Annotated in this window: 51 protein-coding genes, 2 tRNA genes and 3 rRNA genes; 29 read left to right on the top strand and 27 right to left on the bottom strand. The window is 66.9% G+C overall.

The window, feature by feature from the left end; translation table 11 throughout:
- Window positions 1–35: 35 nt before the first annotated feature.
- The 3 genes from rrf to ARTHRO9V_RS12170 all read right to left on the bottom strand — a co-directional run bounded on the left by rrf (window position 36) and on the right by ARTHRO9V_RS12170 (window position 5,424).
- Window positions 36–152 (bottom strand): 5S ribosomal RNA (rrf, locus tag ARTHRO9V_RS12160).
- Between the two features lie 160 nt (window positions 153–312).
- Window positions 313–3,435 (bottom strand): 23S ribosomal RNA (locus ARTHRO9V_RS12165).
- A 469-nt stretch (window positions 3,436–3,904) separates the two neighbouring features.
- Window positions 3,905–5,424: ribosomal RNA gene (locus ARTHRO9V_RS12170) — 16S ribosomal RNA — on the bottom strand.
- Together the 16S, 23S and 5S rRNA genes form the textbook arrangement of a ribosomal RNA operon.
- A 44-nt stretch (window positions 5,425–5,468) precedes the next feature.
- Here ARTHRO9V_RS12170 and ARTHRO9V_RS12175 point away from each other — a divergent pair.
- The 3 genes from ARTHRO9V_RS12175 (at window position 5,469) to ARTHRO9V_RS12185 (ending at window position 8,289) form a co-directional block, all read left to right on the top strand.
- Window positions 5,469–6,230: a hypothetical protein gene (locus tag ARTHRO9V_RS12175; RefSeq protein ID WP_159827545.1), complete on the top strand. Its 762-nt coding sequence runs from the start codon at window positions 5,469–5,471 to the stop codon at window positions 6,228–6,230.
- Window positions 6,231–6,388: 158 nt separating this feature from the next.
- Window positions 6,389–7,096: a L,D-transpeptidase gene (locus tag ARTHRO9V_RS12180; protein WP_159827548.1), complete on the top strand. Its 708-nt coding sequence runs from the start codon at window positions 6,389–6,391 to the stop codon at window positions 7,094–7,096.
- A gap of 101 nt (window positions 7,097–7,197) precedes the next feature.
- Window positions 7,198–8,289 (top strand): hypothetical protein, encoded by a 1,092-nt coding sequence (locus ARTHRO9V_RS12185; protein ID WP_159827551.1) that lies wholly within the window; start codon window positions 7,198–7,200, stop codon window positions 8,287–8,289.
- Between the two features lie 52 nt (window positions 8,290–8,341).
- Here the strand turns inward: ARTHRO9V_RS12185 and ARTHRO9V_RS12190 are convergent, their stop codons facing one another.
- Entirely contained in the window at window positions 8,342–8,938 is a 597-nt protein-coding gene (locus tag ARTHRO9V_RS12190; protein ID WP_159827554.1) for a recombinase family protein, read from the bottom strand.
- 192 nt (window positions 8,939–9,130) lie between these two features.
- Between ARTHRO9V_RS12190 and ARTHRO9V_RS12195 the strand changes: the two genes are divergently transcribed.
- Window positions 9,131–10,096 (top strand): hypothetical protein, encoded by a 966-nt coding sequence (locus ARTHRO9V_RS12195; RefSeq protein ID WP_159827557.1) that lies wholly within the window; start codon window positions 9,131–9,133, stop codon window positions 10,094–10,096.
- Here the strand turns inward: ARTHRO9V_RS12195 and ARTHRO9V_RS12200 are convergent.
- Complete coding sequence (locus ARTHRO9V_RS12200; RefSeq protein ID WP_159827560.1) at window positions 10,081–10,548, bottom strand: hypothetical protein; 468 nt, start codon at window positions 10,546–10,548, stop codon at window positions 10,081–10,083. The genes ARTHRO9V_RS12195 and ARTHRO9V_RS12200 overlap by 16 nt on opposite strands.
- A 45-nt stretch (window positions 10,549–10,593) precedes the next feature.
- The gene (locus ARTHRO9V_RS12205; protein ID WP_159827563.1) at window positions 10,594–11,166 is read right to left on the bottom strand and encodes a hypothetical protein; all 573 of its coding nucleotides are present in this window, start codon (window positions 11,164–11,166) and stop codon (window positions 10,594–10,596) included.
- Between the two features lie 189 nt (window positions 11,167–11,355).
- Between ARTHRO9V_RS12205 and ARTHRO9V_RS12210 the strand changes: the two genes are divergently transcribed.
- From ARTHRO9V_RS12210 to ARTHRO9V_RS12220, 3 genes are read left to right on the top strand one after another with little or no spacing between them, the layout of a single operon-like run.
- Window positions 11,356–12,375: a hypothetical protein gene (locus ARTHRO9V_RS12210; RefSeq protein WP_159827566.1), complete on the top strand. Its 1,020-nt coding sequence runs from the start codon at window positions 11,356–11,358 to the stop codon at window positions 12,373–12,375.
- Window positions 12,372–13,064 carry an AAA family ATPase gene (locus tag ARTHRO9V_RS12215; RefSeq protein WP_159827569.1) on the top strand — a complete coding sequence of 231 codons (693 nt, stop codon included), beginning with the start codon at window positions 12,372–12,374 and terminating at the stop codon, window positions 13,062–13,064. Before ARTHRO9V_RS12210 ends, ARTHRO9V_RS12215 begins: the two co-directional genes overlap by 4 nt.
- 44 nt (window positions 13,065–13,108) lie before the next feature.
- Window positions 13,109–15,751 carry a hypothetical protein gene (locus ARTHRO9V_RS12220; RefSeq protein WP_159827572.1) on the top strand — a complete coding sequence of 881 codons (2,643 nt, stop codon included), beginning with the start codon at window positions 13,109–13,111 and terminating at the stop codon, window positions 15,749–15,751.
- 9 nt (window positions 15,752–15,760) lie between these two features.
- On the opposite strand, the gene ARTHRO9V_RS12225 is transcribed toward ARTHRO9V_RS12220, so the two are convergent.
- Both ARTHRO9V_RS12225 and ARTHRO9V_RS12230 read right to left on the bottom strand, forming a co-directional pair.
- A complete protein-coding gene (locus ARTHRO9V_RS12225) occupies window positions 15,761–16,297 on the bottom strand; it encodes a hypothetical protein (RefSeq protein WP_159827574.1) in 537 nt (178 codons plus the stop codon).
- Window positions 16,298–16,525: 228 nt separating this feature from the next.
- A complete protein-coding gene (locus ARTHRO9V_RS12230) occupies window positions 16,526–16,879 on the bottom strand; it encodes a hypothetical protein (protein WP_159827576.1) in 354 nt (117 codons plus the stop codon).
- A gap of 112 nt (window positions 16,880–16,991) precedes the next feature.
- Between ARTHRO9V_RS12230 and ARTHRO9V_RS12235 the strand changes: the two genes are divergently transcribed.
- Window positions 16,992–17,555: a hypothetical protein gene (locus ARTHRO9V_RS12235; RefSeq protein WP_159827578.1), complete on the top strand. Its 564-nt coding sequence runs from the start codon at window positions 16,992–16,994 to the stop codon at window positions 17,553–17,555.
- Between the two features lie 91 nt (window positions 17,556–17,646).
- Here ARTHRO9V_RS12235 and ARTHRO9V_RS12240 read toward each other — a convergent pair whose 3' ends face one another.
- Window positions 17,647–17,994: a hypothetical protein gene (locus ARTHRO9V_RS12240; protein ID WP_159827580.1), complete on the bottom strand. Its 348-nt coding sequence runs from the start codon at window positions 17,992–17,994 to the stop codon at window positions 17,647–17,649.
- 197 nt (window positions 17,995–18,191) lie between these two features.
- On the opposite strand from ARTHRO9V_RS12240, the gene ARTHRO9V_RS12245 reads away from it, so the two are divergent.
- Both ARTHRO9V_RS12245 and ARTHRO9V_RS16020 read left to right on the top strand, forming a co-directional pair.
- Window positions 18,192–18,512, top strand: a complete 321-nt coding sequence (locus ARTHRO9V_RS12245) for a hypothetical protein (protein ID WP_159827581.1) — start codon at window positions 18,192–18,194, stop codon at window positions 18,510–18,512.
- A 535-nt stretch (window positions 18,513–19,047) separates the two neighbouring features.
- A complete protein-coding gene (locus ARTHRO9V_RS16020; RefSeq protein WP_370516209.1) occupies window positions 19,048–20,286 on the top strand; it encodes a recombinase family protein in 1,239 nt (412 codons plus the stop codon).
- On the opposite strand, the gene ARTHRO9V_RS12255 is transcribed toward ARTHRO9V_RS16020, so the two are convergent.
- From ARTHRO9V_RS12255 to ARTHRO9V_RS12270, 4 genes are all read right to left on the bottom strand, one after another.
- A tRNA-Arg gene (locus tag ARTHRO9V_RS12255) sits at window positions 20,248–20,319 on the bottom strand. The two genes, ARTHRO9V_RS16020 and ARTHRO9V_RS12255, sit on opposite strands and share 39 nt — an antisense overlap.
- A 142-nt stretch (window positions 20,320–20,461) precedes the next feature.
- The gene (locus ARTHRO9V_RS12260) at window positions 20,462–20,956 is read right to left on the bottom strand and encodes an HNH endonuclease (protein WP_159827583.1); all 495 of its coding nucleotides are present in this window, start codon (window positions 20,954–20,956) and stop codon (window positions 20,462–20,464) included.
- Window positions 20,957–21,320: 364 nt separating this feature from the next.
- Window positions 21,321–22,154, bottom strand: a complete 834-nt coding sequence (locus ARTHRO9V_RS12265) for a C40 family peptidase (RefSeq protein ID WP_157485169.1) — start codon at window positions 22,152–22,154, stop codon at window positions 21,321–21,323.
- A 327-nt stretch (window positions 22,155–22,481) separates the two neighbouring features.
- Window positions 22,482–23,174 (bottom strand): metal-dependent transcriptional regulator, encoded by a 693-nt coding sequence (locus ARTHRO9V_RS12270; RefSeq protein ID WP_056043076.1) that lies wholly within the window; start codon window positions 23,172–23,174, stop codon window positions 22,482–22,484.
- 88 nt (window positions 23,175–23,262) lie between these two features.
- Here ARTHRO9V_RS12270 and serC point away from each other — a divergent pair, with 88 nt between their 5' ends.
- Entirely contained in the window at window positions 23,263–24,375 is a 1,113-nt protein-coding gene (serC, locus tag ARTHRO9V_RS12275; protein ID WP_056228870.1) for a phosphoserine transaminase, read from the top strand.
- A 100-nt stretch (window positions 24,376–24,475) separates the two neighbouring features.
- Here serC and ARTHRO9V_RS12280 read toward each other — a convergent pair whose 3' ends face one another.
- Both ARTHRO9V_RS12280 and ARTHRO9V_RS12285 read right to left on the bottom strand, forming a co-directional pair.
- Entirely contained in the window at window positions 24,476–25,099 is a 624-nt protein-coding gene (locus ARTHRO9V_RS12280) for a DUF3027 domain-containing protein (protein ID WP_159827585.1), read from the bottom strand.
- Window positions 25,092–25,469 carry a cold-shock protein gene (locus ARTHRO9V_RS12285; protein WP_043593516.1) on the bottom strand — a complete coding sequence of 126 codons (378 nt, stop codon included), beginning with the start codon at window positions 25,467–25,469 and terminating at the stop codon, window positions 25,092–25,094. Before ARTHRO9V_RS12285 ends, ARTHRO9V_RS12280 begins: the two co-directional genes overlap by 8 nt.
- 91 nt (window positions 25,470–25,560) lie before the next feature.
- On the opposite strand from ARTHRO9V_RS12285, the gene ARTHRO9V_RS12290 reads away from it, so the two are divergent.
- From ARTHRO9V_RS12290 to ARTHRO9V_RS12315, 6 genes are all read left to right on the top strand, one after another.
- A complete protein-coding gene (locus tag ARTHRO9V_RS12290) occupies window positions 25,561–25,839 on the top strand; it encodes a hypothetical protein (protein ID WP_054146822.1) in 279 nt (92 codons plus the stop codon).
- Between the two features lie 39 nt (window positions 25,840–25,878).
- Entirely contained in the window at window positions 25,879–27,738 is a 1,860-nt protein-coding gene (locus ARTHRO9V_RS12295) for a helicase-associated domain-containing protein (RefSeq protein ID WP_159827587.1), read from the top strand.
- Window positions 27,739–27,846: 108 nt separating this feature from the next.
- Window positions 27,847–29,481 (top strand): DNA repair helicase XPB, encoded by a 1,635-nt coding sequence (locus ARTHRO9V_RS12300; protein WP_056043095.1) that lies wholly within the window; start codon window positions 27,847–27,849, stop codon window positions 29,479–29,481.
- Window positions 29,478–30,041, top strand: coding sequence for a hypothetical protein (locus ARTHRO9V_RS12305; RefSeq protein ID WP_056043098.1), 564 nt, complete (start codon window positions 29,478–29,480; stop codon window positions 30,039–30,041). Before ARTHRO9V_RS12300 ends, ARTHRO9V_RS12305 begins: the two co-directional genes overlap by 4 nt.
- A gap of 126 nt (window positions 30,042–30,167) precedes the next feature.
- Window positions 30,168–30,860: a response regulator transcription factor gene (locus ARTHRO9V_RS12310; protein ID WP_043593521.1), complete on the top strand. Its 693-nt coding sequence runs from the start codon at window positions 30,168–30,170 to the stop codon at window positions 30,858–30,860.
- 116 nt (window positions 30,861–30,976) lie between these two features.
- Window positions 30,977–32,737 (top strand): cell wall metabolism sensor histidine kinase WalK, encoded by a 1,761-nt coding sequence (locus ARTHRO9V_RS12315; protein ID WP_159827589.1) that lies wholly within the window; start codon window positions 30,977–30,979, stop codon window positions 32,735–32,737.
- Between the two features lie 278 nt (window positions 32,738–33,015).
- Here the strand turns inward: ARTHRO9V_RS12315 and groL are convergent, their stop codons facing one another.
- The 5 genes from groL to ARTHRO9V_RS12340 all read right to left on the bottom strand — a co-directional run bounded on the left by groL (window position 33,016) and on the right by ARTHRO9V_RS12340 (window position 37,334).
- The gene (gene groL, locus ARTHRO9V_RS12320) at window positions 33,016–34,635 is read right to left on the bottom strand and encodes a chaperonin GroEL (protein WP_043593524.1); all 1,620 of its coding nucleotides are present in this window, start codon (window positions 34,633–34,635) and stop codon (window positions 33,016–33,018) included.
- A gap of 199 nt (window positions 34,636–34,834) precedes the next feature.
- Complete coding sequence (locus ARTHRO9V_RS12325; protein WP_054146828.1) at window positions 34,835–35,038, bottom strand: cold-shock protein; 204 nt, start codon at window positions 35,036–35,038, stop codon at window positions 34,835–34,837.
- Between the two features lie 308 nt (window positions 35,039–35,346).
- Window positions 35,347–35,919 carry a LytR C-terminal domain-containing protein gene (locus ARTHRO9V_RS12330; protein WP_159827592.1) on the bottom strand — a complete coding sequence of 191 codons (573 nt, stop codon included), beginning with the start codon at window positions 35,917–35,919 and terminating at the stop codon, window positions 35,347–35,349.
- Window positions 35,920–35,936: 17 nt separating this feature from the next.
- Window positions 35,937–36,224, bottom strand: a complete 288-nt coding sequence (locus ARTHRO9V_RS12335) for a DUF3263 domain-containing protein (RefSeq protein ID WP_056043106.1) — start codon at window positions 36,222–36,224, stop codon at window positions 35,937–35,939.
- Window positions 36,225–36,359: 135 nt separating this feature from the next.
- Window positions 36,360–37,334, bottom strand: a complete 975-nt coding sequence (locus tag ARTHRO9V_RS12340) for a DUF2332 domain-containing protein (RefSeq protein ID WP_159827595.1) — start codon at window positions 37,332–37,334, stop codon at window positions 36,360–36,362.
- Between the two features lie 91 nt (window positions 37,335–37,425).
- Between ARTHRO9V_RS12340 and msrB the strand changes: the two genes are divergently transcribed.
- Both msrB and ARTHRO9V_RS12350 read left to right on the top strand, forming a co-directional pair.
- Window positions 37,426–37,827, top strand: coding sequence for a peptide-methionine (R)-S-oxide reductase MsrB (msrB, locus tag ARTHRO9V_RS12345; protein WP_043593533.1), 402 nt, complete (start codon window positions 37,426–37,428; stop codon window positions 37,825–37,827).
- Window positions 37,827–38,372, top strand: a complete 546-nt coding sequence (locus ARTHRO9V_RS12350) for a nitroreductase family protein (protein ID WP_159827598.1) — start codon at window positions 37,827–37,829, stop codon at window positions 38,370–38,372. The genes msrB and ARTHRO9V_RS12350 overlap by 1 nt, the downstream gene beginning before the upstream one ends.
- 46 nt (window positions 38,373–38,418) lie before the next feature.
- On the opposite strand, the gene ARTHRO9V_RS12355 is transcribed toward ARTHRO9V_RS12350, so the two are convergent.
- The gene (locus tag ARTHRO9V_RS12355) at window positions 38,419–38,601 is read right to left on the bottom strand and encodes a hypothetical protein (RefSeq protein WP_055974590.1); all 183 of its coding nucleotides are present in this window, start codon (window positions 38,599–38,601) and stop codon (window positions 38,419–38,421) included.
- Window positions 38,602–38,746: 145 nt separating this feature from the next.
- Between ARTHRO9V_RS12355 and ARTHRO9V_RS12360 the strand changes: the two genes are divergently transcribed.
- Window positions 38,747–38,819: transfer RNA gene (locus tag ARTHRO9V_RS12360), tRNA-Thr, on the top strand.
- A 35-nt stretch (window positions 38,820–38,854) separates the two neighbouring features.
- On the opposite strand, the gene ARTHRO9V_RS12365 is transcribed toward ARTHRO9V_RS12360, so the two are convergent.
- Window positions 38,855–39,352 (bottom strand): MarR family winged helix-turn-helix transcriptional regulator, encoded by a 498-nt coding sequence (locus ARTHRO9V_RS12365; RefSeq protein WP_082460032.1) that lies wholly within the window; start codon window positions 39,350–39,352, stop codon window positions 38,855–38,857.
- A 226-nt stretch (window positions 39,353–39,578) separates the two neighbouring features.
- Here ARTHRO9V_RS12365 and ARTHRO9V_RS12370 point away from each other — a divergent pair, with 226 nt between their 5' ends.
- Window positions 39,579–40,532, top strand: coding sequence for an FUSC family protein (locus tag ARTHRO9V_RS12370; RefSeq protein WP_201298939.1), 954 nt, complete (start codon window positions 39,579–39,581; stop codon window positions 40,530–40,532).
- 31 nt (window positions 40,533–40,563) lie between these two features.
- Here ARTHRO9V_RS12370 and ARTHRO9V_RS12375 read toward each other — a convergent pair whose 3' ends face one another.
- Complete coding sequence (locus ARTHRO9V_RS12375) at window positions 40,564–40,809, bottom strand: hypothetical protein (RefSeq protein WP_056043121.1); 246 nt, start codon at window positions 40,807–40,809, stop codon at window positions 40,564–40,566.
- Between the two features lie 64 nt (window positions 40,810–40,873).
- Here ARTHRO9V_RS12375 and ARTHRO9V_RS12380 point away from each other — a divergent pair, with 64 nt between their 5' ends.
- The 5 genes from ARTHRO9V_RS12380 to ARTHRO9V_RS12400 all read left to right on the top strand — a co-directional run bounded on the left by ARTHRO9V_RS12380 (window position 40,874) and on the right by ARTHRO9V_RS12400 (window position 47,558).
- A complete protein-coding gene (locus tag ARTHRO9V_RS12380; RefSeq protein WP_056043124.1) occupies window positions 40,874–41,155 on the top strand; it encodes a hypothetical protein in 282 nt (93 codons plus the stop codon).
- A 183-nt stretch (window positions 41,156–41,338) separates the two neighbouring features.
- On the top strand, window positions 41,339–42,361 hold the full coding sequence (locus tag ARTHRO9V_RS12385) for a 3-oxoacyl-ACP synthase III (protein WP_056043127.1): 1,023 nt from the start codon (window positions 41,339–41,341) through the stop codon (window positions 42,359–42,361).
- Entirely contained in the window at window positions 42,358–45,135 is a 2,778-nt protein-coding gene (locus ARTHRO9V_RS12390; protein WP_056043130.1) for an alpha/beta fold hydrolase, read from the top strand. Before ARTHRO9V_RS12385 ends, ARTHRO9V_RS12390 begins: the two co-directional genes overlap by 4 nt.
- Complete coding sequence (locus tag ARTHRO9V_RS12395; RefSeq protein WP_159827604.1) at window positions 45,132–46,115, top strand: NAD(P)-dependent oxidoreductase; 984 nt, start codon at window positions 45,132–45,134, stop codon at window positions 46,113–46,115. Before ARTHRO9V_RS12390 ends, ARTHRO9V_RS12395 begins: the two co-directional genes overlap by 4 nt.
- A 234-nt stretch (window positions 46,116–46,349) precedes the next feature.
- Window positions 46,350–47,558, top strand: a complete 1,209-nt coding sequence (locus ARTHRO9V_RS12400) for an alcohol dehydrogenase catalytic domain-containing protein (RefSeq protein WP_056043133.1) — start codon at window positions 46,350–46,352, stop codon at window positions 47,556–47,558.
- A gap of 121 nt (window positions 47,559–47,679) precedes the next feature.
- Here the strand turns inward: ARTHRO9V_RS12400 and ARTHRO9V_RS12405 are convergent, their stop codons facing one another.
- Window positions 47,680–51,180 carry a bifunctional proline dehydrogenase/L-glutamate gamma-semialdehyde dehydrogenase gene (locus ARTHRO9V_RS12405; protein ID WP_159827607.1) on the bottom strand — a complete coding sequence of 1,167 codons (3,501 nt, stop codon included), beginning with the start codon at window positions 51,178–51,180 and terminating at the stop codon, window positions 47,680–47,682.
- Between the two features lie 204 nt (window positions 51,181–51,384).
- Here ARTHRO9V_RS12405 and ARTHRO9V_RS12410 point away from each other — a divergent pair, with 204 nt between their 5' ends.
- A complete protein-coding gene (locus tag ARTHRO9V_RS12410; RefSeq protein WP_123571702.1) occupies window positions 51,385–52,434 on the top strand; it encodes an ATP-binding cassette domain-containing protein in 1,050 nt (349 codons plus the stop codon).
- Window positions 52,431–53,285, top strand: coding sequence for an ABC transporter permease (locus ARTHRO9V_RS12415; RefSeq protein WP_123571703.1), 855 nt, complete (start codon window positions 52,431–52,433; stop codon window positions 53,283–53,285). The genes ARTHRO9V_RS12410 and ARTHRO9V_RS12415 overlap by 4 nt, the downstream gene beginning before the upstream one ends.
- A 53-nt stretch (window positions 53,286–53,338) precedes the next feature.
- Here ARTHRO9V_RS12415 and ARTHRO9V_RS12420 read toward each other — a convergent pair whose 3' ends face one another.
- Window positions 53,339–54,031 carry a TetR/AcrR family transcriptional regulator gene (locus ARTHRO9V_RS12420; protein ID WP_158612926.1) on the bottom strand — a complete coding sequence of 231 codons (693 nt, stop codon included), beginning with the start codon at window positions 54,029–54,031 and terminating at the stop codon, window positions 53,339–53,341.
- An 86-nt stretch (window positions 54,032–54,117) separates the two neighbouring features.
- Here ARTHRO9V_RS12420 and ARTHRO9V_RS12425 point away from each other — a divergent pair, with 86 nt between their 5' ends.
- Complete coding sequence (locus tag ARTHRO9V_RS12425) at window positions 54,118–55,365, top strand: MFS transporter (protein WP_255477628.1); 1,248 nt, start codon at window positions 54,118–54,120, stop codon at window positions 55,363–55,365.
- Here the strand turns inward: ARTHRO9V_RS12425 and ARTHRO9V_RS12430 are convergent.
- Together ARTHRO9V_RS12430 and ARTHRO9V_RS12435 are read right to left on the bottom strand one after the other, a co-directional pair.
- Window positions 55,358–55,594 (bottom strand): hypothetical protein, encoded by a 237-nt coding sequence (locus ARTHRO9V_RS12430; protein WP_043597179.1) that lies wholly within the window; start codon window positions 55,592–55,594, stop codon window positions 55,358–55,360. The genes ARTHRO9V_RS12425 and ARTHRO9V_RS12430 overlap by 8 nt on opposite strands.
- A gap of 49 nt (window positions 55,595–55,643) precedes the next feature.
- Window positions 55,644–55,853 (bottom strand): DUF2945 domain-containing protein, encoded by a 210-nt coding sequence (locus ARTHRO9V_RS12435; RefSeq protein ID WP_054146846.1) that lies wholly within the window; start codon window positions 55,851–55,853, stop codon window positions 55,644–55,646.
- Window positions 55,854–55,969 lie beyond the last annotated feature (116 nt).

The raw sequence follows: 55,969 nt of genomic DNA on the forward strand, positions 1-55,969 counted from the left end.
TTCTGGTGTTTCGTGTGCTGTTCGCACTAAAAGGAGTCCGGCGGTGTCCTACTCTCCCACAAGGTCCCCCTTGCAGTACCATCGGCGCTGAGAGTCTTAGCTTCCGGGTTCGGAATGTGACCGGGCGTTTCCCTCTCGCTATGGCCGCCGAAACATTTACCACACACCATTGCTGGTGGTGAAGTCTGTTTCAGACCATGCACCCCATCCGTTACAGATGTGGCGACTTGTCTGTTGAGTTGTTCCCGACCGTATTTCGGGAACCACATAGTGGACGCAAGCAGCTTTCCCCCACCTCTACAGGGAGGGAGTGTTGTCAAGTTATCGGCTTATTAGTACCGGTCAGCTCCATGGGTCGTTAGTCCCCACTTCCACATCCGGCCTATCAACCCAGTAGTCTAGCTGGGAGCCTCTCACCCCTAAGGGTATGGAAATCTCATCTCGAAGCCGGCTTCCCGCTTAGATGCTTTCAGCGGTTATCCGTTCCGAACGTAGCTAATCAGCGGTGCCCTTGGCAGGACAACTGACACACCAGAGGTTCGTCCATCCCGGTCCTCTCGTACTAGGGATAGATCTTCTCAAATTTCCTACGCGCGCAGCGGATAGGGACCGAACTGTCTCACGACGTTCTAAACCCAGCTCGCGTACCGCTTTAATGGGCGAACAGCCCAACCCTTGGGACCTACTCCAGCCCCAGGATGCGACGAGCCGACATCGAGGTGCCAAACCATGCCGTCGATATGGACTCTTGGGCAAGATCAGCCTGTTATCCCCGAGGTACCTTTTATCCGTTGAGCGACAGCGCTTCCACAAGCCACTGCCGGATCACTAGTCCCGACTTTCGTCCCTGCTCGACTTGTCAGTCTCACAGTCAAGCTCCCTTGTGCACTTACACTCGACACCTGATTGCCAACCAGGTTGAGGGAACCTTTGGGCGCCTCCGTTACTTTTTGGGAGGCAACCGCCCCAGTTAAACTACCCACCAGGCACTGTCCCAGAACCGGATCACGGTTCGTAGTTAGATATCCAAAGTGACCAGAGTGGTATTTCAACAATGACTCCACCTGAACTAGCGTCCAAGCTTCACAGTCTCCCACCTATCCTACACAAGCCACTCCGAACACCAATACCAAGCTGTAGTAAAGGTCACGGGGTCTTTCCGTCCTGCTGCGCGTAACGAGCATCTTTACTCGTAGTGCAATTTCGCCGAGTTCGCGGTTGAGACAGCTGGGAAGTCGTTACGCCATTCGTGCAGGTCGGAACTTACCCGACAAGGAATTTCGCTACCTTAGGATGGTTATAGTTACCACCGCCGTTTACTGGGGCTTAAATTCTGAGCTTCGCTTGCGCTAACCCTTCCTCTTAACCTTCCAGCACCGGGCAGGCGTCAGTCCGTATACATCGTCTTGCGACTTGGCACGGACCTGTGTTTTTAGTAAACAGTCGCTTCCCACTGGTCTCTGCGGCCTTTCCCGCTCCGGGAGTAAATCCCATCACGGTTCCGGCCCCCCTTCTCCCGAAGTTACGGGGGCATTTTGCCGAGTTCCTTAACCACGATTCTCTCGATCTCCTTGGTATTCTCTACCTGACCACCTGAGTCGGTTTGGGGTACGGGCGGCTTGAACCTCACGTCGATGCTTTTCTCGGCAGCATAGGATCACTGATTTCCCCCAATCGGGGTACGCATCGGATCTCAGGCGCATTGACGACGGATTTGCCTATCGTCAGCCCTACATCCTTACACCAGGTTCACCTTACGGATACCATCGCCTGGCTCAGCTACCTTCCTGCGTCACACCTGTTAATACGTTAACCGCACCAGCATGGGGTCGAGCGTTAGACCGGCCGGCATCACCCCGAAGGGATCCACTCAGCCGGGTTAGGACTCTTAGCACCACTGGATTAGCTTGGGCGGTTCTTCGCCGGTACGGGAATATCAACCCGTTGTCCATCGACTACGCCTGTCGGCCTCGCCTTAGGTCCCGACTTACCCAGGGCGGATTAACCTGGCCCTGGAACCCTTGGTCTTTCGGAGGACGGGTTTCTCACCCGTCTTTCGCTACTCATGCCTGCATTCTCACTCGTGTGGCCTCCACGGCTGGTTTACACCGCCGCTTCACTGGCCACACGACGCTCTCCTACCACTCCGTACGACTGAACCACGAAGGCTTGTCTATAATACGAAATCTACAACTTCGGTGGTGTGCTTGAGCCCCGTTACATTGTCGGCGCGGAATCACTTGACCAGTGAGCTATTACGCACTCTTTCAAGGGTGGCTGCTTCTAAGCCAACCTCCTGGTTGTCTATGCAACTCCACATCCTTTCCCACTTAGCACACGCTTAGGGACCTTAGTTGGTAGTCTGGGTTGTTTCCCTCTCGACGATGAAGCTTATCCCCCACCGTCTCACTGCTGCGCTCTCACTTACCGGCATTCGGAGTTTGGCTGACGTCAGTAAGCTTTTGGGCCCCATCGGCCATCCAGTAGCTCTACCTCCGGCAAGAAACACGCAACGCTGCACCTAAATGCATTTCGGAGAGAACCAGCTATCACGAAGTTTGATTGGCCTTTCACCCCTATCCACAGCTCATCCCCTCAGTTTTCAACCTAAGTGGGTTCGGTCCTCCACGACGTCTTACCGTCGCTTCAACCTGGCCATGGATAGATCACTTCGCTTCGGGTCTAGGACATGCGACTGGATCGCCCTATTAAGACTCGCTTTCGCTACGGCTACCCCACACGGGTTAACCTCGCCACATATCGCTAACTCGCAGGCTCATTCTTCAAAAGGCACGCTGTCACCCCTACAAGGAGGCTCCAACGGTTTGTAAGCAAACGGTTTCAGGTACTATTTCACTCCCCTCCCGGGGTACTTTTCACCTTTCCCTCACGGTACTTGTCCGCTATCGGTCATCTGGGAGTATTTAGGCTTATCAGGTGGTCCTGACAGATTCACACGGGATTTCTCGGGCCCCGAGCTACTTGGGATCCCCATTCAGCCAGCGCCAGCATTTCGGCTACGGGGTTCGCACCCTCTATGACCAGCCATTCAAAGCTGTTCGCCTATACTGCGCTGTAACTGTTCCTGTCCGGCAGAACAGGACAACGGGTCCCACAACCCCGACCATGCAACGACCGCCGTCTATCACACATGACCGGTTTAGCCTCTTCCGATTTCGCTCGCCACTACTGACGGAATCACTGTTGTTTTCTCTTCCTGTGGGTACTGAGATGTTTCACTTCCCCACGTTCCCTCTACCCGCCCTATATATTCAGGCGGGAGTCACCAGACATAACGCCTGGCGGGGTTTCCCCATTCGGAAATCCTCGGATCAGGGCTCGATTATCAGCTCCCCGAGGCTTATCGCAGATTTCTACGTCCTTCTTCGGCTCCAGATGCCAAGGCATCCACCGTTTGCTCTTAGAAACTTGACCACAAAGTTGCTGCCAGCCAAAGACTGACAGCTCAGTGTTATCTCATTCGCCAACCACACCCAAAGGGCGGATTGGTCTAAGAAATTGCACTTAGTATCACAAACAACAACCAACCCGAAGGCCGGCCCTGCTTGCGACTAAGATGCTCGCGTCCACTGTGTAGTTCTCAAAATACGGGCGGCACCATGATCACCCTGCGATTGATGCAGGACTTTCATGGCCCAGAGGAAAAACCCCCACACTCAAAAGCATGGGTGCTTGGTCCCTCAGGACCCAACAGCGTGCACGCCCCCCACCTCGAACACCCTCACCTTCCAGACACCCGAAGGTGCCGTACTAGCGCTGATGCTCTCCGCGAAGAGCCATTGTCAATGTTCCACCCATGAGCGCCGGCCGAAGACATTCGCTTCGAAACCGACTTGACTCGTTGACCCCCGTGTATACCGCGGGGCGAGTACATGCTCCTTAGAAAGGAGGTGATCCAGCCGCACCTTCCGGTACGGCTACCTTGTTACGACTTAGTCCTAATCACCGATCCCACCTTCGACAGCTCCATCCACAAGGGTTAGGCCACTGGCTTCGGGTGTTACCGACTTTCATGACTTGACGGGCGGTGTGTACAAGGCCCGGGAACGTATTCACCGCAGCGTTGCTGATCTGCGATTACTAGCGACTCCGACTTCATGAGGTCGAGTTGCAGACCTCAATCCGAACTGAGACCGGCTTTTTGGGATTCGCTCCACCTTACGGTATCGCAGCCCTTTGTACCGGCCATTGTAGCATGCGTGAAGCCCAAGACATAAGGGGCATGATGATTTGACGTCATCCCCACCTTCCTCCGAGTTGACCCCGGCAGTCTCCTATGAGTTCCCACCATAACGTGCTGGCAACATAGAACGAGGGTTGCGCTCGTTGCGGGACTTAACCCAACATCTCACGACACGAGCTGACGACAACCATGCACCACCTGTATACCGACCTTGCGGGGCGACCATCTCTGGACGTTTCCGGTATATGTCAAGCCTTGGTAAGGTTCTTCGCGTTGCATCGAATTAATCCGCATGCTCCGCCGCTTGTGCGGGCCCCCGTCAATTCCTTTGAGTTTTAGCCTTGCGGCCGTACTCCCCAGGCGGGGAACTTAATGCGTTAGCTGCGACACGGAGACCGTGGAATGGCCCCCACATCTAGTTCCCAACGTTTACGGCATGGACTACCAGGGTATCTAATCCTGTTCGCTCCCCATGCTTTCGCTCCTCAGCGTCAGTTACGGCCCAGAGATCTGCCTTCGCCATCGGTGTTCCTCCTGATATCTGCGCATTCCACCGCTACACCAGGAATTCCAATCTCCCCTACCGCACTCTAGTCTGCCCGTACCCACTGCAGGCTGGGGGTTGAGCCCCCAGATTTCACAGCAGACGCGACAAACCGCCTACGAGCTCTTTACGCCCAATAATTCCGGACAACGCTTGCACCCTACGTATTACCGCGGCTGCTGGCACGTAGTTAGCCGGTGCTTTTTCTGCAGGTACCGTCACTTTCGCTTCTTCCCTACTAAAAGAGGTTTACAACCCGAAGGCCGTCATCCCTCACGCGGCGTTGCTGCATCAGGCTTTCGCCCATTGTGCAATATTCCCCACTGCTGCCTCCCGTAGGAGTCTGGGCCGTGTCTCAGTCCCAGTGTGGCCGGTCACCCTCTCAGGCCGGCTACCCGTCGTCGCCTTGGTGAGCCATTACCTCACCAACTAGCTGATAGGCCGCGAGTCCATCCTTGACCAAAATTCTTTCCAACTCCTAGCCATGCGGCTGAAGCTCGTATCCGGTATTAGACGCCATTTCTAGCGCTTATCCCAGAGTCAAGGGCAGGTTACTCACGTGTTACTCACCCGTTCGCCACTAATCCCTGGAGCAAGCTCCAGTTCATCGTTCGACTTGCATGTGTTAAGCACGCCGCCAGCGTTCGTCCTGAGCCAGGATCAAACTCTCCGTAAAAGAAAAAACAGCACAACCGGAATAGGCCATGACTGCTGAATTTGATGCTGACTAAAGAACAAAACAATCTGACGATTGTTGTTGTCCATCAATCTCAAAGAAACCTAAACACCACTCACAACCCCACCAAAGATCCCCTGGGACTCGAAGTAGCCCCACCCCCTCACCCCACAACCCGGCGAATGCCGAAAGGAACCATCATGAGAACAAGAAGAAAAACACGCGATAACGAGCTAAGAGAAAGCCGGAAGAACCGCCTCGCGTCAGGTGCCGCGCTTGTAGCCGCTGTCACCCTCCTGCTCACAGCTTGTGCCGGAATCGAGCAGCCGGATACAGAGCAGCCAAACCTTTCTGCTGCCTGCGACAGGTCGAGCGAATTTGCGCAAAAAGCCTGGCTAGAAAGGGACAACACCGCCTTCATACTTGGCAAGACTCAGCATCTCGACACCGAAGGCTCGCACGCAATTTCAGCGTGGATGGGCATGGACGAGACGGGGTGCTTTATCAACTTTTCGCTCACCGATGACGAGGGAGACCTCCACCTCACTAGCCGTCTCGTATCTGTTCAGATGTCCAAGAATGGCTCCACGCTCACTGAGGTCCCAGTGTTGGAGGCTTACCGCAACGAGAACGTCGCCAACTACCGGCTACATCTCGACGACTTTTCCAATGGACCTTTCTACCCCACATACGCGGTGATGGAGAACGGAATGGAGCACGAGGTGACTCGTTACTTCGAGCTTGTTCAAGAGGTTGCCTTCACGGCTGACGGCAAAGTACAGGTGGTCTGGGTGGAATGGAAATGAGGACTGCGCTCGTAGTGTTGCTAGCCACACTGACCTTCATGCTCGCTGGCTGCGCCGCCGCAGCCTCTCCGACCGTCGCGTCTCCGGCCGCGACCGCACCGAGCCCATCAGCCACCCCAGAGCCGGCGATCCCCCCAGCCCTCTCCCAAGATGACCTGGTGGGGCTCCCCCACGTCTACTACGACGCACTCATCCCAGAATTGCTCGATGCGGCTTCACCCGGCATCGCCCCCGAAGTCACCTGGCAGGTAGCCACACCAATTGCCGCCAAAACAGGCATCTACGCAACTGCCACACCTTCTTCGGAGCCAGTCGGCTACATCGACGCTACAACGGTCGAGACTCCCACGGCGCTGCCCGTTTACGGGACCCGATCATGCTGGCTGCTCGTTGGCACACCAGCGCGCAGTGTTCTGCCAAGCCAGAGCGAGGGGGCTCCGGTTGCCGCGACCTTCGGTTGGGTGCGAGCTGCTGACTTCGCCGTCACTGAGGTCGAAAGCGTCGTCCGAGTGAACGTGGCGGAGCACGCCGTATCCATCGAGACCAAGGACGGCGAAGTCACCGCCGCAGAGCAAAGCCTCACTCTCGGCTCCCCCGAAGCCCCCACACCGAGTGCAGGCACGTTGAGCTACGTGAGCGCCATATACACGGACGGGGAAAGCCAACCGTGGACGGGCGGCGAACCCATTGCCCTCCTTGGAGCACATAGCGAGACGCTGGATTTCTACAACGGGGATGCCGGACTGACCGCGATCCACTACTCGACGAGCGGCGGATCTCACTCGCACGGCTGCGTAAGGGTGAGTGCAGAGATAGCTCGAATTATTGGTGCCTTACCGGTCGGCACCCCAGTCATTTTCAACTAGCGAGAAAATGGATAACACAAATAAGAGGGTTTGCAGAAGGTAAAATTGGAGTACGAAATCCACCTAAATAAGGAGGAAATACTCGAAAGGAATTACCCGACATGACCCTGCTCGTCGCTCCACCATCTGCAGCTCCGAAGCTGTGCCTACCTACCACTCTCGACCTCCGCACGGATGCGGCAGAAAACAGCATCATGCAGACGATCACCATCGCTGTGTCTGCCATCTTGATTGCTGCCGGTCTCGTCACCGCCCCCGGTCTCATCAACAATGCTCGCGACAACAACGCGCGAACCGACCTCGCCAATGCCGCTTTTGCGCAGGAGATGCGACTCTCGGGCTACGACGGAAACTTCGCCAACCCACTGGCTCCTATGCCCGGCACGATTCTTGCTGCCGCCTCCACTTCGTCCTCCAGCGGCTATGCCCGGACCGTCGATGAGTTGAAGAGCGGCGGCATCAAGCTCACGCTCTCGGGCGGGGTTGATTTCAAAATGGAGGTGAGCGACGACGGCAGCAAGTACCTCATGGCTGCGAAGAGCCAGAGCGGAAAAATCTTCTACCGAGTATCGCAAAGCGCCGATACCTTCACGGGGTACACAGAGGCAAAGCCGAGCACCACGCTTCCCGACCCTTTCGCGGGCGATGAGAGAAGCGACGACGATGGCGGAATTGCCGTTGCTTGCAACTCCAACACCACTGACGACCCCGGCTTCGTGGGCTACAAAGACATCTCGCAGAAGGTAACCGTCTGTGACGCGACGGGCGCAACCGTCTTCGCTTACGGCTACGACGGTGGAGATGCACCCCTGCTCGAAGACAATTCCACGAAGGAAAGCCCCCGCCTCTACCTAGCTAACGGCGCACAACTGGCGACAACTCGCTTCGAAGCCAGCTATACCATGCGTGGTGGCTCCGGTACTTCTCCGAGCGAGATCCGTCTCGCGAAGCCCGTGCTCACCAACACGATGACCGGCGAGTCCGCACCGGTGAGCTGCGAGCATGCAGACACGGGAGCCATCGCTCTAGGCGAGACGGCGAGCTTCGACTGCTCTGCGTCAATCTCCGTGACGAATGACTGGTCCGAATGGGCGTGGAGCGTGCCCGAGACCCAGACATACTCGGGCGGCACCGGAGAAGGAGCCAGCACGAATGCCATGCCGAGCTTCAACGCAATGGTGCGCCAGGGATAAGCAGCCACTCCCGGGACCGCCCCGTGCTCACTGCGAGCACGGGGCGGTTTCTTCATGCCTTCGGGCTAGCCGTTGCCCGAAGCGAGCGTCTGATGCTCGACTCTGACACCCGGTGCAGCTCCGCCACCGCCTTCGCCGTCATCCCACTCTCATAGAGCCGCCGAATCGCCGCCGCCTGCGCCTCCGTCTTGATGACGGCGGGTCTTCCGCCCTGATTACCGCGCATGCGTCCGGTCTTCGGATCGCGTCGAGCGGCAGCAGCCTCCTTAGTGCGGAGGCGCGTCATGGAGCGCTCCAGCTCTGCGAAGCTAGCCATGATCTGGAGGAAGAAACGCGACGAAGGGTTCTCGTCAGAGGTGTCGATTCCGTCGAGAGTGCGGAGAGCGATGCCGCGAGTAGTGAGTTCGTCTACCAACTCGACGATGCCGCGAACCGTTCTGCCGAAGCGGTCGAGCTTGGAAACCAGGATGACATCGCCGGTCCTAGCCTGTTCGAGCATCTTCTGGAATTCGCCTCGGTACATGGTTCCGCCCGAGACCCCGAGGTCGCTCCAGATCTTTTCGGCACCCGCAGCCTTGAGCCGCTCCACCTGCTGCTCGACGGAGGCAGCTTGCTCCACGGTGCTCGCTCGTGCGTAGCCAAGAATCATGGTTCCCCGTGTCGGTCAGAACATCAGTAGCGCGCGGTTTGTGACTACTTGATAGCGACAGCGACTACTGACATTGGCGCTGCCCCGGGAACTCGCTCATCCCTCGTCGACGTGTCGAGGTCCTAGGAACGAGTCAGAAGCCGGTCGTGTTGTGACTGACGGACGGGACGGTTTGGTCGATAGATGGAGAGCATGGGGACGAACGCCAAAGAGGCTCAGACTGATCGACTTGCACTGTGGACATTCGGGGACACGTCCAATCGGGACGTGACGAAGCACTTACTGGCGGCGAGCAAGGAAGCAGCGCAGCATTCGTTGCGTCTGTATTCGTCAGAAGGAGCGATCGAACTCCTGACCGCCGCCGTGACCGCTGGGCTCGCTTTGGAGACTTTGCTTAAGTCAGTGGCATCGAACGCAAACCCGCTCTTACTGCTCGAAACGACGAAAAATCTCGATTGGGGGCAGTTTCTGTCAGGTATCGAGACCAGCACTTCGGTGAACGTCAAACCAGAGAGCATCTTCACAATCGGCGCGATGCAAGCTTGGCAGGCGGCAACCGCCCTTACCGGAAATACCGCGACCAAGACGGACGCACAAAGCGTCTTTGACACGCGAAATGCTGCCGCACACATGGGTGTCGTTGACGGGAAGACTGTCCGACTTCAGCAGCATAAGTTCATACTGACTGCATCAGTGTTCCTTGAATACGTTGGCATGTCTACAAGCGAATATTTCGGGTCGGAAGCAGCGGAGCTCGTCCAACGAGTTCAAGATGAGGACACAGACCGAGCTAGAAATGCGGTTCTCGGGAAGCTTGCCGCCGCAAAAAAGAGGTGGTCAGCTATGAGGAGCACACTTTCCACTGCTCAACGGGCACTCATTCTTGGTCAGTTCGAATACCGCACCGACAGCCGAGAGGAAGATCCCTTCTACAACCGGGAGGAGCGTTGTCCCGTCTGCGATTCTTCAGGCAAAGTCGTGCTCGACACCCGGTACATCCTAAGAGAGGGGTACGTAGACGAGAGCGGTAACGATGTGTACGACAGCGTTATATTCGAAAGCTCCTTTACGTGCTTTGTCTGCCAGTTCCGCCTGAATGAGGAAGAGATTCCTCTAGCTGCCGAACTAGACCTCGCGAGCGGTCAAGCCCCGGCGTAACCCTCGCTGCTAAGCAGCGGCTCGTACTCTGCCAGCAGCCGCTTCGCCTTTTCCACCTCGCGCTCAGCGACCGCAACCTTCTTCTCGCGAGTCGCCGCCAGAGCCCCTGCCTTCTCGTCGCGGGCAGCCCGAAGGGTAGCCATCCGCTCCTCCGCCGCTGCGAGGTCGCGGTCGAGCCCTGCGATGGTGCTCACGAGTACCTCTTCCTTGGTACGGCGGCGGGCTCGGGTGCGCTCGATGGGCTCGAACTGCTCGCTTAGGAAGCCGAGCTGCACGAGAGCAGAGATGGGGATCGTCCACTTCAGGTTGCGGCGACCACCCTCAACAGAGGCTCCCGCTTCGAGAAGCTGGTTGCGCATGGTGGCAAGGCGACCGGAGTTCACTCCGGTCAGTTCAGCAGCCTCGTTCAGGTTGAGAAGGGTCTTGGCAGAAATCTTCTTTTCGGTAGTCATAAGAAGAGAGTGACGTGATCTCCCGGATAACTCAAGCGAATGTTATTAATTTGCTTTCGCGAAAAAGCTAGCTAGCTCATTCACCTTGCTTCCCACTGCCCCAAAGGCTTGTGAAGGCGTGTGCGCGAAAGGAGCTTCCGAGATGTCAGTCAGTGTGACTTCGGCTCGACGCTCGGCTGCGTCATCGAGGGTCCAGCCGTAAACGACCTTCGAGATAGCAGTGCCATCTACATCGCCTGAATAGACATTTGCGATGCTCGCGGGCGGCGCTTGGAGAGTGCCGATCTTCTCGGGAACACCCACAACGGTGCGAGTCGATGCAGTCAAGTAAAGGTCGTCATTCGGCGCGACGGTGAGTAATACATAGCTCTGGGCATCGGAAGAAGTGATGGTGGAGTGCTTCACGTTCGCAGGGATCTTCATTTCAGGCACCACATCGGCAAAGCCACCCGTTAGCTCGAAGCGCTGAGTCTCTGCTCCGATGACGGCGTTCGTCTGCTGCGTGACGATAAATTCATTTGCTCCCGGCAAAGCCTGGATGTCACCCCCGCAGAAGGCGAGTCCGCCGAAGATGAGCGAACAGGCGGTGACAAATACTGTGAAGTGTCCTTTGAACATAAAGTCCTCCAAGAGCAACGGTGGTTAACCGCTAAATCAATGGTATCCACAAAAATGAAGATAATCTTCATTTCTGGCTCAAAAGGAAAAAGTCGTCAGTATTTAGCTAATGGCTATTCGCAAACTACGTCATGAGATAATTGACTTATGCGTAAAACCAACCTTAGGAGGCGCATCGGAAGGAATCTCATGAACAAGACGCACACTAAATTACTTACCTCCATTCTTGCCATAGCACTGCTCGGCTCTTTTGCAGCCCTAGGTGCCACAAGCGCCACGGCTGCGCCCGCCCCCTCAGCGGCACCTGTTGAGCTGAGCACCCCGACCGCAGAGAACACCTGGTACGTACGCGGTGATGCGGGCGATGCCAACAGAGCTTCCGAGCAAACAGAATCTGGCTACTCCAACCTCTGCTATTCAACAGCTTCGAGCAACAACTACCTCGGACAGGCAACAGCTACCGCCGCCTCGGCTGATTCCAGCGTTACCGCGATCAGCTACACATTCCTTCTCCCCGAGCACTTCGCCAACGAAGAGAAGACTGCTGAGTTCGACTTCTCGACTCTCCCCTGCGCGGACGACTGGTCGCTCTCGGGCACCTGGTCATTCACCAACGAATCCGGCGTGACCAGAACCGGTGAGGGAGGCACAATCCCGGTGCAGCTCGCAGACATTTCGGTAGGAGATCCGGAGAGCGATGAAGGCAACCAGGATGTCGAGAATGACCAGAGCTACGCACTTCAGCGCCTAGATGGCACCTGGATTTCTGGCGCTTTCAACCCGATTTACCCGAGCATCTCCGCTGCCCCCTTCGAGCGCACAATGACGCTGGGTGAGAGCCTCACCATTACGCCTTCTGAGCTATCCGCTGACTGCTCAATCTCCGTCCCCGAGGTCGCCTGCGATCCAGCAGTCTCGGTGACTACGTTGCCCGAAGGGGCGGTGCTCGATGAGGGCGGAAGCGTGGTCTTTACCCCCACCAAGGCGGGCACCTTCTCGCTCAATTACGTGCTTTCCGATTCGGAGCGCAGCCTCACGACACAGGCGACAGGGACCATCGTCGTCTCCGCGCCAGCCGTCCCCGAGGCAAAGCCAGTTCCTGAGGCGACCCCGACCCCCGAGAGTGCCCCTCAGCCCTCTGCCGCCCCCGTGGCTCCGGTTCCTGCGCCTGAGGTACCAGCCGTCGTGAAGCCGAAGGTAACGGGATGAGCGCGCGACTAGCTCTCTGGGAGCCTCAGAGCACGACAGGCGTTTCCGTGTCCGTCTGCGTACCTGCCGAGGGCAACCTCGTCGTCACGGGCAGAGCACGCAGCGGCAAGACGGTGCTGGCGAGAAACCTCGTTGCTCAACTCCAACACCGGGAGGCGACAGAGCTAGTTCTTTTCACGGCGAATCCTGCCGAGTATGGCTCTGCCCGGGCTCGCGTAGCCGTTGTCGAGGCAGAGCAGCTCACGCTGCTCGAAGAGCTACTTCTGGATGCACGTGCCCGCTTCGAGCGGTACTCGGACTTCGTGCCAGCGAGCGATGCCGACATCTACGTCATTCTCGACGAGCCTCAACCTGCCCTTCGCGACTCCATTGAGGAGCTGTTCGCAGATGGGCACCTAGTTGGCATCTACCTGGTGATCCTGAGCCGGGAGAACATCATTGCTCCTGCTCTCCTCACCGGGCTCGACAGCACCATCTACCTCGGTCAGCCCGTCGAGCAGGCGGTCGCTACCTTCCCCGCGCACTACGACCTGGCTCTCCTGGAACAGTTGCCAGGGCTCCGCACAGGGGAGGCTTTCGTCATCCAGCACTACGGCGACGTGACCCGCACACCTCTCACTCCGTGCTCCATTGAGCGCCTATCTCGCAGCAGCTACCCGCAAGTAGTTGGAGCGCTTCGCGAGGTCTAGCGATGCTGCACCTACGAAAAGACGACAGGGGCGAGAACACCCTCATGGTCGTCATCGCTCAGAACGTCTCGCTGCTCGTGATGGTGGCTCTTGCCGGAATGGTGTTCCTTCTCCTGACCGGAGGCAGCCGCGTGCAGGCGGAGAACGGCGCTCAGACAGAGCTACGGATCGCCAACCGTGCCTTCATCAATGATGTGGACCACGCAGGTTTCGTCGCAGTCCAGGACGACACGAAGGTGACGCTTTCAAGCACCAAGTTCCTGCAAGACCCTGTTGATTCGACGAAGTACCTCTGTCGCGCCAGCACCTGGTTCATCGCGCCCGCCGACGAAAGGCTTAGAGCTGAGCGCGGGGATAACACCTTGATGTCTCTCCACAACGACATCGCGATTCACGACAGCGACGACTGCGAAAGCCCTGTGGCGAGCACTCAGCACCGAGTAGCCGTCTCGGCAATCACCGCCGACTCGACCTTCATCTACGAGAACCTCGCCCAAGTCCCACTCGACTTCTCGAACGGAGTGGTGACGACATTCCGCGAGGTTGATGATGACGGAGATGGAACACAAGACGATGAGGAGCTGGCTGTCTTCAGAGCCGAGCACCAGGTCGCTGCCTGGTACACCGACGACGAGGCTCTACGCGAACTCCCCCGCACCATCGAGGCGAAGCTAACCGCTGTCTTCCCTGTGACTGATGACAATGCCGCCTCATTCAAAGCCACCACCAACGAGGCTGAGACCGAACTCGTCGGCAATAACGACGACATCACTGACCCGGGCGGTGAGCAGACCCGTTGGATTCCTAACTCCGTGTCCTCTTTGGTCATCAGCCGTTCCCCGAGCTTGGGAGTTGTGGTCGGTGGAGAGCGAGAAGGGCTTCAGCTTGCGTGGGCGGCTCGACCGGCATCAGAGTGCTCCCCGGGCCAACGGCTCACGTACTCGTGGCTGGTGAAGAATCTCAGGACCGGCAAGACGAGTTCGGGAGAGACGACAGCCACCACTGTGCAGATGACGACCGGCACGGGAGGCTCCGCCGAGGTGTGGAACGGCGGCACGTACTCGGCTTCCGTAGCCGCCAGGTGCAACGACATTGATGGTCAATCGGGGACGACCACCCAGCCGAGCTACACGCTTCCGCTCCCCGACGTGCGCATGACCGGGGTGACCGCTAGTGCGGATGAGACCTCTACAACGCCCTCCTGGAACCGCGTTTCTTCGGACCCGACCACGCGCTACATCGTTACCTACGCCCCGGCTGTCGTTTCGAACAGCTACGTCCGCTCGACCATCGCCGGAACCGAGGTCTACACCTACCCCGGCATGCCACAGACGAACGAAGTATCTGGCTCACCGACCTCAGCACTGAGCTTGACGAAGACGGGCAATAAAGTCGTCCCCGGCTTCCCAGACACCTACTTTGTGCGCGCCTCCACAGCGGATTCACCCAACTCCTCCGGGCTCCGCGTCCCGGCAAATTACATTTACCGATCCCCAGGACCAGCCGCTCCGAGCATCACCGCTCTAAACGAAAACAGCGCATCTTGGTCGGCAGCGACTTGTCCTGCGGGCAACGACCACGCCTATCGCTCCTCCACCTCGAACACCTACGGCGGCAGCGACTCGACATCACTTTCTGGCACCGGTCAGAGCGGCACACGTACCTCATTCGCCACCATCGACCAGGGCTCCCGCGTCTGGCTCCGAGTGGACGCTCGGTGCTCCACGAAGTACACGCTGGCACCGGTGAACGGGCAGAAGACCGATTCGCTTAGCCCCTGGGGTGACGACGCGCTCGCGAAGTGGGAGCGACCCATCGATGCTGGCGAAAACCCCGGCAGCCCGAGAACGGAGTTCGCTGGCTACGGTAATGACCAAGTGGCGAGAACAGCCTGGAACGGCATCGCTTGCCCCACCGGAACGAGCCTCGATTACTTTCACGAGTACACGCGCGTAAACGCTCAAACCGGAAGCTTCGCGGCTACCTGGCTAAGCGGCACCACCCGCGACATAGCTCACGGCGAAGCACCGGGCAGTTACTACGAATGGCACGTGCAGGCGCGATGTTCGTCGAGCGCGAGTGGGGCGCACATGGAAGGGCGCACGCCCTGGAGCGCGGGTGGCTACTACACCGGCGTTCCGAGCCCGAGTGTGAGTGTGACTGCCTCCGATACGAGGGCGACCTCGAACCAGTCTGTAGCCATCTACACGGCTGCGAGCTGCGTGCGCCAGACCTCGGTGCAGAAGAGCGCCACTCGTTCCGTGAGCCGGTACTCAGGCACGGAAAGCTTCTCTGGGAGCGCCTACTGCGTGGGAGCAAATGGGAGGACGAGCGGCAGCGTCAGCGATTCGGTGGCGGTGACTTGGGTCATGCCTGCGCCGAGTGCGCCTTCGAGCCTCAGCCTGAGCGGCTACTACTCACCAACCGGGGGCGGTGCGTGGATGCTCGTCTCGCTCTCTGCATCGGCAGGCGGTTCAACTAATGCCTCGACCTACAGGTCCGAGGTACGGGCTTCCACCATTGGCTTCGGCTACACCGGATGGACGGCATCTCTTGGCTGCCTCGACAACACCTCATCCATTCAGGCTCGCGGAATGGCAACAGGACCGGGCGGTTCATCCACCTGGACGACTGGGGCGGAGCAGCAGCCGACCATCCTTACGAGGACGAACGGCGAGGCTTGCTAAGCAGGCATTCTAAGCCATCGGCGCGAAGACGAGAACCCACTCCGCGGGCTCGTCCTGGGTAGCAACGAACGCGTCGAACTGCATTTGGACATCCTCGCGCGACACGATCAGCGGGTAGCCGGGCAGCCCGTCCACCGCCCAGAAGTGGATTGGCGAAGTGGTGTCTGCGAAAGGCAAACCCAGGGTGTCCCAGGCGACGACGAAACGCTTGCCGGTCGCCTGCTGAATCTCAGCTTTGGTGGTGGAACGAGCTGCGAGATTGTCCGACCTGCCAGCGACATTCATTGCGTCTCCCGTGGGGGTAGCTGTAGACGCTGCACGCGCTTCAACGTCCGCCTGGACAGTCGCGGGAAGTGCCTCGAGTGTGTCCACCACCACGGTTGTGCCGTCAGGCATCGGGTAAGCGGTCTGACTGTCCGACAGTGCGGTCTCGGGCGTGACGACGGCTCCTATCGCCTGCTCGACGGGCGCTGCTGCGGCAGCCGAAGATGAAGCCGGAGTCGCGGGCTCAGTCGCTGAAGAAGTGCAGCCCGTGAGCGCCAGCACGGCAAGAAGTGAAACCGCAGCAGTGGCGGCTGTAAAAGATGTGCGCATGACTCCCCCAAGAGTTCCCATAAAGTGTATCAAATACATTCACTTTAGGATCGAGAAAGGGAATGACTGATAGCTAAAGATGGCGCAGTGGGAGAGGCTTGGGCAGCCCTACTTCGAGGGTGCTTTATGAAGTCGATGTCGTTGGAGAGAGCTTGCCGCCAAACTCAGTGCAAGAGCGAATCAGCCACGCATACGGCAATAGGCTCCCTGAGCTTCGGAATGAGCCTCATCCACAAGCTTCCCGTCAACGAAGACCTGACACGCAGCGGGACTGCCGAGGTAGTCGCCCTCTGCGCTCACCCAAAAGAACGAATCGGTTTCGAATTCAAATTCGTAAGGATATTCGACTGCCAAAGTGTCTTCAAGTCCCGGAATACCGTCGCTCTTCATCACGCCGCTCATTGAGTTGCTCGTAAGAACAACCCTCACGGATTGCAGTTCAGGCTCGTTACTTTGGTCATTCGAAGCGCAGCCCGCTACCGAGAGGGTCGTCAGGAGGGTGGCGACGACCAGGATCTTGTTTGCAGCGGGCATGTGCAGAGCATGACGTGAAACCCGGCAAGGCTCAAGTAAAAGGCGACGCAAGGCAAGAAAGGCACCTCAGAAGCGCGCCCTTCATGCGCTAAACACTCCTACACTAAACGGCATGGCTGACAAGAAGAGCACGGAAAATGATGCACCGCTGTCCCTCGGTGCCGCGAAGAAGCTGACGGGCTTCTCAGAGACCAAGTTTAAGACTGAGAAGAACCGCGACAAGCTGAGCCTGGCCGGTGCCAAGCTCGTCGGCACCGGCAAAGAGTGGGAAATTCGCCCGAGCCAGCTCATTGCCCTTGGTTGGCTGAATGAAGATGGCTCGCCCTTGGCGATGAAGCCCCGCCGCCCCCGTGGTTCAGGACCGGTCTCGACTAGCCGTTCGCGCTACTCGGACATTGAAGAGAACGGTGACCTTGAAGCGCTGGACTCGCAGCTAGAGGACGAGAGAGAGTCTCTGACTTCCATCGATGAAGAAATCAAGCAGGTTGAAGAGAAGTTGGCTGAGGTGAAAAAGCTGGAGCAAAAGCGCCGCGAACTTACCACTCGCCGTAGCGATGTCGCCGCGCGTGCAAAGGCACTGACGAGCCGCATCGAAAAGGTCGAAGCAGATGTCGCCACCGAGGTCGAGCGCGTCCGCAAGAACGCTGAGTACCTGGAGAAGCGCGCCACTAAGTAACCCGAAGCCCGCTTCTAGGGGCGGGTCGTCAGTACGAACCTGACGTGGGGGACAGCAAAGGACCGGCACCTAGGTGCCGGTCCTTCTCTCGTTAACCACCGAGCAGGGAATCGAGTAATCCATCGTCTATGTCGTGGTGAATACCCTGAGCCACGACCCCTGGATCTTTGCCGTCGAGCACTGCCTGCATGAAGACCTCAGCCGAGATGCCTAGCTCAGCCGCCTCTGTACCCACGATGGCAGCGCACGAAATATCAAGGAAGTAAGGACCGCGCTCAGGCACGTGCCCATGCTGAAAGGCGGGGATGGAGGCAGTAACGATGAGCATTCCGTCTCGGATGCACTTGTGCTCATCGAGCATCAGCCCTTTGCTTTCCTCGATGTAGGACTCCGCGAGTTCGTAGACGCGCTCCCTCACCCAGCCGTATCTCCCGCTCATGACCGTGCTCCTTCAAGTAGCGAGCCAAACAAGCCAGCATCGATTTCGTTGTCTACAGTGCTTGGAATAGCTGCCCCGTCGAGTCCGGCAGCAGTCCGATCATGAACCATACCGGGCGCTGCGGGCGAGTCGAGAGTGGGATTCCCTTAGGGGAGGCACCTGTATCTTGAGCGGACCACGACTTCGGAGGGGTGCGTATGGCTTTGGGCGACGGCGACCCGACCACGGCTAACGAGGACGAGCTACGGCTCCGTGCCTTGCAGCGCACGCAGGATGAGAAACGATTTTCGCTGCTCATGGACCGCTATTTGGGCGCGTCGAGCCTGCACCGAATCGACCGGTTCATCTGGGCGGACAAGTACGAAGCGCCGTCCCTGAAGATAGCTAAGCCGATTCCCAGTGGCACCGAAGCGCTGCTCCAGCCAGGGGTCTTGCATGCCCTACGAGACATCCTCGAAGACGTTCTGACCTCGCCCGCGAAGAATGCGGAAGAAGACGAAGGGGCAAGTCATGAATGACATTGTGAATCGCTCTCTTGCCCGCCATTCACGTCCCGTTATACAAGAGAAGAACACCCGCAAACGCTTTGTCTTCGTGGGTCGTGTTAGCACCGAGACCGAGCGGGGGCTACAGGACGAGGAAGTCTCTCGAACTTGGCAGCTCAACGCCGCACGCCAAGCGGTGGGCGATGCAGGCGAAATCGTTCGCGAGGTCTTCGACTCACAATCGCGCGACATGCCCTGGAAGCGCCGCCCGAACGCAGCCGCTCTTCTCCATGAAATTGAGGACGACAGGCACGATTTCGACGCAATTGTGGTTGGGGAGGCGAAGCGCATGTTCTCTTCCAACCAGCTTGAGCACGTCCACACCACCCTGGCGAATCACGGAGTCGAACTGTGGATTCACGGAATCGGGCGGTACGAACACTCGAACATGAGCCACCGCCTGCTACTAGCGCTTGAAGGCGTTCTGGGAGAGAACGAGGTCGCCACCATTCGGAACCGCGTTCGCAACTCGATGAACGGCATCGCGGCTTCGGATGACCCTAGATGGATGGGTGGCACGCCACCTCTTGGTTACAAGCTAGGGAGACTTGATGACGGCGGGATCGCGCGCCCGTCTGCCAAGGGCTACACGAACACTCTCGTTATCCACGAAGCGGAGGCAATAGTTGTCCGACGCATTTTCGATGAGTACGTGCAGGGACGATCGTTCCGGCAGATTTGCGCAGGCTTGGAGCAAGACGGGGTTAGGACGAAGAACGGGGGCTCGAAGTGGAGTACTTCTTCGATCCACTCTGTTCTCCGCAACGCGACGTACATCGGCTTCCGCATCTACGGGAAGCAGCGAAAGACTCGCGTGCCTTTCGACGAGTCGGACCGCAGCATGGGCACGGTGGTCAAGAAGAAGCGCTTCCACGAAGTCGAGCCGGTCGCGAGCCCTTCCAGGGTCTACCCGGTCCTTATCGACGACGAGGTATTCGAGCAAGCGGCTGATTTGCTGGAGACTCGACAGGTGCGCCCCAACGCCACGCGAGCACGCACAACTCGAAGCGTCATCCCCCTTCAGGGTCTCGTGTTCTGCGAAGACCGGAAAATGGAGTCAGACCGCATCGTCAAAAGCGGCAACGTTCGCTTCCGGCTGCGAGGGGACCGCCTCGCGGGCAAACCAATGGTTTCGGTACCCGAGGCTTTGCTTGAAGCCTCGGTGAATCGGTGGCTTGCCACCGCTTTCCACCACCGCCGCCTGCCCGCAATATTGGCGCAATTAGGAGAGCGCTCGCCTGCGCTTGAACAAGAAGTGCAGCGCCTAAGAGAAGAGGAACGGGGAACTCTCCGGGCTCGGGATAATCTTCTTCGCGGCTTGGAAGACCACTACGACGACGCGCTGCGAGCCTCCTACGACCGAAAGCAAGCGGAGCTTCGCCTACTCCGGGCGCGCATCAAAGAAGCGGAGGAGTCGTCAGTGGACGTTGAGGATGCCGCCGTCATTCTGCGCACCATGAGCCGAGAGATGCACCGGATTCTTCAAGACGCGAGCCGCGAAAAACTCCGTACCCTCTACGAGCGCCTGAATATCCGGCTCGATTACCGCCATGAATCGAAAACCGTGCGCATCAGCCTGGTTCCGGCAGGCAAGCGCGCTGCGGCACCAACTGCACGCGCGTCCACCGCCATCGAACCGGTCATGCACCGACGAAAACCCCAGGGATCTCCCGACGAATCGGGGAACTCTGGGTGGGGTTTACGTACGTGCCCCTGGAGGGACTCGAACCCCCAACCCTTTCCTTAGGACGGAACTGCTCTTCCATTGAGCTACAGAGGCTGACCCCGCGAGTCTACCGAACCCGCGCCTCCTGCCGTCCGGCCCACCATGCACCCCGTTCGCGAAGATGAACCCCGATGAAGCGGGGTTCATCTTCGCAAACGGGGTTCATGGGCAGACGAGCGGGCGCCGGCGCCAGGCGTCACGCAGCGGCGAGGTACTCGTCCCAGTTCGCCTGCGTCCGCTCCATGCCGCGCACGACCCAGCCGACCCCGTGCGGTGGCTTGGGCGTGAAGAGCAGCTCCCAGCCCATCTCGTGCGGGGTGCGGTCGCTCTTGAGGTTGTTGCACTTGAGGCAGCACGCGACGAGGTTCTCCCAGCTGTCCGCCCCGCCCCGCGACCGCGGCTGCACGTGGTCGATCGTCGTCGCGGACCGACCGCAGTAGGCGCACCGGTGCGAGTCGCGGCGCATGACGCCCCGCCTCGAGACGGGGATCTGCCGGGTGTGCGGGATGCGCACGTACCGCGTCAGCACGATGACCGACGGGCGATCCCACGACGTCGCCGCCCCGAGCACGGGGTGTTCCGCATCGGCGGCGACGACGGTCGCCTTCTGGCTCATGACGAGGACGAGGGCCCGCCGGTCGGACACGACGGCGAGGGGCTCGTAACCGGCGTTCAGGACGAGAGTGCGCATGCTTTCCCTTTCGAAGCACCCTGGACGGCTTCCAGGGATTCGATCTCTCGGGGCTGCGCAGGCCCAACAGGCCCACCGATACGAAAAAAGCACCGTCACGAGGACGGTGCTCTGTCACATGGCGGGGTGTCGTATGTGCTCGTGCGACAGCGCACCCATGGTGCGGGTGGCGGTCGAACGAGGCATCTGACGCTCCTGGTCTCAGCGGAACTCCGAGATCGCCAGGTTAACCCCGGAAGGGTCGCACTGCCTAGAGGCAGGACGACCCTTCACAGGTTGTTCACGCGGGGCACCGCCCGGGCGCACGATGCCCCGGGAGGCGCGGTGTCCCGTAAGGCGCGGTGCCCCAGGAGGCGCGGGTCGCCTACGCCCCGTAGCGCACGTAGTGCACCGCGGAGGTCCACAGCGGGCGGACGCTGACCGAGCCACCGGGCTTCGGTGCGTCGAGGATCATGCCGTTTCCGGCGTAGAACCCGTCGTGCGACCCGTCGTTGAAGATGACGACGTCGCCGGGCTGCGCCTCGGCGGCCGAGATCGGCGTGCCCAGGGCTCCCTGGCGGGTGACCGAGTGCGGCAGCGAGATGCCGTACTGCGAGTAGACGTACATCACGAAGCCCGAGCAGTCGAAGCCGGCCGGGGTCGCGCCACCGAAGACGTAGGGCGTGCCGACGTACTGCAGGGCCGTCGCGTAGACGGCGCTGAGGCTGAACGCTCCCGGCGTGGCGACGGTGCCCGTCGCCGAGCTCGTCGCGGCGGCCACGTTCTGGGCGGCCGTCGGTCCCGTGTAGCTGGCGTAGCTCGCGGCCAGCGCCGCACGCTCGGCCTCACGCTGGCTGGCGAGGGCGGCCGCATTGAGGTCCGCCTGCGACGTCGCCGTGTAGCCGTCTCGGGTGGCGTCCGCGAGGGCGACGTCGTCCGCGACCGCGACGCTCTGCGCGTGGCTGGTCGACGAGCTCGTCGACGCGGCGCCGACGCTCGGGCCGTTCGCCGCCGCCGGGTTCGACGCGAACGCCGGCAGCGCCATCGTGCCGATCAGACCGGCGGTGAGCGTCATCACGGTCACCGAGACCACGCTGCGCTTGACCGACGGGCGGCCCGGGCGGGCGGCGGGCGCGGCCGTGGCCTGAGCGCGACGCAGCGACGAGCGGGTCGGCAGATCGGCGGGGGTGCGGGTGGCGACGGTGCGGTTCGGGCGCACGTCGGGGGTGTGGTCTGTGCCGGGGAGGGTCAAGAGGGTGGGTCTCCTGCGTCTCGACAGCTTTCGGGAAGCTGTCCCGTCCGTTCGTTCGTATCGCGACGACACACGGCAGGAGACGGGCGTGAAAGACGTCCTGCCACGGGTCCGGCGGCCGGTTCAGCAGCCTGGGGACTCAGCGACTGTAGCCCAGCGACCCCTGCGAGATCATCCTCGAGAGGGATATTTGTAACGAATCGGTAAACGACTGCGTGATCCGGCGCAGAACGCAGGAGGCGCGGCGCACGGACGCAAGAATCCCGCGCGGCCGCATCCCGCGTCGGTGACCGGTCAGAGCCCGACGTAGATGTGCTGTGCGACCTCGGTCGGCAGCTCGAGGCCCTCGTCGTGCCCCTCGACCTTGACGAAGACGTACGACCCCGCCGAGCGGAGGGTCGCGACGCCGCCCGGCAGCACGCCGGCGCCCTGCAGCTGCTGCAGCAGCTCGGGCTCGAACTGCACCGGCTCGGCCAGGCGACGGATCGGCCGGGTGACGCCCTCGGGGTGCTCGGCGAGCACGGCCACGAGGTTGACCACGCCGTCGAGGAAGCGCCCCGCAGGAGAGTCGCCGAGCTCGTCGAGCCCGGGGATCGGGTTGCCGTAGGGCGACTCGGTCGGGTGGTCGAGCATGTCGAGCAGGCGTCGTTCGACCTGCTCGCTCATGACGTGCTCCCACCGGCAGGCCTCGTCGTGCACGTAGGCCCAGTCGAGGCCGATCACGTCGGCGAGCAGGCGCTCGGCGAGGCGGTGCTTGCGCATGACGTGGGTCGCCTTCGCGCGTCCGTCGTGCGTGAGCTCGAGGTGTCGGTCGCCGGAGACGACGACCAAGCCGTCGCGTTCCATGCGGGCGATGGTCTGCGACACGGTCGGACCGGAGTGGCCAAGACGCTCGGAGATGCGCGCACGCAGCGGCACGATGTTCTCTTCTTCGAGGTCGAGGATCGTGCGCAGGTACATCTCTGTGGTGTCGACGAGATCGGTCAACAGGGGCCTCCCGGTGGAACACGTGGACTACCCCGCAAGCCTACCGGCTGCACGCTGGGCACCGCGCCGCGTCACTAGGATCGAGCGCATGGCGGACATCCGGATTCCCACTGACCTCTTGCCCACCGACGGCCGCTTCGGTTGCGGCCCCTCGAAGGTGCGGGCCGCCCAGCTCGAGCACCTCGTCACCGCCGGAGCGACGATCCTCGGCACCTCGCACCGTCAGGCCCCCGTGAAGGACCTGGTGGGTCGCGTCCGCGCCGAACTGGGCGAGCTCTTCCGCCTGCCCGACGGCTACGAGGTCGTGCTGGGCAACGGCGGCTCGACCGCCTTCTGGGACGCTGCGGCGTTCGGGCTCGTCGAGAAGCGGGCTGAGAACCTGTCGTTCGGCGAGTTCGGCTCGAAGTTCGCCAAGGCCGTCGCCGCCCCCTGGCTCGAGGCCCCCCACGTGGTCACCGCCGAGGGCGGCTCGTTGGCCGAGGTCGAGGTGCTCGAGGGCGTCGACGTCTACGCCTGGCCGCACAACGAGACCTCGACCGGCGTCATGGCCCCGGTCACCCGGGTCGCGGGCGACCCCGGCGCCCTCACCGTCGTCGACGCGACGAGCGCGGCGGGCGGCATCGACGTCGACGCCTCGCAGGCCGACGTCTACTACTTCGCCCCGCAGAAGAACTTCGCGAGCGACGGCGGCCTCTGGTTCGCGCTCTTCTCCCCCGCGGCGATCGAGCGCGTCGAGCGGATCGCCGCCAGCGGCCGTTACGTCCCCGAGTTCCTGAGCCTCAAGAACGCCGTCGACAACTCGCGGCTCGACCAGACGTTGAACACGCCCGCCCTGACGACCCTGCTGCTGCTCGAGGACCAGACCCGCTGGATGCTCGAGAACGGCGGACTCGCCTGGGCCGACGCCCGCACGCGCGAGTCGTCGTCGGCGCTCTACGACTGGGCCACCGCCTCTGAGTACGCGACCCCGTTCGTCGTCGACCCGTCGCACCGTTCCCAGGTCGTGGCGACCATCGACTTCGCCGAGTCGATCGACGCCGCCGCGATCGCGAAGGTGCTCCGCGCCAACGGCATCGTCGACACCGAGCCCTACCGCAAGCTCGGCCGCAACCAGTTGCGCGTCGCGACCTTCACGGCCATCGAGCCCGACGACGTCCGCCAGCTGATCCGGTCGATCGAGTTCGTCGTCGACGCCCTCTGACCGATCGCCCGCACGACGAAGGCCCCGACACGATCGTGTCGGGGCCTTCGTCGTGGTCCGTCCGACCCCAACGCGGGAGGCGCGGGTCGGGCCTGAGGGACTACTTCCGTCGCCTGCTCAGCGGGTCCTCGTCCTCGCCGTCCCAGTCGTCGTCGTGCGAGTCGTCGTCGAGGTCCGCCTCGGGGTGCGCGGCCGGCACGACGGGTGCGTCCACCGCCCGCCCGGAATCGTCGGAGTCGTCGTCGGAGTCCTCGGAGGCGTCGACCAGGTCGTCGATGTCGACGCCGTCCACGTCGCCGCCGTGCACGATCGACCCGCGCTCGTCGTCGGACTCGTCCTCGTCGTCCGCGTCGTCGTCGTCCGAGTCGTCTTCGTCGTCGTCCTCGTCCGACTCGTCGTCCTCGTCGTCGCCGTGCGCCTCCTGGGCCTTCATGTCGGCGAGGCGGTCGGCCCACGGCACCCAGTCCGGGGCGAGCAGGGCGCCGTCACCGGGCATGAGCTCGGCCTCGAGCACCGAGGGCTCTTCGCCGTCGAGGTGGGCGACGCTGACCGTCCAGTGCCAGCCGGGGTAGCCGGGCAGCAGCGTGGCGAAACGCACCGAGGTGACGCCGGGCTCGTCGTCGACCGGGTCGGCCTCGGCACCGATCGTCTCGTCGGGCGTGATCTCGGTGAGGGCGCGACGGGCGAGCTCGGACCAGGGCGTGCGCGTGGCGGCCTCAGGCATCGAACGAGTCCGCGACGGTGCGCAGCAGCACGGCGATGCGGGCGCCGTTCTGCGGGTACCGGCCGTGACGGAGGTCGCCGCCGGCCTTGTCGAGCACCTTGACGAGGTCTTCGACGATGACGGCCATGTCGTCGGCGGAGCGACGGTTCATCTTGGCGAGGCTGGGGGCGGCTTCGAGCACGCGGACCGACAGGGCCTGCGCGCCGCGCTTGCCGTCGGCGATGCCGTACTCGAGGCGGGTTCCCGCCTTGACACCCACGGTGCCGGCGGGCAGGGCCGACGCGTGGAGGAAGACCTCTTGGCCGTCATCGCTGCTGATGAAGCCGAAGCCCTTCTCGTCGTCGTAGAACTTGACCTTGCCGGTGGGCATGACTGGACCTCTCGTGAAGACGGGTGACCCTGAGGGTGGGTCGCCCCAGCTTAGATCGCCGGGTAGGGCCGCACCGCACTATCGTTGACCCGTGGCCAAGAAGATCGAACCGAGTGCGCCCTCTGACGTCAATCGTACAGAGCGCGTCCTCCTCTTCATGATCCTCGCCATCGTCGTCGTCTCGGTCCTCGCGTTCTTCACGAGGTTCGTGGGCGTGGCGACGGGTGTCACCGACTTCACCGCGGGCGTCTGGCCCGCACTCACGATCCTGCCCCTCATCGGGCTCCCGATCGCCTTCGCGATGCTCCTCGCATTCGTGGTGGCGAGCGCCGTGCGTCGCAGCCGCGACTCACGGGGCACCAGACGGTAACCGCAGACCCGGGCTGCACGACGGCTGGAGGCCTCGACCATGGCTAGTGCACTCGACCTCGCAGGCGTCCTGCGCGCCATCGACGACGACGACCTGTTGCGCCGCCTCGCTCGACGGCAGGTCCGGGCGTCGAGCGTCCACGACGCCTTCGACCTCGCGGACGTCCTGCTCGAGCCGGCCAGCGTGCGCGACGCCCTCGCCCACCTCGACCGCGTCGCGCTCATCGTGCTGCAGGTCGTGCGGGTGCCGGGCGACGTCGACGCCGTGCACGAGCGCATCGACGCCGCCTTCGAGGTCGACGGCGAGACGGTGGCCGCCGCGCTCGACCGCGTGGACGAGGCCTTCCTCGTGGTCCGCCGCGGCGACTCCGTCTCGACCCTCGACGCCGTGGGCGAGCGACTCGACGACGACCCCGCCCTGGCCCTCGAGGTCCTGACCTCCGAGCGACCGCCGGTCGTGCTCGAGACCGTCCTCGACCAGGCCCGCGACGACGCCGACGCCCGCTCGGCCGAGCGGCTCTACGCCGTCGTCATCGAGGTGGCCGAGATCCTCCGTGCCCTCGAGCAGTCACCTGCCCGCGAGCTCGCGAAGGGGGGCCTGGCCCTGCCCGAGTCGAGGCGCCTCGCCGAGGCCGCCCGCATCGACGTCGACGACGTGGCGACCGTGCTCGCCATCGCCGTGCGGGCCGGGTTGGCCGCGCCGAGCCCGGACGGCTGGGTCGTGGCCGCCGACGCGACCGACTGGCTCCGCGCCTCCTGGCCCGACCGGTGGCAGACGCTGACGCGGGCCTGGCTCGCATCGCTGCCGACCGAGATCCTCGCGGTGCTCGAGCAACGCGTCGACACGTCGTGGGGACTGCCGCTGCGCGAGTTCTCCGACTGGTCCTACCCGGCCGGCGGCAGCTGGATCACCGAGCGCATCGCCGCGTTCTCGCGCAGCGCCGAGGTGCTGGGCCTGACCTCCGACGACACCCCCACCTCGGCGGCCGTCGCCCTGTTCCGCGACGGTCCGGCCGCCGCCCGCACCCGGGTCGCCGCCCTGCTGCCCGACGCGGTCGAGCAGGTCTACCTGCAGCACGACCTCAGCGTCGTGTCGCCCGGGCCCCTGTCGCCCGCCATCGACGCCCGGCTCCGCGTCATCGCGGTGGTCGAGAGCGCAGGCCTCGCGGCCACCTACCGCATCACCGAGGGCGGACTGCAACGGGCCCTGAGCGAGGGCGAGTCCGCCGATTCGCTGCGCGAGTTCCTCGGCGGCATCTCGTCGACGGGCATCCCCCAGCCGCTCGACTACCTGATCCAGCAGAGCGCCGAACGACACGGGCGCTACCGAGTCCGCGCGATCGCGCCGGGCGGCGCCCCCGCGGGCGTGCCGGGCGACGCGCTGTCGCTCGTGGTCTCGGACGACCGTGCGAGCCTCGACACCCTCGAGGTCGACCAGTCGCTCTCGCCCCTCGCCCTCACCCGGGTCGACGCGACGACCGTGGCGAGCCGGTTCGAACGCGACACCGTCTTCTGGTCGTTGAGCGACGAGCGCTACCCCGTCGTCGTGGTCGACGAGGGCGGTGCCGAGGTCGTCCCGCCGTCCCGACGCCGACCCCGGCGACCGGCCCCGATCGAGACGCGTGACCCGCTGCGCGAACTCGTCCAGCGTCTGCACACCGACCCCGGCTCCGGTGACGAGTCCACCGACCGTGCCTGGATCGCCCGCCAGCTCGACGCCGCCGTGAAGGGCCGTCTGACGGTCACCGTGACGGTCGCGATGCCCGACGGCAGCACCACCACCCTCGACATGGAGCCCACCGGCATCGGCGGCGGACGCGTCCGCGGTCGCGACAAGAAGTCCGACGTCGAGCGCACGCTGCCGCTCAAGAACGTGGTGGCGGTCGCGAGTCGCGACTGAGGCGGGCGCCCCTCGTCGGCCGAGCCGCGCCTCCTCGTCCTGCCGGGTGGGCGCCGACCGGTGCCCGGCTGTGAGAGCCGAGACCTGGCGCGCCTAGACTCGACCCTCATGACCGGACCCCTGATCGTGCAGAGCGATCGCACCGTCCTGCTCGAGGTCGCGCACGAGCAGGCGGAGGACGCGCGGCACGACCTGAGCGTCTTCGCCGAGCTCGAGCGCGCTCCCGAGCACGTGCACACCTACCGCATCACCCGCCTCGGACTGTGGAACGCACGGGCGGCCGGGCACAGTGCCGACGACATGCTCGGCACGCTCGAGAAGTACAGCAAGTTCCCGGTGCCGCAGAGCGTCAGCGTCGACATCGCCGAGACCGTCGCCCGCTACGGCCGCATCGTTATCGAGCGCGACGGCGACCAGTTGCTGCTGCGCGGCACCGACAGCTCCGTGCTGAGCGAGGTGACCCGGGCCAAGAAGGTCGGCGAGCTGCTCGGCGTCAAGCGGGCCGACGACCTGTGGGAGCTCCTGCCGTGGGCGCGCGGCGAGGTCAAGCAGCAGCTCGTCAAGCTCGGCTGGCCCGCCGAGGACCACGCCGGTTACACGCCCGGCACCCCGCACGCCATCGACCTCGACGAGAGCGACTGGCACCTGCGCGACTACCAGCAGAAGGCGATCGACAACTTCTTCGAGGGCGGCTCGGGCGTCGTCGTGCTGCCCTGCGGCGCCGGCAAGACCCTCGTGGGGGCCGGGGCGATGGCGGCCGCCGGCACCACCACGCTGATCCTCGTCACGAACACCGTCTCCGCGCGACAGTGGCGGGACGAGCTGCTCAAGCGCACCTCGCTGACCGAGGACGAGATCGGCGAGTACTCCGGCTCGGTGAAGGAGGTCAAGCCGGTCACCATCGCCACCTACCAGATCCTCACGGCCCGCCGCGGGGGCAAGTACACGCACCTCTCGCTGCTCGACGCGCTCGACTGGGGCCTGGTCGTCTACGACGAGGTGCACCTCCTGCCCGCGCCGGTCTTCAAGCTGACCGCCGAGCTGCAGGCCCGCAGGCGCCTCGGCCTCACCGCGACGCTGGTCCGTGAGGACGGCCGCGAGAGCGACGTCTTCAGCCTGATCGGCCCCAAGCGCTTCGACGCCCCGTGGAAGGAGATCGAGGCCCAGGGCTTCATCTCGCCGGCCTCGTGCTACGAGGTGAGGGTCGACCTCCCCCAGGAGGCGCGGCTCGAGTACGCGGCCTCCCCCGACGACGAGCGCTACCGGTTGGCCGCGACGGCCCCGGCCAAGCTCGACGTGGTCAAGCACCTCGTGGCCCGGCACGACGGCGAGCAGATCCTCGTCATCGGCCAGTACCTCGACCAGCTCGACGAGCTCGCCGCGGTGCTCGACGCCCCCACGCTGACCGGCAGCACGGCCATCGACGAGCGCGAGCGCCTCTACCAGCGCTTCCGCGACGGCGACCTCAAGGTGCTCGTCGTCTCGAAGGTGGCCAACTTCTCGGTCGACCTGCCCGAGGCGACCGTGGCCATCCAGGTGAGCGGCTCGTACGGGTCGCGGCAAGAAGAGGCACAGCGACTCGGTCGTCTGCTGCGGCCGAAGAAGTCGGGCTTGCCGGCCTCGTTCTACACGCTCGTCAGCCGCGACACGGTCGACCAGGACTTCGCCCAGAACCGTCAGCGGTTCCTGGCCGAACAGGGCTACAGCTACACGATCCTCGACTCGCCGGTGGTCGCCGCGTGAGCGACGCCACGGACGCCGACCTCCCCCTGGGCGACGACGAGCTCTGGCGCGACAGCCTGCGAAGGGTGTTCGCGGCCGACCAGGCCCCGTTCGCGACGTTCGGTCCGCTCGTGGCCTCCCTCGACCACGACGCCATGGAGTTCCGCGGCCAGGTCGCCCGGTTCGCCGAGTGGGACCCGTCCGTCGTCGTGTCGGTCGCCCGCACCTACGAGGTGCAGGGCGGCCTCCACGCGGGGGCGACCCTCAGCATCGTGACCTGGAGCCCCGATCCCGAGGTGATCGAACGCAGCGACCTGCTCGCCGGGTCGCCGGTCAAGGACCACCTGTTCGCCGGCCTCACCGCGATCGGCGCCACCGACGACGCCTCCGAGGCCCAGGTCGTCGCCGCCTCGGTCGAGGAGTTCCCGGGGTGGCAGATCACCCGGGCCTCGGGCTACACCGCGGTGCTCGAGCGGCGCGAGGGCGTCGACTTCACGCTGGCCGTGCCCGACGAGCTGCTCGAGCTGACGACGCGCGTCGCCCTGGTGCCCAACGTCGAGTGGTCCGCCCCCGACGCCTGAGCGTCCGCCTCCACGATCATGCGTCCCGCCGTCTCGGCCATCTGAGGGCTGCCGCTCCGGGCACGTGCGGGTGACGTGCCTCCGGCTCACAGGAAACACCGAGGAGGCGCGCAGATACTTGGGCGCATGAGTGACGGCCCCAAGATCCTGATCGTCGACGACGAACCGAACATCCGCGACCTGTTGACCACCAGCCTGCGTTTCGCCGGCTTCGCCGTCCGTGCGGTCGGCAACGGCGCGCAGGCGATCTCGGCGGTCCTCGAAGAAGAACCCGACCTGATCATCCTCGACGTGATGCTGCCCGACATGAACGGGTTCGGCGTCACCAAGCGCCTCCGCTCGTCGGGCTACACCTCGCCGATCCTCTTCCTCACGGCGAAGGACGACACCGAGGACAAGATCACGGGCCTCACGGTCGGCGGCGACGACTACGTCACCAAGCCGTTCAGCCTCGACGAGATCGTCGCGCGCATCAAGGCGATCCTGCGTCGCACGATGAACGAGGACGAAGACGCCATCATCCGTGCCGGCGAGCTGACGATGGACCAGGACACCCACGAGGTCACCATCGGCGAGACCGCGATCGAGCTCAGCCCCACCGAGTTCAAGCTGCTCCGTTACCTCATGCTCAACCCGAACCGCGTGCTGTCGAAGGCCCAGATCCTCGACCACGTGTGGGAGTACGACTTCAACGGCGACGCCGGCATCGTCGAGAGCTACATCTCGTACCTGCGTCGCAAGCTCGACCAGTTCTCGACGGAGCCCATCATCCAGACCAAGCGGGGCTTCGGCTACATGCTCAAGGCCACGAAGGCCTGACCACCAGCCCTGGTGCGCGAACACGACGACGCCCGACCGCCCCGAGCGGTCGGGCGTCGTCGTGCGTGCTCCGACGGGCGGGGTGCGCCCAGCCGGTTCCGCTAGCGTCTGTCCTCATGCACGCTCGCCTCTCGCAGTGGTGGAACGAGATCTCCATCCGCACCAAGATCACCGGCATCACGGTGACCCTGGTCACCCTCGGCCTCGTCGTCGCCGGCCTGGGCACGATGACCGTCCTGAGCACCTACCTCATGGGTCAGGTCGACACGTCCCTGCGGAACTCGGCGACCAACTTCACCAGCGCCTCGTTCGACCAGGCGGACTCCCGCTCGTGCACCGTGAACTTCGCGGGCCTGACCAGCAGCTACGTCGCGATCCTCGACGACGAGGGCGATCTCATCTGCGACACCCGATCGCAGCTGTCGAGTGCCACCGACGCCCCCGACCTCACCGGCGTCGGCGTCGCCGGCGCTCCCCTCGACGAGGCCTTCAACCGGTACAACTCGAGCCGCGACAACGAGTGGCGCCTCTTCGCCCACGCGGCCGCCCTGCGCTCGACCGACGCCCAGGGCAGCGTGACGACCGTGCCCGCCGTCATCGTGGCCGGAACGAACCTGGCGGGCACCGATGCGACGATCGGGCGCTTCGGCGGCATCTTCCTGGGGTTCGGCCTCTCGGTCGTCGTGCTCGGCGCCGCCCTCACCCGCCTGCTCGTCACGTCGACCTTCGCGCCGCTGCGTGACGTCGAGGCCACGGCGGCCCGCTTCGCCGACGGCGACTTCACCCAGCGGCTCGACTCGACGACGCCGAACACCGAGGTCGGGCGCCTGAACCGATCCCTCAACACGATGCTGAACCGGATCGACAGCGCCTTCGACGACCGGGCCAAGACCATCGACCAGATGCGCCGCTTCGTCGGCGACGCCAGTCACGAGCTCCGGACGCCGCTCGTCTCCCTCCGCGGCTACGCCGAGCTGTACCGCATGGGTGCCCTGACGAAACCCGAGGACGTGGCCCAGGCCATGGACAGGATCGAGAAGGAGGCCATCCGCATGGGCGTCCTGGTGCAGGACCTGCTCGCCCTCGCCCGTCTCGACGAGTCCAAGCCGCTCGAGCTCGGCCCCGTCGACCTCGTCCAGCTCGCCCGCGACTCGGCCCTCGACACCATGGCGTCGAACCCCGATCGCGACATCGACGTGATCGTGCTCGAGCCCGTCCCCGCGCCGTCGCCCACCCCGGCCGACGGCGACGAGGCCCCGACCGACGGACGTTCCGCCGAGACGGCCTCGCCCGCCGCGAACACCCCCGCGACGGGCACGGCGCTCGCGGGCGCAGCCGTCGGCGCGACGAGCCCGATCTCGTTCGCGGGCGCGACCCTCGCGCGCCTCCGCAGCCTGAGGGCTCGGGCCGTCCGCAACGGCGACACGGCGACGGCTGCCCAGCTGCAGGACGAGGTGCAGAGGTTCGAGGCCCCGGCCATCGTGCACGGCGAAGAGAACAAGATCCGTCAGGTGATCACCAACCTGATGGGCAACGCCATGCGGTTCACCGAGCCGGACAGCCCGATCGAACTCGTGGTGCAGTCCGACCCCGGACGCGGTGTGGCCACCGTCGCCATCGTCGACCACGGCGAGGGCATCCCGCCGCAGATCCGCGAGAAGATCTTCCAGCGGTTCTGGCGTGCCGACTCGTCGCGCACGCGCGACACCGGTGGCAGCGGCCTCGGCCTGGCCATCGTCTCGGGCATCGTCGCGGCCCACGGCGGCTCGGTGGACGTCGACGACACCCCCGGCGGTGGAGCCACCTTCCGTGTGGCCCTGCCGCTGATGCCCGCCGACGCCGTCACCGCGGCCGAGCCCGCCGGCGTGACCGCCTAGCCCGACCGGCACGGCCCGCCCGGCCCCCGGGCCCCGAGCCGTGCGCCCTGCGCCCTGCGCCCTGCGCCCTGCGCGACCGTGCCACGACGCCACGAAGTGGGCACTGCACCACGTTTTCTCGTGGCGTCGTGACCACGTCCTGGCGGGTTCCACGGACGCGGAAGCGGCCGAACCACCGAGCACGAGGCGCGCCTCTCCCCCGGCGACGCCGAAGGGCGGCTCCCCCGGAGGGGAACCGCCCTTGAGCGTGTGCGCGGCGTGAGCCGCGCGGCTGCGGACTAGAAGTCCATGCCGCCCGAGGGGTCGCCGGCCGGGGCCGGGTTCTTCTCGGGCTTGTCGGCGACGACGGCCTCGGTCGTGAGGAACAGACCGGCGATCGACGCGGCGTTCTGCAGAGCCGAGCGCGTGACCTTGGCGGGGTCGATGATGCCGGCGGCCAGCATGTCGACGTACTCGCCGGTCGCGGCGTTGAGGCCCCAACCGATGTCGAGCCCGCGGACCTTGTCGGCCACGACGCCGGGCTCCATGCCGGCGTTGAAGGCGATCTGCTTCAGGGGAGCGTCGATCGCGACGCGGACGATGTTCGCACCCGTCGCCTCGTCGCCCTCGAGCTGCAGGTTGGCCAGAGCGGTCTTGCCGGCCTGGATGAGGGCGACGCCACCACCGGCGACGATGCCCTCTTCGACGGCGGCCTTCGCGTTGCGCACGGCGTCCTCGATGCGGTGCTTGCGCTCTTTCAGCTCGACCTCGGTCGCGGCACCCGCCTTGATGACGGCGACGCCACCGGCGAGCTTCGCGAGGCGCTCCTGGAGCTTCTCACGGTCGTAGTCGCTGTCGGTCGCCTCGATCTCGCTGCGGATCTGACGGACGCGGCCGGCGATCTGCTCGTCGTCGCCGGCACCTTCGACGATGGTCGTCTCGTCCTTGGTGATGATGACCTTGCGGGCACGGCCGAGCAGGTCGAGCGTCGCGTTCTCGAGCTTGAGACCGACCTCTTCGGCGATGACCTGACCACCGGTGAGGATGGCGATGTCCTGGAGCTGAGCCTTGCGACGGTCACCGAAGCCGGGGGCCTTGACGGCGACCGACTTGAAGATGCCGCGGATCTTGTTCACGACGAGCGTGGCCAGGGCCTCACCGTCGACGTCCTCGGCGATGATCAGCAGCTGCTTGCCCGACTGGATCACCTTGTCGACGATCGGCAGCAGGTCCTTGATGTTCGAGATCTTCGAGTTGACGATGAGCACGTAGGCGTCTTCGAAGACGGCCTCCTGACGCTCGGGGTCGGTGACGAAGTACTGCGACAGGTAGCCCTTGTCGAAGCGCATGCCCTCGGTGAGCTCGAGCTCGGTGCCGAAGGTGTTGCTCTCCTCGACGGTGACGACGCCCTCTTTGCCGACCTTGTCGATCGCCTCGGCGATGAGCGCACCGATGGTGGGGTCGGCGGCCGAGATCGAGGCCGTGGCAGCGATCTGCTCTTTGGTCTCGATGTCCTTCGCGTCGGCGAGCAGCTGGTCGGAGACGGCCTGGGCGGCCTTCTCGATGCCGCGCTTCAGCGAGATGGGGTCGGCACCGGCCGCGACGTTGCGCAGACCTTCGCGGACGAGGGCCTGGGCCAGCACCGTCGCGGTGGTCGTGCCGTCACCGGCGACGTCGTCGGTCTTCTTCGCGACCTCTTTGACGAGCTCGGCACCGATCTTCTCGAAGGGGTCGTCGAGCTCGATCTCCTTGGCGATGGAGACGCCGTCGTTCGTGATGGTGGGGGCGCCCCACTTCTTCTCGAGCACGACGTTGCGACCACGCGGGCCGAGCGTGACCTTCACCGCGTCGGCCAGGATGTTCAGGCCACGCTCGAGGCCACGACGGGCCTCTTCGTCAAAAGCAATGATCTTAGCCATGTGTGTTTTTCGTCCCTCCCGGACGTCATGAAGCAGAAGCATTGGCACTCACGTGTCGCGAGTGCCAGCAACGATTCTGGCACTCGCCCGATGAGAGTGCAAGTGACGTGACGGGGCCCGGACGCACGAGCACGCCGCCACGGTGGACCGTGACGGCGTGCGGCGTGGGAGTGGGCGCGGCGAGGCGCTCCGACGGGCCTCAGGCGAGCCGGACGGACTCCGCCTGCGGCCCCTTGTCGCCCGTGCCGACCTCGAACACGACGGCCTGGCCCTCTTCGAGCACCTTGTAGCCGCTCATGTCGATGGCCGAGTAGTGCACGAAGACGTCCTGGCCGTCACCCTCGACGGTGATGAAGCCGTAGCCCTTCTCCGCGTTGAACCATTTCACGGTCCCGTTTGCCATGGTGTCGCTCCCCTTTTGCTGTGGTGGTACGGCGCGTGCGGTGCTGCAGGGCCGGGTCGTCGACGCAGCGACCTGCGAACCCGGACGGGACAGCGTCACTCGTGCAGAACACCAGGTCGGCGAGCCGTGAGGGGCGACCAATTCCAGATGGTAACCACGGGAAAAGCGGAAAAGCGCGCCCCGACCGAGAAACACCCGCAGAAAACGAGGATTTCACCGGTTATTAAACGTGGGCGTAACACGGGAGGTGCGGTGAGGGCCCGACGGGACGCGCGCCTCCTCGGATCGATGCCGCGGGAGCGGCGTCTTCAGGCGCTGTAGTCGGCCCCGAGGACGACGGTGACCGCTGCCCCGGGGAACGCCTCGGTGAGCTCGACGTCCGAGATGCCGAGCTGTTGGGCGAGCCCGAGCGCCACGGCCTCGTCGACGGCCGCCGAGTAGTAGACGGTGGACGTCGCGACGCGCTCGCTGGCGTTGCCCTGGGTGCCGACGACCCAACCGGCGGTCTCGAGCCGCTCGGAGGCCGAACCCGCGAGCCCGGCCGTGGCGGTGCCGTTCAGGACGGTGATGGTCGTCACCGAGGGGTCGACCTGTGAGGGGTCGGTGAGGGGGGTGACCGACGGCGTGGCCGTCGGGGTCGGCGTGTCGCTCTCGGGAGCCCCGGCCTCGGCGGTGCTCGACGACGAGGGGTTGACGAACTGGAAGCTGTTGTTCGCGAGGCCGAGGTAGACCACGCCGACACCGACCAGGACGCCGACGGCCAGCGCGGCCCAGGCGAAGGCGATCCAGCCGCTGCCGGGGCGCTTCTCGGCCCGGTGGGCTCCGACCCGGTCGAGGTCGGCGGGGACGTCGTCGAACCGGTCTCGGTCGAATTTCGGCATGCGTGGTCTCTCGTGGGTCAGCGGGTCGGACCGAACGAACGGGTCGATCGGGCGTCGCGGCGGGCGACTCGCAGGCGCTGCAGGCGGCCGACGAGCATGGGTGCGTAGGCCAGTGCAGCGGGTCGGTCTATGAGCGAGTTGAGCAGTTGCTGGTAGCGGACGATCCCGAGGCCGAACTCGCGACGGACGGCGGCCTCCCGGGCACCGGCGGCGGCCGGGGCGTGCTGCTCGAAGTCCAGGACGGCACGGTCGAGCTCGGACAACGCGCTCGAGCGCACGTCGTCACCTGTCGCCTTCTCGTCCATCGTCGAGGCCCTCCCCTGGGTTCCGGGTCATCCTATGGGCGGCGCCCCGACCGATCGCGGAGGCCGGGGGCGTGGTCCGACAACCCGTCCACCCGCTCGGGGAGCCGCCGGGTGTCGCGAGCTCCCGACCCGCGGTCAGGCCGTGAGGTGCAGCCGCGTGCCGTGGGCGTCCCCCATGCCCAGCACCCGGCCGTCGAGGGCGAGGGCCGCGAACGCGTCGTCGGGAGACACCCTCGGCGGCACCTCTGCGACCACGTCGGTCAGCAGGTCGCGCCGTTCGTACGAGATCCACCGCGCGCCCAGCCGGCCGACCTCGTCGACGAAGGCCTGACGCCGGCGACCCGGCAGGTAGACGAGTGTGCCCGTCGAGACGACGACGAGCGTGACGCCCGTCGGGGCCTCGGCCGCGAGCGGGGCGAGACCGTCGACGGCGTCCCCCGCCACGAGACGAGGAGGCGCGGTGCGGGCGAGCGCGACGGCCCGCCCCAGCAGGTCCCGCCGATCGGCGCGCTCGGGGGGCAGCAGCGTCGCGAGCCAGGCGACCTGGTCGGGGTCGCGGACGTCGACCGGGTCGAGGTCGATCCCCGCCCGCCAGACGATCTCGGGAAGCGGGGCCGTCGGCAGCTCCGCCTCGGACCGGGCCGCGCCCTCGACGACGACGTCGATCCTGAGCTGCACCGTGCTCGACGGATCGCCCCAGCTCCGGTCACCCGAGCGGTAGCCGTAGCGGTCGACACCGAGGCATAGCCCGGCCGAGGTGCCGACCTCGATCAGGGCGATCGGGCCCGGCACGCGGGCCAGCGCGATCGACAGCGGCGCGCAGCGGCGCACGTCGTTGGTCTGGGTGAGCCGTCGGCCGAGTTCGGCCACGAGGTCGTCGGAGCGGGCGAGCAGCCAGGGCCGCAGCACCGACCAGGGGCCGTGCGGCGCACCCAGCCACCGGCAGACCGCGAGGACGAGGACGGGCTGGCGCCGCGCCTCCTCGGCTCGATCGACGACGGCGAGCGCCGCCGGATCACCCGCGACGCCCCGCGCGAGTTCTGCCTGCGACGGCGACCCCTCGCGGTCGAAGGCGAGGGCCGCGGCCAGGAAGCGGTCGGAGGTGCTCACGAGCAGGAGTCTGACAGCCCGGTGGGGGCCGGGGAATCGTGCACCGGCCGACCGTGTTGAATGAGGAGTCCCGACAAGCAAGGAGATCATCGTGGCGTACAAGATCGAGAAGACCGACGAGCAGTGGCGCGAAGAGCTCGACGCCGAGCAGTATTCCGTCCTGCGGGAGGCCGCCACCGAGCGCCCGTGGACGGGTGAACTGCTCGACGAGAGCCGTGCCGGCGTCTACGCCTGTGCGGCGTGCAGCGCCGAACTGTTCAAGAGCGGCACCAAGTTCGACAGCGGCTGCGGCTGGCCCAGCTTCTACGAGTCGGTGAACCCGGACGCGGTCCAGCTGATCGAGGACAACTCGCTCGGCATGACCCGCACCGAGGTCCGGTGCGCGAACTGCGGTTCGCACCTCGGCCACGTGTTCCCCGACGGTTTCGGCACGCCGACCGGCGACCGTTACTGCATGAACAGCATCTCGCTCGACTTCAAGGCCGCCGAGTAGTGAGCGCCGTCGCCGACGCCGCCCGACGTCGTCGGTCGCGGTCGAAGGTCACCGACGTCGCGCCGACGCACGAGCAGTTGCTCGACGCGGTGCGGTCGGCGGCGACGGTGGCGGACCACTCCGAGCTGAGGCCCTGGCGCCTGATCGAGTTCCGCGGAGACGACCGGCTCGTCGTGGGCCGGTCGCTGGCCGACGCGGGTGGGGCCGAGGGCCACGCCCGCGACAAGCTCACGCAGAAGGCGCTGCGGGCGCCGCTGATCGTCGCCGTGGTCGTCTCGCCCCGCGACAGCCGCAAGGTGCCCTACTGGGAACAGGAGTCCGTCGCCTCGGGCGTCGCGCACCTGCTGTCGCTCGTTCTCGACGACGAGGGCTGGGGCGTGTTCTGGCGCACGGGCGTCCTGACCCGGGCTCCCGAGGTGGCGGCCGCGCACGGCCTGCGCGAGGGCGAGCAGTTGCTGGGCTGGCTGTACGTGGGCGGACGCGACGGCGACGACGCCAAGCCTCGCAAGCTGCTCGACCCCGAGCAGTTCGTCAGCACGCCGTAGCGGGTCGACCGCCCTCGGCGGCACCCGGTCGCGGGTGCCGCGCCGGTCACCAGGTCTTGTGGCTGTTGCCGATCACCGTGATGGGCAGCCAGAACGACCCGGTCATCAGGACGATGCCCCCGAAGAAGACGAAGGCGTTGGGCTCGCCCGAGCCGAACGAGTAGGCGAACAGGGCGAAGCTGACGAAGAGCATGGCGAGCGAACCGAGCGCGGTCAAGATCGTGGACAAGGGGGCTCCTCAGGTCGGTGCGCCCGGCGGGCGCGGTGCGCTGCGTCTACTTCACCACTTCTCGGCCTCGGAACGCCAATCCTGCGCCGACCGCATGCTGCTCGCCGGGTGAGGAGGCGCGGGCTGGGTAAGATGGGCACGCTCCGCCGGCCTGGCGCAATTGGTAGCGCATCCGACTTGTAATCGGAAGGTTACGGGTTCGAGTCCCGTGGCCGGCTCTCTTCTCCCGCCGTTCCGACCAGACGCTCACGGCTCACCCCTCGAGGGCGACGAGCAGGTGACGCAGGCCGTCCGCGACAGCTGGGCGCGCCTCCTCGGGCAGGGCGGCGAGCACGGCCCGCTCGTCCGCGAGCTGGACCTCGAGCACGCGGTCGATCAGACGACGCCCGGCCGCGGTCGGCGCGACGAAGTAGCCACGGTGGTCGGCGGGATTCGCCGAGCGATCGACGAGGCCCGCCGCCAGCAGCCCCTTGACGCGCTTCGTCACGGCCGGCGGTGAGAGCAGGGTCTCGTCCGCCAACTGCGTCGGACTCATCGGTCCGCCGCGGCGCGTCAGGGCGGCGAGGAGGTCGAAGTCCGCGCGCCCCAGGCCGAACTCGGCGAGCAGGTCGTCGCTGCGACGCTGCACGATGCGGGCGAGCCGGTTCACCCGGCCGACGACCGGGATCGCCGAGACGTCGAGGTCGGGTCGGAGTTCGCGCCACCGGTCATGGACGTCGTCCATCACGTCTCGGAGCCCGGGATCGGTCATGCCCTTGAGCCTAACGATGCTTCACGAGTAAAGTGATGCGCAGATCATTCACCCGTGAAGCAGTTCGACGACGAGCGCCCACGCCGCGCCGACCAGAGGACCGCCCATCACGACCACGACCTCCCCCCACCGCCTGCTGCCGCACCCGCGCGACCTGGTCCGCTTCGGCCCGCACGACGGCGCCCACCGACCGGCAGCCCGCGTCGCCGCGTCCGTCCTGGCACCGATGGTCGTGCTGGCGCTGATCGGCCGCGTGGAGTGGACGCCCTACGCGGTGTTCGGGGCCTTCGCCTCGGCTTTCGGCCGGGGGCTGCCCCGCTTCCAGCGGCTCGAGATGCAGCTCGAGGCCGGGCTCGTCCTCGTCGCCTGCGTGGTGCTCGGCACCGCGCTGGCCGCCTCGACGGCCCCGGTCTGGCTGCTCGTCGTCACGATCGGCGTCGTGGCCGGCATCACCTCGGCCCTCTCCGACCTGCGCCGCTGGAGCCCGCCCGGGCCGCTCTTCTTCGTCTTCGGCCTGGGCGTCACCGCGTTCGTGCCCGCGACCGGGTCGACCGTCGCCGTCGCGGCCGTGGTCGCCCCGGCGAGCCTCGCCCTCGCCCTGCTCGCGTCGCTCGCGGGCGTGCTGCTGCCCGCCGGTGGTCGCGCGCTCGCGACCGTCGGCGGACGCCGATGGAGGCGCGGGCCCCGTCCCCTGGACGGCCGGCGGACGGTCGTCCACGCCGCCGTCTGCCTGGTCGCCTCGATCGCGGCCGGGCTGATCAGCCTCGGTCTCGGCGTGCAGAGCCCGTACTGGGCCATGGTGTCGGCCGTGGTGCCCGTGGTGGGGACCGCGACGGCGGGCCAGCTCGTGCGGGCCGGCCACCGCCTCCTCGGCACCCTCGTCGGGGTGGGCCTCGCCGGTCTGCTGCTGGCGTGGCACCCCGGGGTCGCGGCCCTGATCGTCGCCTTCGGCGTGCTCCAGTTCGCGACCGAGCTGCTGATCGTCCGCAACTACGGGCTCGCGCTGGTCACCATCACGCCCATGGCGCTCGGCATGCGGGCACTCGACGGCGAACCCGTCGACGTGGGCGCCCTCGTGGCGGCCCGGACGGCCGACACCGCCATCGGGGTGGGCGTGGTGGTCGTCGTGCTCCTCGCGACGCACCGGCTGCGGAGGCCCCGGCCGGAGGCGTCCGTCTGACCCGAGGGGCCGGGTGGCCCCGGCCGAGCGGTCAGGCCTGGCGCGCCCTCGCCCGGCGGCCGTCCTTGCTCCACCAGATGAGGTCGGCGACGCCCTGCGCGACCAGCAGCACGGCGACGATCAGGATGATGACGGTGATCGCCTGGACCGGCACCCCCGAGGCGATGTTGAGCACCTGCACGACGAGGCCGAACAGGCCGATCAGCACCTCGAACACGGCGGGCACCACGGCACCCGTCTTCGTCAGGGTGAACCAGGGTCGCCGCAGGTCGCTCATGCACCCGAGGGTACAAGGTGCGCGGGCTACGATCGCCGGGACCCCGATCCGCCGAGGAGGCACCGTGCGACGACGCGACGTCCACGTCGATCCCGACGTGCCGAACTGGCTGCTGACCAAACGCGGCGGCCTCGCCCTGCCCCTCGTCACGTCGTTCTGCGCGCTCGTCGTGATCGCGAGCATCGTCGCCGCCCTGACGGTCGGCGGCGGCCACGTCACCGTCGTCACCGTCGTCGTCGTCGCCGCCGGCCTGGGTGCCGTCACCTGGGCGGTGGCCGACCTCGTCTGGTGGACGCGCGACGACCGCCGCCGCATCGTCCGGCTGCCCCGCGACCCCGGGGCCTGACGCCGGAACCCCCGGTCACATGCCGTTCAGGGCATGGACGTGCCCCGTCAACCTGGCAACCACCCAGCGTGCGCCGCCGTAAACTGACTGATGCACCGAACCGGTGCCCACGACGTTCGGCTCCGCTCGCGACCCCGCGCGCGCGTGCAGCCCCACCCCGCCACAACTCGACAGGGAGTTCCGTTGAACGGAAACGCTACGACCCGGCACAGCAACGTCGCGTTGCTGTCGGTCACCAGCACCATGGCCGACCGGGTCACCACCTCCGAGAGCATCGACGAGAAGCTCGGCCCCGTACTCAAGCGCCTCAAGCTGCCCACGGGCCTGCTGCAGCGCGTCGCCGGCGTGTACGAGCGCCGCAACTGGAGCACCGAGCAGAGCTTCGACGCGGCGGCGATCGACGCCGGCAAGCGGGCGCTGGCCGAGGCCGGCATCCGCCCCGACCAGGTCGGGCTGCTGATCAACACGTCGGTCACGCGCCCCCACCTCGAGCCCTCGGTCGCCGTGCGCCTGCACCACGGCCTCGGCCTGCCCTCGTCGGCCACGAACTTCGACATCGCCAACGCCTGCCTCGGCTTCGTCAACGGCATGACCCTCGCCGCCCAGCTGATCGACGCGGGTCAGATCGACTACGCCGTCATCATCGACGGCGAGGACGCCGACGACGTCCAGGTCAACACGATCGACCGCCTCCTCACCAAGGGCTACGGCCGCGACGACTTCATGAGCGAGTTCGCCAGCCTCACCCTGGGCTCCGGGGCTGCCGCCGCCGTCATCGGCCGTGCCGACCTCCACCCCGAGGGCCACCGAATCGTCGGCGGCGTCACCCGCGCCGCCACCGAGAACTACGACCTCTGCGTCGGCAGCGTCGACGGCATGTTCACCGACGCCAAGGCCCTGCTCAAGCGCGGCATGGAACTCGTCGTCTCGGCCTGGAAAGAGGCCAAGCGCGACTGGAACTGGCAGCGCATGGACCGCTACATCATGCACCAGGTCAGCGACGTGCACACGGGTGCCTTCGTCAAGGCCGCCGGCATCGACAAGAAGCTCGTCCCGCTCACCTACCCGACCCTCGGCAACGTGGGCCCGGCGTCGATCCCGATCACGCTGGTCGAGGAGAGCAAGACCCTCAGCAAGGGCGACCGCGTCCTGTTGATGGGCGTCGGCTCGGGCATCAACACCGCGATGATGGAGCTCGCCTGGTGAGTCGGCTCCCGCGGTCCGCCTCCGCCACGGCGCCGGCGTCACGTCCCCCCGCGGGTCTCGACGGGCTCGACCCGTCGTGGTCGCGTCTCGTCGACGTGCCGTACGGGCTCGGCGCACACCGCGCCTCCCGCACCTGGCACGTCCTCGACAACGCCGAGGCGCTGGCCGAGGTCGGCGCCGAACCGGTCGGCACCATCCTCTGCGTGCACGGCAACCCGACCTGGTCGTACCTCTGGCGCCGCCTCGTCGCCCGCACGGTCGAGACGGCCGTCGCCGGGGGGCCCGCGTGGCGCGTCGTCGCGGTCGACCAGCTCGACATGGGCTTCTCCGAGCGCACGGGCTCGCCGCAGACGCTGGCCCGCCGCGTCGCCGACCTGGGCGACCTCACCGACGCCCTCGAGGTCACCGGGCCCGTCGTCACCCTCGGCCACGACTGGGGCGGCGTCGTCTCGATGGGCTGGGCGGTCGACCACCCCGACCAACTGGCCGGGCTCATGCTGCTCAACACCGCGATCCACCAGCCCGAGGGCGAGAAGATCCCCCCTCCCCTGCGCCTCACCCTCGCCCGCGGCGTGCTGGGCCGGGCGACCGTCGGCACCACCGGGTTCCTCGACGTGACCCTCGGCCTCGCCCACCCGCCGCTCTCGCCCGAGGTGAAGGCCGGCTTCCGCGCTCCGTACCGCCAGGCCGACCGCCGCGGCGGCATCGGTGGCTTCGTGGCCGACATCCCGGTCGACGACGGGCACGTCAGCAGCCCCGAGCTCGACCGCATCGCCGAGGGCCTGCGCGCACTCACCGTGCCGGCCCTGATGCTCTGGGGCCCGCGCGATCCGATCTTCTCCGACCGGTACCTCGACGACCTGGTCGGCCGCCTGCCGCACGCCGACGTGCACCGTTTCGAGGGTGCGGGCCACCTCGTCGCCGAGGACGTCGACTACGCCGGAGCCGTGCTCACCTGGCTGGGCGACCGGCTGCCCGGCGGGACGGCCGCCGTCGACGCCCCGGCCCGAGCCGCCACCGAGGCCCGAGTCGCCGCCCCGGTCGGAACCGAGGAGGCGCGGGTCGCCTCCCCGCAGGACCGCCCGCTCTGGTCGTACCTGGACTCCCTGGCCGACAGCCCGGCCACCGCGCTCGTCGAGATGGCACCCGCGGGTGCCGACGGCCCGCGTTCGATCAGCTGGAGCCTGCTCGCCCGGCGCGTCCACGAGATCGCGCTCGGTCTGCGGAAGCACGGCGTGCGCCCCGGCGACCGCGTCTCGCTGCTCGTCCAGCCCGGTGCCGACCTGACCGCGGTGCTCTACGCCTGCGTCCGCCTCGGTGCCGTCGTGGTCGTGGCCGACGCCGGTCTCGGCGTGCGCGGCCTGACCCGCGCCGTCCGCGGCGCGTGGCCCGACCACGTGATCGGGCAGCTCCCGGGGCTCACGGCGGCCACCGCCCTCGGTTGGCCGGGCCGCAAGATCTCGACGACGACGCTGTCGCCGGTCGCCGCCCGGGCACTCGGCGTCGAGGCCTCGCTGCCCGAGATCGCCGCCCTCGGCCGCCGCGCCCACGGTGCCCTCGCCGAGCTGCCCGACGCCCCCACGGCCGACGCCGAGGCCGCCATCCTGTTCACCTCGGGCTCGACCGGCCCCGCGAAGGGCGTCGTCTACCGGCACGGCCAGCTGACGGCCCTGCGCGACGCCCTGGCCGAGCAGTACGACGTCGGTCCGGGCACGGGCCTGGTGGCCGGCTTCGCCCCGTTCGCCCTGCTGGGCCCCGCCCTCGGGGCGACGAGCGTCACCCCCGACATGGACGTCACGAAGCCGCGCACCCTCACCGCCCGGTCCGTCGCGGCCGCCACGGCGGCGGTGGACGCCACCGTGGTGTTCCTCTCCCCCGCCGCGCTCGCCAACGTCGTCGCGACGTCGGACGACCTCGACGACGCGGACCACCGCGCGCTGGCCGGCGTCGAGACCTTCCTGTCGGCGGGCGCGCCCGTCTCCGAGGCGCTGCTGGCGGCGGCCGGCGACCTCATGCCGAACGCGACGCCCCACACGCCCTACGGCATGACCGAGGGCCTGCTGATGACCGACGTCACGCTCGAGGGCGTGCGTTCCGCGGCCGCCGACCGTGGGGCAGCCGTCGCCGCGGGTGCGCCCGACGCCGGCGGGGTCTGCGTCGGGCTGCCCGGCGCGACCACGACGGTGCGGATCGCTCCCCTCGACGACGGGGGCCGCGCCTCCTCGGCGTTCACCGACGCCCCCGGCGTCACGGGCGAGATCGTCGTCTCGGCGCCCCACGTCGAGGACCACTACGACCGTCTCTGGCTGACGCACCGCCTCAGCCGCCTGGGCTCGACCGCCGAGACCCGCTGGCACCGCACCGGCGACGTCGGGCACCTCGACGCGCAGGGTCGACTCTGGGTCGAGGGCCGCCTGCCCCACGTGATCACGACGTCGACGGGCGTGCTGACGCCGGTGGCATCCGAACAGGCCGTGGAGGCGCGGGCCGCCATCGCGCGCGCCGCCGTCGTCGGCGTCGGTCCGGCCGGCACGCAGCAGGTCGTCGTCGTGGCCGAGACCGTCCCCCCGGCTCGTCGCCCGGGGCTGGCGTCCGCGGCCCTGGCGGCCTCGGTCCGCTCGGCCGTCCGGTCGGCGTCGGGTCGACCCGTGGCCGCGGTGCTCGTCGTGCCGCAGCTGCCGACCGACGTGCGGCACAACAGCAAGATCGACCGCACGGGCCTGGCCGCGTGGGCGACGTCCGTGCTGTCCGGCGGCCGGATGCGTCGCCCGTGAGGGTGCTGGTCACCGGCGCGAGCGGCCTGCTCGGCGGTGCCGTCGCCCGCGCCGTCACCGACGCCGGACACGATGTCACGACCTTCCAGCGTCGGCCCTCCGGCGTGCCCGGTGCCCGCGACGTGCTCGGGTCGATGACGAACCCGCGGGCCGTCGCCGCCGCCGTCCGCGACCAGGACGCCGTCGTCCACCTCGCGGCGAAGGTGTCGCTCACGGGTGACCCCGCCGAGTTCGAGGCCGTCAACGTCGGGGGCACGCGCTCCCTGATCGAGGCGATGCGCGCCTCCTCGGTGCCCCGGCTGGTCTTCGTCTCGTCGCCGTCCGTGGCGCACGCCGGGTCGTCCATCGTCGGTGACGACGCCCTGCCCGCCTCGCCCGGACACGCCCGAGGCGACTACGCCCGCACCAAGGCCGCGGCCGAGCGGGTCGCCCTCGGGGCCGCCGACGCCGACCTGCGCGTGGTGGCCGTCCGCCCCCACCTCGTCTGGGGACCGGGCGACACGCAGCTCGTCGAGCGGATCGTCGACCGTGCGCGCTCCGGCCGCCTGCCGCTGCTCGACCACGGCGCCGCCCTGATCGACTCCACCTACGTGGACAACGCGGCGTCCGGCATCGCCGCCGCGCTCGCACGCGTCGACGAGGTCAGCGGCGAGTCGTACGTGATCAGCAACGGCGAGCCCCGCACCGTCGCCGACCTGATGGCCGGCATCTGCGCGGCCGCCGGGGTGCCCGCGCCTCGCCTGCGGGTGCCGGCCGGGATCGCCCGCGCCGCGGGGTCGCTGGTCGAGCGCGTCTGGGCCGTGCGGCCGGGCACCGACGAACCACCCATGACGAGGTTCCTCGCCGAGCAGCTGTCCACGGCGCACTGGTTCGACCAGCGGCGCACCCAGCGCGACCTGCGGTGGACACCGGCCGTGACCGTCGACGAGGGCCTGAGTCGTCTCGCAGCCTGGCACGCCGCCGGGCAGCCCGCCGTCTGAGACCCGCCGCCCGGCCACCCTCGGGTCGGCGGGTTCCCGTCGTGCCCGGCGGGTCGGCGATGACCCGCCAGGGGTGACGGGAGCCCGCCGACTCCCCCGGGCGGAGGGAACCAGGGCGAGGCGGCGTCCCCCGTTCTCTGTGTGAGGGCACATGTCGCTCCGGCGTCGTGCCGCCTACCGTCGCACGGGTACCGGGCAGCTCCGGTGCCCAGGGCTCAACGGAAGGACCATCCCATGAAGGCAGTCGTCTGGCACGGCATCGGCGACATCCGACTCGACGAGGTCGCCGACCCCACGATCGTCGACCCGACCGATGCGGTCGTCCGCATCACCCGGAGTGCGATCTGCGGCACCGACCTGCACTTCGTGCGCGGCACGATGGCGCCCATGGCCGAGGGCACGATCCTCGGCCACGAGGCGGTGGGCGTCGTCACCGCGGTCGGCGACGACGTGCGCGGCTTCAGTGCCGGCGACCGGGTCGTGATCAACTCGACGGTGTCGTGTGGCACCTGCCGCTACTGCCGCCAGGGCCAGACCGCTCAATGCGACGTGGCGAACCCCAACGGCCCCGACGCCGGCACCTGCTTCTTCGGCGGCCCGGCCTCGACCGGCCCGGTGAACGGCCTGCAGGCCGAGCAGGTGCGCGTCCCGTTCGCGCAGAACACCATGCACCGCCTCCCCGACACGGTCAGCGACGAGCAGGCCATCCTGTTGAGCGACATCTTCCCCACCGGCTGGTTCGGCGCCGAACTCGCCGGGGTCACCCGAGGCGACGTGGTCGCCGTCTTCGGTGCCGGAGTGGTGGGCCAGTTCGCGATCGCCTCGGCCTTCAAGCAGGGCGCGAGCCGCGTGATCGTGGTCGACCGCGAGGAGACCCGCCTGGCGCAGGCGCTCGCCCAGAACGCCGAGATCGTGAACTTCGACGAGGAGGACCCGGTCGAGACCATCAAGCGCCTCACCGGTGGCGCCGGTGTGGACGCCGTCATCGACGCGGTCGGCGTGGACGCCCAGCACGCGAGCCACGGTCCCGCCGCCCCCGACCCCGACACGGCCGCCGAGTTCGCCGCCGAGGTCGAGCAGGTCGCCCCCGACGCGAACCCGCAGGGCGACCAGTGGGTGCCCGGCAACGCGCCGACCCAGGCCCTGCGCTGGGCCGTCGAGGTCGTGGCGAAGTACGGCCGCATCGGAGTCATCGGCGTCTACTCGCCGACCGTGACGTCGTTCCCCTTCGGTGAGGCGATGCTGAAGAACCTCACCATCCGCATGGGCAACTGCGACCACCACTCGGTGACCCCGCCGCTGATCGACCTGGTCGCGTCCGGCCAGTTCGACCCCACGGCGTTCATCACCGAGCACGAGGGCATCGGCTCGGCCATCGAGGCCTACGAGGCGTTCGACCGCCGCGAGCCCGGCTGGACCAAGGTCGAGGTCGTCCCCGGCTAGGGCCTCGGGCCGGCGGTTCCCGTCGCTCCCGGCGGGCCATCGCCGGACCGCCGTGGATGACACGAACCCGCCGACTCCCCAAGGGTCCGGCGGGTTCGGGCGTCTGCATGCGCCGGCGGGGTCAGATGACCGAGGCACTCCAGTCGTCGGGGTTGCCGAAGCGGTGGGCCGTGATGGCGACGGCCTGCTCGCGCAGGAACGGCAGCAGTTCGAGGCGGCCGGTCGGCGTGACCGGGGCCGCGAACACGGCCACCGCCGGGTCGCCGCCCAGGGCGTCCGCCAGGGCCGAGGAGGCGCGGGTCGCGTCACCGGCACCGGTCACCAACCGCACGCGCTCGGTCGACAGGCGACCCGCACGCACCCGGTCGTGCCACGTGGCGTCGTCCTCGTGCACGACGTCGGAGGCCGCGAGGCCGAGCGCCCGGACGAGGGCACCGGGCAGCTCGACCGACGACGACACCGTGAGCGGCGCGCCCGAGCGCCGTCCGGCGAGCAGCACGCGGACCACGTCGGCCGGGGCCGCGCCGTCGGCGGCGCGGATCGTGACGGGCAGGGGACGGTAGCGCAGCAGGTCGCGCTCGAGGCCGAGGTCGCTCACGTCGCGGGCGACGCCGAACTCGGCGGCCCAGAAGTGCTCGTCGCTGGCGGCGGCGGCCCGCAGGTCGTCGGAGGCCGATGCACCCGACGCCCCGAGCAGCGGCGACGCGGCCTCGAGGGCGGCCAGGGCCTCGCGACCCGGGCGCGCCTCCTGCGGTTCGGTCAGCGTCGTCGGCTGCCAGGACCCCAGGTGCACGAGGTAGTTCGGCCCGCCCGCCTTGGCGCCGGCACCGACCGACGACTTCTTCCAGCCGCCGAACGGCTGGCGACGCACGATCGCCCCGGTGATGCCGCGGTTGACGTAGAGGTTGCCCGCCTCGACGCGGTCGAGCCAGGTCGACAGCTCGGCGGGGTCGAGGGTGTGCAGACCCGCGGTCAGGCCGTAGTCGGTCGCGTTCTGCAGCTCGATCGCCTCGTCGAGCGTCTTCGCGGTCATGACGCCGAGCACCGGGCCGAAGTACTCGGTGAGGTGGAACTCGCTGCCCGCGGCGACGCCGGCGCGCACGCCGGGCGACCAGAGGCGCCCGGTGTCGTCGAGTCGCTTCGGCTCGACGAGCCAGGTCTCGCCCGCGCCGAGCGTGGTGAGCGCACGTTCGAGCTTGCCGTGGGCCGGCTCGACGATCGGGCCCATCTGCGTGGTGGGGTCGGAGGGCAGTCCGACGCGCATGGTCGACGCCGCGTCGACGAGCTGACGGCGGAAGCGCTCGGAGGTGGCGACCGAGCCGACCAGGATCACCAGGCTCGCCGCCGAGCACTTCTGACCCGCGTGGCCGAAGGCCGACTTGATGACGTCGGACGCGGCCAGGTCGAGGTCGGCACTGGGGGTGACGATGATGGCGTTCTTGCCGCTCGTCTCGGCGAGCAGGGGTAGGTCGTTGCGCCAGCTGGTGAACAGCGCGGCCGTCTCGAAGGCGCCGGTGAGGATCACGCGGTCGATCGACGGGTGCGACACCAGGTGACGACCGAGGTCGCCCTCGTCGACGTCGACCAGCTTCAGCACCTCGCGGGGCACGCCGGCGTCCCAGAGCGCCTGGACCATGACGGCCCCGCTGCGCTTGGCCTGGCCCGCCGGCTTGACGACGACGCTGCTGCCCGCGGCGAGCGCGGCGAGGGTCGAGCCGGCCGGGATCGCCAGGGGGAAGTTCCAGGGCGGCGTGACGAGGGTGAGTCGCTCGGGGACGAACGTCGCACCGTCGACCCGGTCGAGTTCTTCGGCGAGGTGGGCGTACCAGTTGGCGAAGTCGATGGCCTCGCTGACCTCGACGTCGCCCTCGGCGACCGTCTTGCCGGTCTCGCTCGCGGCGACCTCCATCAGGTCGGCGCGGCGGGCCGACAGCGTGGCCGCGGCCTCGCGCAGGATCGCGGCACGACCCGCGCCTCCGCGGGCAGACCAGGCGGCGGAGGCGGCGACAGCCTCGGCGACGATCGCGTCGAGCGTGGCCTCGTCGGTCACCCGGGCGGACTCGATGAGCTCGACGCCGAGGCGCGAGTCGGCCGAGCGGGCGGCGATCTCACGACCCCAGGCGCGGTTGTCGGCCAGGGCGGGGTCGGTGTCGGGCTCGTTGTCGAAGCCGCTGCCGGCCGCGCGGGGCTGCAACGCCTGGGCCGCGTCGAGGCGGCTCTGCACGCGGTGCGGTGCCGGGGTGTCTCCGTCGACCTCGGCGAGCGAGGCGAGGAACCGGCCCTTCTCGCGCTCGAACATGGCCTCGTTCGAGGCGAGTTCGAACACGGCGGACATGAAGTTCTCGCTCGACGCGTTCTCCTCGAGGCGGCGGATCAGGTAGCTGATGGCGACGTCGAACTCGCGGGGGTGCACGACGGGCGTGTAGAGCAACAGCCCGCCGACGTCGGCCTTGACCAGCTCGGCCTGCCCCTCGGCCATGCCCAGCAGCATCTCGAACTCGACCCGGTCGCTCACGCCACGGGCCTCGGCGAGCAGGTGGGCGAAGGCGATGTCGAAGAGGTTGTGGCCGGCGACGCCGACGCGGACGGCACGGGTGCGTCCGGGGGTGAAGGCCCAGGTGAGGACGCGCTTGTAGTTGGTGTCGCTGTCCTGCTTGGTGCCGTAGGTGGCGAGCGGCCACTCGTGCACCGTGGCGTCCACGGTCTCCATCGCGAGGTTCGCGCCCTTGACGATGCGCACCTTGATCGCGGCCCCGCCGGCGTCGACCCGCTCGGTCGCCCAGGTGGTGAGGTGCTGCAGGGCGCCGAGGGCGTCGGGCAGGTAGGTCTGCAGGACGATGCCGGCCTCGAGGCCCTTCAGCTGCGGCTGGTCGAGGAGGCGCGTGAAGACCGCGATCGTCAGGTCGAGGTCGCGGTACTCCTCCATGTCGAGGTTGATGAACTTCGGCTTCGGCGACTGGGCGGCGAGTTCGTACAACGGGGTGAGCTTCTCGACGACGCGCTCGACGGTCTCGTCGAAGGCCCACATCGAGAGCTGGCTGACGATGGACGAGACCTTGATCGACACGTAGTCGACGTCGTCGCGGGCGAGGAGCGCCCGGGTACCGGCGAGGCGGTGCTCGGCCTCGGCGTCACCGAGGACGGCCTCGCCGAGCAGGTTGAGGTTCAGCCGCGTCCTGTCCTTCTTGATGTTCGCGATGGCCGCACCGAGCTTGGCGGGCCGGGCGTCGGCGATGAGGTGGCCGACCATGCCGCGCAGGACGCGACGGGCGATCGGCACGACCACGCCGGGGAGCACGGGTGCCATGACGCCGCCGAGACGCACGGCGGAACGCATGTGCCACGGCAGGAAGGCCGGTGCCTGCTTCGCCAGGGTCGACAGGTTGCGGGCCGCGACGCCGAGGTCCTCCGGCCGGACGACCCGGTCGACGAAACCGATCGTGAACGCGAGGCCCGACTCGTCCTTGAGGACCTGGGCGAGCAGGTGGGCCGAACCGGTGCTCGGGGCGCCGGACGCCTCGTGCGCCCAGCGGCGGGCGAGGGCGACGGCGTCGTCGCCGATGCCGACGGGCAGGAGCTGTTCAGCGGTGGACGGCCCCGCCGTCTCGTCGATGGTGGTCATGGGATGAATGTAGGGCGGAACTTGCCACCTGGCAAGGTTTGACACGAGACCGTAACGTGGCCGCGCCTCCTTCTCCACGAGGGGTCGATCGGCACTGGCGGCGAGGGCCGGACAGCGCTACCTTGGGCGCGTTCAGGCGGTGCACAGCGGCCGCCAAGACGGACCCGTCTGCGGATGGACGGGCCCCCTGCACCGGGAGCACCCATGGCGATGATCGAGGCCCGCGGCCTCACGAAGACCTACCGGTCGAAGTCCGGCCCGGTCCACGCACTGACCGGCCTCGACCTGATCGTGCCCGAGGGCACCGTCAAGGCGCTGCTCGGGCCGAACGGCGCGGGCAAGACCACGGGCGTCAAGATGCTCACCACCCTCGAACGTCCGGACGCCGGCACGGCCACGATCGCCGGGCTCGACGTCGTCGCCGACGCCCAGGCCGTGCGCCGCTCGATCGGCGTCTCGGGGCAGTACGCCGCCGTCGACGAGAACCTCACCGGATTCGAGAACCTCGACATGATCGGAAGGCTGTACCACCTGGGCAGCCGAGTGAGTCGGGATCGCGCCCGCGAGCTGATCGAGGTCTTTGACCTCGCCGCTGCGGGCGACCGGCCGGTCAAGGGCTTCTCGGGCGGCATGCGCCGACGGATCGACCTCGCCGGGGCGCTCGTGACGAACCCGCGCGTGCTCTTCCTCGACGAGCCGACGACGGGGCTCGATCCCCGCAGCCGCCTCGCCCTCTGGGACATCATCACCGGGCTGGTCGACGGTGGCACGACGGTGCTGCTGACCACGCAGTACCTCGAGGAGGCCGATCGCCTGGCCGACGACATCTCGGTCATCGACGGTGGCGCCGTCATCGCCGAGGGCACGGCCGACCAGCTCAAGGCCCAGGTCGGCGGCCACCGCCTCGTCGTCGCCCTCGTCGACGAGGCGCGGGCCGACCAGGCGGTCGAGGTGCTCCGGCGGCACGGCGACTCCGAGCCGGCCGTCGGGGCCGACGGTCGCCAGCTCGAGGTCGCGGTCACCGACGGCCCGACCGCCCTGCAACGGACGCTCGCCGACCTCGGGGCGGCCGGCATCGAGCTGCACGACGCCGGCATGCGACGCCCCACCCTCGACGACGTGTTCCTCCAGCTCACCGGCCACCGCGCGGCCGACGACGACGCGGGCGACGACCACGACTCCCCCGACGACGACCCGGCCGGCGGTCGAGGTCGCGGCCGGCGCGGTGCGAAGAAGAGAGAGGCACGGGCATGACCACCACCGGAACCACCTCCGCCCTGGCGCAGACGCTCGTCCCGTCGACCGACACGGGCCTCGGCACCTGGGCCTCGGACGGCTGGACGGTCACCAAGCGCAACCTGATCAAGGTGAAGCGCTCGCCCGACATGCTGATCTTCGCCGTGCTGCAACCGATCATGTTCGTCCTGCTCTTCAGCCAGGTCTACGGCGGTGCCATCGCCGTCCAGGGCACCGACTACACGCAGTTCCTCATGGCGGGCATCTTCGCGCAGACCGTGGTCTTCGGCTCGACCTTCTCCGGTGCCGCCATGGCCCAAGACCTGAAGGAGGGCATCATCGACCGGTTCCGCACCCTGCCGATGAGCCCGTCGGCCGTGCTGATCGGTCGCACGAACAGCGACCTGGCGCTCAACACGATCTCGATGGTCATCATGATGCTCACCGGTCTCGCCGTCGGCTGGAGGGTCAACGCCTCACCTGCCTCGTTCGTCGGCGGGGTCGCCCTGCTGCTGCTGTTCAGCTACTCGTTCAGCTGGGTGATGGCCCTGCTCGGCATGAGCGTCAAGACGCCCGAGACCATCAACAACGCGTCGTTCATGATCCTGTTCCCGTTGACCTTCGTCTCGAACGCGTTCGTGCCGAGCGACACCCTGCCGACCGTGCTGAGGGTCTTCGCCGAGTGGAACCCGGTGTCGTCGCTCGTGCAGGCCGCCCGCACCTCGTTCGGCAACCTGGGCGCCACCCCGGTGCCCGACATCTGGACGATGCAGCACCCCTACGCGACCGTCCTGCTCGGCATCACCGTGATGCTGGTGGTCTTCGTGCCGCTGTGCATCCGCAAGTTCCAGCGCATCAGCGCGAAGTAGCGGACGCCCGCCGTCCGCCGCCGGCCGTCGCCCGTCCGCCGAGGAGGCGCGGGTCAGCCCGCGTGCCCGGCCGCCTCGCGCACGGCGGCGTCGAGTTCGCTCGTCGGCACCGTGAGGACGCTCGCGATCACGAGGCGCATCAGGGCCGGGACGTCCACGGCGTCGCGCTCGTACAACCACTGCAACTGCAGACCGTCCTGCACCGCGAGCACGACGCGAGCCGCCGACTCGGCGGTGTAGCCGTCGCGCAACCAGCCGCGGGCCTGGGCGAGCCCGAGGTAGGCCGACGTCGACGAGACGATGCGCTCGTAGTAGTCGGCGTAGTAGCGGTGCGCCGGGTGGTCGGGTGAGGTGGCCTCGGCGGACGCCGTGATGAACAGCGAGATGACGACCGGCACGTCGACGTTGTACTCGGCGAGCGCGACGAGCTCGTCGACGCGCATGCCACCGTCGTCGTCGAAGTGGCGTCGCAGTCGTTCGTCGCGCCGCCGGAGCACGGCCATCAGCAGTTCGTCCTTGGTCGGGAAGTAGTGCATGAGCGACTGGTGCGAGACGCCGCACCGCCGCGCGATCTCGCGCAGGGTGGCACCGTGGAACCCGACCTTGCCGAAGACCGGCAGGGCCGCGTCGAGGATCGCCTCGCGCTTGGCGATGCCCTTGCGGTAGCGGCCGGGTTCGCGCACCGCAGCGACCGGCGGGACGTCGGTGACGTCGGCGCGGGTCGTGTCGGGCTCGGGGGCGTCCATCGGGGTCAGCCTAGGTCGTCCCCGCGCGGATGACGACGCCGCGGGACGCGGCGTCCGCACACGGTGCGTCGGCATAGAGTTCAGCGGTGCCGTGGTCGCTGCTGAGAATGCCTGCCTTCCGGGCCCTCTGGGTCGGGCGCCTGTTCTCGTGGGTGGGCAGCGGCTTCGCGCCCCTGGCCATCGTCTTCGCGGCGATCGACCTGGGGGCCGACGCCGTCGACCTCGGGCTCGTGGTCGTCGCCCGGTCGGTGCCCAACATCGCGCTGGTCCTGGTCGGCGGTGCCCTCGCGGACCGCTTCTCGAAACGCACCGTCGCGATCGCCTCGTCGTGGCTGTCGGCGGCGTCGCTCGTCGTCGCGGCCGCCCTGATGCTGACGCAGACCGAGACGTTGCCCACCCTCGCGGCGGTCGGCGCGGTGAACGGCGCCGCGGCCGCCTTCTTCGGCCCTGCCACGAGCGCCCTGCTGCGCGAGACCGTCCCCGACGACCGGCTGCGGGACGCGACGGTTCTCAGCCGCGTCGGCATGAACGTCGGGTTGGTGATCGGCACGGCGGTGGGCGGGGCCGTGGTGGCGACCGCCGGATCGGGCGTCGCCCTGGCCGTCGGCGCGGTCGTCTACGTGGTCGCGGCGGTCGTCTTCGTGGGGTTGCCCCGGGACGGTGCCCGCGCCTCCGGAGGGACGTCGGTGCTCGAGGACCTCGGCAGCGGACTCGGCTTCGTCTGGCGCACGCGCTGGCTCGTCTCGACCGCGGCGCTCGCGTTCACGTTCCAGTTCGCCTTCGCGGGCGGGGTCCAGGTGGTCGGCCCGCTCGTGGCCGACCAGTCGTTCGGACGTCTGCTCTGGGGGTTCGCGGGTGCCCTGCAGACCCTCGGCCTGATCGTCGGGGCGTACTGGGCCGGGGCCCTCCGCGGGCGGCTCCGGTTGTGGGCCGCCTGCCTCGGCGCCGCGGCGCTGGCCCTGCCGCTCGTGCTGCTGTCGTTCGCCTACGGCACCGACCCCGTGGTCTTCGACCCGCTGCACTGGTTCTTCTGGATCAGCCTCGGCCTCTTCGCCGCCAGCGTCGGGCTCGAGGTCTTCACGGTGCCGCTGGACGTGGCCGTCCAGCGGCAGGTGCCGGGGGCCTACCTGGGGCGCGTCTTCTCGTGCCTGACGCTGGCGTCGTTGGCGGGCGTGCCCGTCGGCGAGGTGGTGGTCGGACCGCTCACCCAGGTGATCGGCACCCCGGCCACCCTCGCCGCCCTGGCCGGCCTCGTGGTCGCCGTCGCGGTGGCCGTGGCGCTGAGCTCACGGGTGCGACGGATCGACGCCGGCCAGGAGGCGCGGGTCAGCTGAAGTCGCCGCGCTCGATCGCCTCGGCGTACTTGCGGACGTCCGGGCCGGGCTCGTAGTCGATGAAGCGGTCCTTGACGGCGTCGTTGATCGCCTTGAAGGACTCCTCCCACGACTCGCCCGAGTGGGCTGCGGCCGCGTCGCGGACGGCGTCGCGCAGCACGTTGTCGGCGTCGGTCAGGATCTTGTCGCGCGCTTCGTCGTTCCAGCGCACGTCGTTCAGGTCGGCCATGGTGTTCTCCTCGTGGGGTGGGGCGGTGGTGGGTGGGGTGCGGCTGGTGCTACTTCTTCTTCGGGCTCAACGACGAACCCTTGTGGGCGGCCTTCGCCCCGCTCTTGTCGCTCTCGACGACGAAGTAGGGCTCGTCGTCCGAGGCCTTGAACTTCTGCCCGTCGAGCTGGAACTCCTTCACGCGCTTCTCCACGACCGTGCCGTGGGTCTCGCCCTGGGGGGTGTTCCAGGTGACGTGATCTCCCTTGCTGAACGACATCGCGCCTCCTTGGTGTGTCGATCCGTCCGTCGGCGTCCGGTGCCGCGCGGTGGTGGCGTGGACGGTACCCCGCCTGCGCCGACCCGTCACCCAGCGACGCGGGGTACAGGGCGCGG

The organism is Frigoribacterium sp. 9N (genome assembly GCF_902506305.1).
In the GTDB taxonomy this organism is placed as follows: Bacteria; Actinomycetota; Actinomycetes; order Actinomycetales; family Microbacteriaceae; genus Frigoribacterium.

Bases quoted from the DNA above. Each gene is read 5' to 3' on its own strand.
- ARTHRO9V_RS12375 (WP_056043121.1), bottom strand. From the start codon at position 40,809: ATGAGCGACCTGCGGCGACCCTGGTTCACCCTGACGAAGACGGGTGCC.
- ARTHRO9V_RS12215 (WP_159827569.1), top strand. From the start codon at position 12,372: ATGAGCGCGCGACTAGCTCTCTGGGAGCCTCAGAGCACGACAGGCGTT.
- ARTHRO9V_RS12195 (WP_159827557.1), top strand. From the start codon at position 9,131: ATGGGGACGAACGCCAAAGAGGCTCAGACTGATCGACTTGCACTGTGG.
- ARTHRO9V_RS12205 (WP_159827563.1), bottom strand. From the start codon at position 11,166: ATGTTCAAAGGACACTTCACAGTATTTGTCACCGCCTGTTCGCTCATC.
- ARTHRO9V_RS12285 (WP_043593516.1), bottom strand. From the start codon at position 25,469: ATGCCCACCGGCAAGGTCAAGTTCTACGACGACGAGAAGGGCTTCGGC.
- ARTHRO9V_RS12400 (WP_056043133.1), top strand. From the start codon at position 46,350: ATGAAGGCAGTCGTCTGGCACGGCATCGGCGACATCCGACTCGACGAG.
- ARTHRO9V_RS12415 (WP_123571703.1), top strand. From the start codon at position 52,431: ATGACCACCACCGGAACCACCTCCGCCCTGGCGCAGACGCTCGTCCCG.
- ARTHRO9V_RS12260 (WP_159827583.1), bottom strand. From the start codon at position 20,956: ATGCGCACTCTCGTCCTGAACGCCGGTTACGAGCCCCTCGCCGTCGTG.
- ARTHRO9V_RS12190 (WP_159827554.1), bottom strand. From the start codon at position 8,938: ATGATTCTTGGCTACGCACGAGCGAGCACCGTGGAGCAAGCTGCCTCC.
- ARTHRO9V_RS12185 (WP_159827551.1), top strand. From the start codon at position 7,198: ATGACCCTGCTCGTCGCTCCACCATCTGCAGCTCCGAAGCTGTGCCTA.
- ARTHRO9V_RS12405 (WP_159827607.1), bottom strand. From the start codon at position 51,180: ATGACCACCATCGACGAGACGGCGGGGCCGTCCACCGCTGAACAGCTC.
- ARTHRO9V_RS12300 (WP_056043095.1), top strand. From the start codon at position 27,847: ATGACCGGACCCCTGATCGTGCAGAGCGATCGCACCGTCCTGCTCGAG.
- ARTHRO9V_RS12240 (WP_159827580.1), bottom strand. From the start codon at position 17,994: ATGAGCGGGAGATACGGCTGGGTGAGGGAGCGCGTCTACGAACTCGCG.
- ARTHRO9V_RS12220 (WP_159827572.1), top strand. From the start codon at position 13,109: ATGGTCGTCATCGCTCAGAACGTCTCGCTGCTCGTGATGGTGGCTCTT.
- ARTHRO9V_RS12335 (WP_056043106.1), bottom strand. From the start codon at position 36,224: ATGGACGAGAAGGCGACAGGTGACGACGTGCGCTCGAGCGCGTTGTCC.
- ARTHRO9V_RS12245 (WP_159827581.1), top strand. From the start codon at position 18,192: ATGGCTTTGGGCGACGGCGACCCGACCACGGCTAACGAGGACGAGCTA.
- serC (WP_056228870.1), top strand. From the start codon at position 23,263: ATGGCGGACATCCGGATTCCCACTGACCTCTTGCCCACCGACGGCCGC.
- ARTHRO9V_RS12330 (WP_159827592.1), bottom strand. From the start codon at position 35,919: ATGCCGAAATTCGACCGAGACCGGTTCGACGACGTCCCCGCCGACCTC.
- ARTHRO9V_RS12230 (WP_159827576.1), bottom strand. From the start codon at position 16,879: ATGCCCGCTGCAAACAAGATCCTGGTCGTCGCCACCCTCCTGACGACC.
- ARTHRO9V_RS12175 (WP_159827545.1), top strand. From the start codon at position 5,469: ATGCTGACTAAAGAACAAAACAATCTGACGATTGTTGTTGTCCATCAA.
- ARTHRO9V_RS12200 (WP_159827560.1), bottom strand. From the start codon at position 10,548: ATGACTACCGAAAAGAAGATTTCTGCCAAGACCCTTCTCAACCTGAAC.
- ARTHRO9V_RS12370 (WP_201298939.1), top strand. From the start codon at position 39,579: ATGGTCGTGCTGGCGCTGATCGGCCGCGTGGAGTGGACGCCCTACGCG.
- ARTHRO9V_RS12430 (WP_043597179.1), bottom strand. From the start codon at position 55,594: ATGGCCGACCTGAACGACGTGCGCTGGAACGACGAAGCGCGCGACAAG.
- ARTHRO9V_RS12325 (WP_054146828.1), bottom strand. From the start codon at position 35,038: ATGGCAAACGGGACCGTGAAATGGTTCAACGCGGAGAAGGGCTACGGC.
- ARTHRO9V_RS12280 (WP_159827585.1), bottom strand. From the start codon at position 25,099: ATGCCTGAGGCCGCCACGCGCACGCCCTGGTCCGAGCTCGCCCGTCGC.
- groL (WP_043593524.1), bottom strand. From the start codon at position 34,635: ATGGCTAAGATCATTGCTTTTGACGAAGAGGCCCGTCGTGGCCTCGAG.
- ARTHRO9V_RS12365 (WP_082460032.1), bottom strand. From the start codon at position 39,352: ATGACCGATCCCGGGCTCCGAGACGTGATGGACGACGTCCATGACCGG.
- ARTHRO9V_RS12295 (WP_159827587.1), top strand. From the start codon at position 25,879: ATGGCTAGTGCACTCGACCTCGCAGGCGTCCTGCGCGCCATCGACGAC.
- ARTHRO9V_RS12210 (WP_159827566.1), top strand. From the start codon at position 11,356: ATGAACAAGACGCACACTAAATTACTTACCTCCATTCTTGCCATAGCA.
- ARTHRO9V_RS12315 (WP_159827589.1), top strand. From the start codon at position 30,977: ATGCACGCTCGCCTCTCGCAGTGGTGGAACGAGATCTCCATCCGCACC.
- ARTHRO9V_RS12410 (WP_123571702.1), top strand. From the start codon at position 51,385: ATGGCGATGATCGAGGCCCGCGGCCTCACGAAGACCTACCGGTCGAAG.
- ARTHRO9V_RS12235 (WP_159827578.1), top strand. From the start codon at position 16,992: ATGGCTGACAAGAAGAGCACGGAAAATGATGCACCGCTGTCCCTCGGT.
- ARTHRO9V_RS12420 (WP_158612926.1), bottom strand. From the start codon at position 54,031: ATGGACGCCCCCGAGCCCGACACGACCCGCGCCGACGTCACCGACGTC.
- ARTHRO9V_RS16020 (WP_370516209.1), top strand. From the start codon at position 19,048: ATGGGTGGCACGCCACCTCTTGGTTACAAGCTAGGGAGACTTGATGAC.
- ARTHRO9V_RS12310 (WP_043593521.1), top strand. From the start codon at position 30,168: ATGAGTGACGGCCCCAAGATCCTGATCGTCGACGACGAACCGAACATC.
- ARTHRO9V_RS12435 (WP_054146846.1), bottom strand. From the start codon at position 55,853: ATGTCGTTCAGCAAGGGAGATCACGTCACCTGGAACACCCCCCAGGGC.